General features: G+C 38.7%; 46 protein-coding genes (1 of these 46 cut by a window edge). 37 read left to right on the forward strand and 9 right to left on the reverse strand.

What is annotated here, in order from left to right:
• Positions 1-264, forward strand: partial view of a SepM family pheromone-processing serine protease gene (locus tag AC5WOC_RS10445; RefSeq protein ID WP_496055347.1) — the 3' end only. 777 nt of this gene lie to the left of the window's left edge; only the last 264 of its 1,041 coding nucleotides appear in the window; the start codon falls outside the window, past its left edge; its stop codon occupies positions 262-264.
• Positions 265-703: 439 nt separating this feature from the next.
• Here AC5WOC_RS10445 and AC5WOC_RS10450 read toward each other — a convergent pair whose 3' ends face one another.
• The gene (locus AC5WOC_RS10450) at positions 704-991 is read right to left on the reverse strand and encodes a hypothetical protein (protein ID WP_496055348.1); all 288 of its coding nucleotides are present in this window, start codon (positions 989-991) and stop codon (positions 704-706) included.
• Between the two features lie 145 nt (positions 992-1,136).
• Between AC5WOC_RS10450 and AC5WOC_RS10455 the strand changes: the two genes are divergently transcribed.
• The 11 genes from AC5WOC_RS10455 (at position 1,137) to AC5WOC_RS10505 (ending at position 8,981) form a co-directional block, all read left to right on the forward strand.
• Positions 1,137-1,664, forward strand: coding sequence for a YceD family protein (locus AC5WOC_RS10455; protein ID WP_496055349.1), 528 nt, complete (start codon positions 1,137-1,139; stop codon positions 1,662-1,664).
• A 62-nt stretch (positions 1,665-1,726) separates the two neighbouring features.
• The gene (gene rpmF, locus AC5WOC_RS10460; protein WP_496055350.1) at positions 1,727-1,909 is read left to right on the forward strand and encodes a 50S ribosomal protein L32; all 183 of its coding nucleotides are present in this window, start codon (positions 1,727-1,729) and stop codon (positions 1,907-1,909) included.
• Positions 1,910-2,041: 132 nt separating this feature from the next.
• The gene (gene fapR, locus AC5WOC_RS10465) at positions 2,042-2,596 is read left to right on the forward strand and encodes a transcription factor FapR (RefSeq protein ID WP_496055351.1); all 555 of its coding nucleotides are present in this window, start codon (positions 2,042-2,044) and stop codon (positions 2,594-2,596) included.
• A 13-nt stretch (positions 2,597-2,609) separates the two neighbouring features.
• Positions 2,610-3,611 (forward strand): phosphate acyltransferase PlsX, encoded by a 1,002-nt coding sequence (gene plsX, locus AC5WOC_RS10470; protein WP_496055352.1) that lies wholly within the window; start codon positions 2,610-2,612, stop codon positions 3,609-3,611.
• A complete protein-coding gene (locus AC5WOC_RS10475) occupies positions 3,608-4,609 on the forward strand; it encodes a beta-ketoacyl-ACP synthase III (RefSeq protein WP_496055353.1) in 1,002 nt (333 codons plus the stop codon). Before plsX ends, AC5WOC_RS10475 begins: the two co-directional genes overlap by 4 nt.
• Complete coding sequence (fabD, locus tag AC5WOC_RS10480; RefSeq protein ID WP_496055354.1) at positions 4,602-5,549, forward strand: ACP S-malonyltransferase; 948 nt, start codon at positions 4,602-4,604, stop codon at positions 5,547-5,549. Before AC5WOC_RS10475 ends, fabD begins: the two co-directional genes overlap by 8 nt.
• A gap of 20 nt (positions 5,550-5,569) precedes the next feature.
• Positions 5,570-6,313: a 3-oxoacyl-[acyl-carrier-protein] reductase gene (gene fabG / locus AC5WOC_RS10485; RefSeq protein WP_496055355.1), complete on the forward strand. Its 744-nt coding sequence runs from the start codon at positions 5,570-5,572 to the stop codon at positions 6,311-6,313.
• 67 nt (positions 6,314-6,380) lie between these two features.
• Positions 6,381-6,617 carry an acyl carrier protein gene (locus AC5WOC_RS10490; RefSeq protein ID WP_496055356.1) on the forward strand — a complete coding sequence of 79 codons (237 nt, stop codon included), beginning with the start codon at positions 6,381-6,383 and terminating at the stop codon, positions 6,615-6,617.
• An 87-nt stretch (positions 6,618-6,704) separates the two neighbouring features.
• Positions 6,705-7,961, forward strand: coding sequence for a beta-ketoacyl-ACP synthase II (gene fabF, locus AC5WOC_RS10495; RefSeq protein WP_496055357.1), 1,257 nt, complete (start codon positions 6,705-6,707; stop codon positions 7,959-7,961).
• Positions 7,961-8,656: a ribonuclease III gene (rnc, locus tag AC5WOC_RS10500; RefSeq protein ID WP_496055358.1), complete on the forward strand. Its 696-nt coding sequence runs from the start codon at positions 7,961-7,963 to the stop codon at positions 8,654-8,656. Before fabF ends, rnc begins: the two co-directional genes overlap by 1 nt.
• Positions 8,657-8,798: 142 nt before the next feature.
• Positions 8,799-8,981 (forward strand): hypothetical protein, encoded by a 183-nt coding sequence (locus tag AC5WOC_RS10505; protein WP_496055359.1) that lies wholly within the window; start codon positions 8,799-8,801, stop codon positions 8,979-8,981.
• A gap of 226 nt (positions 8,982-9,207) precedes the next feature.
• On the opposite strand, the gene AC5WOC_RS10510 is transcribed toward AC5WOC_RS10505, so the two are convergent.
• The gene (locus AC5WOC_RS10510; protein ID WP_496055360.1) at positions 9,208-9,537 is read right to left on the reverse strand and encodes a hypothetical protein; all 330 of its coding nucleotides are present in this window, start codon (positions 9,535-9,537) and stop codon (positions 9,208-9,210) included.
• A 180-nt stretch (positions 9,538-9,717) separates the two neighbouring features.
• On the opposite strand from AC5WOC_RS10510, the gene smc reads away from it, so the two are divergent.
• The 3 genes from smc to AC5WOC_RS10525 all read left to right on the forward strand — a co-directional run bounded on the left by smc (position 9,718) and on the right by AC5WOC_RS10525 (position 14,733).
• Complete coding sequence (gene smc, locus AC5WOC_RS10515; protein WP_496055361.1) at positions 9,718-13,287, forward strand: chromosome segregation protein SMC; 3,570 nt, start codon at positions 9,718-9,720, stop codon at positions 13,285-13,287.
• A gap of 14 nt (positions 13,288-13,301) precedes the next feature.
• Positions 13,302-14,270 carry a signal recognition particle-docking protein FtsY gene (gene ftsY / locus AC5WOC_RS10520; RefSeq protein WP_496055362.1) on the forward strand — a complete coding sequence of 323 codons (969 nt, stop codon included), beginning with the start codon at positions 13,302-13,304 and terminating at the stop codon, positions 14,268-14,270.
• 115 nt (positions 14,271-14,385) lie between these two features.
• On the forward strand, positions 14,386-14,733 hold the full coding sequence (locus AC5WOC_RS10525; protein ID WP_496055363.1) for a hypothetical protein: 348 nt from the start codon (positions 14,386-14,388) through the stop codon (positions 14,731-14,733).
• 164 nt (positions 14,734-14,897) lie between these two features.
• Here AC5WOC_RS10525 and AC5WOC_RS10530 read toward each other — a convergent pair whose 3' ends face one another.
• Positions 14,898-15,077: an H-type small acid-soluble spore protein gene (locus tag AC5WOC_RS10530; protein ID WP_496055364.1), complete on the reverse strand. Its 180-nt coding sequence runs from the start codon at positions 15,075-15,077 to the stop codon at positions 14,898-14,900.
• Between the two features lie 17 nt (positions 15,078-15,094).
• Positions 15,095-15,394, reverse strand: coding sequence for an MTH1187 family thiamine-binding protein (locus tag AC5WOC_RS10535; protein WP_496055365.1), 300 nt, complete (start codon positions 15,392-15,394; stop codon positions 15,095-15,097).
• 225 nt (positions 15,395-15,619) lie between these two features.
• Here AC5WOC_RS10535 and AC5WOC_RS10540 point away from each other — a divergent pair, with 225 nt between their 5' ends.
• Complete coding sequence (locus tag AC5WOC_RS10540; protein WP_496055366.1) at positions 15,620-16,021, forward strand: hypothetical protein; 402 nt, start codon at positions 15,620-15,622, stop codon at positions 16,019-16,021.
• A 118-nt stretch (positions 16,022-16,139) separates the two neighbouring features.
• Here the strand turns inward: AC5WOC_RS10540 and AC5WOC_RS10545 are convergent, their stop codons facing one another.
• Positions 16,140-17,042, reverse strand: coding sequence for a DMT family transporter (locus tag AC5WOC_RS10545; protein ID WP_496055367.1), 903 nt, complete (start codon positions 17,040-17,042; stop codon positions 16,140-16,142).
• A 102-nt stretch (positions 17,043-17,144) separates the two neighbouring features.
• On the reverse strand, positions 17,145-18,014 hold the full coding sequence (locus AC5WOC_RS10550) for a LysR family transcriptional regulator (protein WP_496055368.1): 870 nt from the start codon (positions 18,012-18,014) through the stop codon (positions 17,145-17,147).
• A 146-nt stretch (positions 18,015-18,160) separates the two neighbouring features.
• Between AC5WOC_RS10550 and AC5WOC_RS10555 the strand changes: the two genes are divergently transcribed.
• The 18 genes from AC5WOC_RS10555 to AC5WOC_RS10640 all read left to right on the forward strand — a co-directional run bounded on the left by AC5WOC_RS10555 (position 18,161) and on the right by AC5WOC_RS10640 (position 33,267).
• A complete protein-coding gene (locus AC5WOC_RS10555; protein WP_496055369.1) occupies positions 18,161-19,210 on the forward strand; it encodes an ornithine cyclodeaminase family protein in 1,050 nt (349 codons plus the stop codon).
• A gap of 20 nt (positions 19,211-19,230) precedes the next feature.
• Positions 19,231-20,352: an aminotransferase gene (locus AC5WOC_RS10560; protein ID WP_496055370.1), complete on the forward strand. Its 1,122-nt coding sequence runs from the start codon at positions 19,231-19,233 to the stop codon at positions 20,350-20,352.
• Between the two features lie 235 nt (positions 20,353-20,587).
• Positions 20,588-21,985: a YfcC family protein gene (locus AC5WOC_RS10565; RefSeq protein WP_496055371.1), complete on the forward strand. Its 1,398-nt coding sequence runs from the start codon at positions 20,588-20,590 to the stop codon at positions 21,983-21,985.
• 16 nt (positions 21,986-22,001) lie between these two features.
• Complete coding sequence (locus tag AC5WOC_RS10570; RefSeq protein WP_496055372.1) at positions 22,002-23,147, forward strand: M20 metallopeptidase family protein; 1,146 nt, start codon at positions 22,002-22,004, stop codon at positions 23,145-23,147.
• A 19-nt stretch (positions 23,148-23,166) separates the two neighbouring features.
• Positions 23,167-24,129, forward strand: a complete 963-nt coding sequence (locus AC5WOC_RS10575; protein WP_496055373.1) for a threonine ammonia-lyase — start codon at positions 23,167-23,169, stop codon at positions 24,127-24,129.
• 119 nt (positions 24,130-24,248) lie between these two features.
• Positions 24,249-24,998, forward strand: coding sequence for a hypothetical protein (locus tag AC5WOC_RS10580; RefSeq protein ID WP_496055374.1), 750 nt, complete (start codon positions 24,249-24,251; stop codon positions 24,996-24,998).
• A 149-nt stretch (positions 24,999-25,147) separates the two neighbouring features.
• Positions 25,148-25,474, forward strand: a complete 327-nt coding sequence (gene ylxM / locus AC5WOC_RS10585) for a YlxM family DNA-binding protein (RefSeq protein WP_496055375.1) — start codon at positions 25,148-25,150, stop codon at positions 25,472-25,474.
• Between the two features lie 19 nt (positions 25,475-25,493).
• A complete protein-coding gene (gene ffh / locus AC5WOC_RS10590; protein WP_496055376.1) occupies positions 25,494-26,837 on the forward strand; it encodes a signal recognition particle protein in 1,344 nt (447 codons plus the stop codon).
• A gap of 38 nt (positions 26,838-26,875) precedes the next feature.
• Positions 26,876-27,133, forward strand: a complete 258-nt coding sequence (gene rpsP / locus AC5WOC_RS10595; RefSeq protein WP_496055377.1) for a 30S ribosomal protein S16 — start codon at positions 26,876-26,878, stop codon at positions 27,131-27,133.
• A gap of 19 nt (positions 27,134-27,152) precedes the next feature.
• The gene (gene rimM / locus AC5WOC_RS10600; RefSeq protein ID WP_496055378.1) at positions 27,153-27,665 is read left to right on the forward strand and encodes a ribosome maturation factor RimM; all 513 of its coding nucleotides are present in this window, start codon (positions 27,153-27,155) and stop codon (positions 27,663-27,665) included.
• A gap of 9 nt (positions 27,666-27,674) precedes the next feature.
• A complete protein-coding gene (gene trmD, locus AC5WOC_RS10605) occupies positions 27,675-28,412 on the forward strand; it encodes a tRNA (guanosine(37)-N1)-methyltransferase TrmD (protein WP_496055406.1) in 738 nt (245 codons plus the stop codon).
• Positions 28,413-28,499: 87 nt separating this feature from the next.
• A complete protein-coding gene (gene rplS / locus AC5WOC_RS10610; RefSeq protein WP_496055379.1) occupies positions 28,500-28,853 on the forward strand; it encodes a 50S ribosomal protein L19 in 354 nt (117 codons plus the stop codon).
• 67 nt (positions 28,854-28,920) lie between these two features.
• On the forward strand, positions 28,921-29,490 hold the full coding sequence (gene lepB, locus AC5WOC_RS10615; protein ID WP_496055380.1) for a signal peptidase I: 570 nt from the start codon (positions 28,921-28,923) through the stop codon (positions 29,488-29,490).
• Positions 29,491-29,516: 26 nt separating this feature from the next.
• Entirely contained in the window at positions 29,517-30,395 is an 879-nt protein-coding gene (gene ylqF, locus AC5WOC_RS10620) for a ribosome biogenesis GTPase YlqF (protein WP_496055381.1), read from the forward strand.
• Positions 30,379-31,155 carry a ribonuclease HII gene (gene rnhB / locus AC5WOC_RS10625; protein WP_496055382.1) on the forward strand — a complete coding sequence of 259 codons (777 nt, stop codon included), beginning with the start codon at positions 30,379-30,381 and terminating at the stop codon, positions 31,153-31,155. Before ylqF ends, rnhB begins: the two co-directional genes overlap by 17 nt.
• A complete protein-coding gene (locus AC5WOC_RS10630) occupies positions 31,152-31,514 on the forward strand; it encodes a YraN family protein (protein WP_496055383.1) in 363 nt (120 codons plus the stop codon). Before rnhB ends, AC5WOC_RS10630 begins: the two co-directional genes overlap by 4 nt.
• Before the next feature lie 87 nt (positions 31,515-31,601).
• Positions 31,602-31,952 carry a hypothetical protein gene (locus AC5WOC_RS10635; RefSeq protein WP_496055384.1) on the forward strand — a complete coding sequence of 117 codons (351 nt, stop codon included), beginning with the start codon at positions 31,602-31,604 and terminating at the stop codon, positions 31,950-31,952.
• 160 nt (positions 31,953-32,112) lie between these two features.
• Positions 32,113-33,267, forward strand: coding sequence for a D-alanyl-D-alanine carboxypeptidase family protein (locus tag AC5WOC_RS10640; RefSeq protein WP_496055385.1), 1,155 nt, complete (start codon positions 32,113-32,115; stop codon positions 33,265-33,267).
• A 178-nt stretch (positions 33,268-33,445) separates the two neighbouring features.
• Here the strand turns inward: AC5WOC_RS10640 and AC5WOC_RS10645 are convergent, their stop codons facing one another.
• From AC5WOC_RS10645 to ilvA, 3 genes are all read right to left on the reverse strand, one after another.
• Positions 33,446-33,754 (reverse strand): hypothetical protein, encoded by a 309-nt coding sequence (locus AC5WOC_RS10645; protein ID WP_496055386.1) that lies wholly within the window; start codon positions 33,752-33,754, stop codon positions 33,446-33,448.
• Between the two features lie 109 nt (positions 33,755-33,863).
• Entirely contained in the window at positions 33,864-34,622 is a 759-nt protein-coding gene (locus AC5WOC_RS10650; RefSeq protein WP_496055387.1) for a metallophosphoesterase family protein, read from the reverse strand.
• Between the two features lie 62 nt (positions 34,623-34,684).
• Positions 34,685-35,953: a threonine ammonia-lyase IlvA gene (ilvA, locus tag AC5WOC_RS10655; protein ID WP_496055388.1), complete on the reverse strand. Its 1,269-nt coding sequence runs from the start codon at positions 35,951-35,953 to the stop codon at positions 34,685-34,687.
• 225 nt (positions 35,954-36,178) lie between these two features.
• Between ilvA and AC5WOC_RS10660 the strand changes: the two genes are divergently transcribed.
• From AC5WOC_RS10660 to AC5WOC_RS10670, 3 genes are all read left to right on the forward strand, one after another.
• Positions 36,179-42,649 carry an amino acid adenylation domain-containing protein gene (locus AC5WOC_RS10660; protein ID WP_496055389.1) on the forward strand — a complete coding sequence of 2,157 codons (6,471 nt, stop codon included), beginning with the start codon at positions 36,179-36,181 and terminating at the stop codon, positions 42,647-42,649.
• Positions 42,646-53,337, forward strand: coding sequence for an amino acid adenylation domain-containing protein (locus tag AC5WOC_RS10665; RefSeq protein WP_496055390.1), 10,692 nt, complete (start codon positions 42,646-42,648; stop codon positions 53,335-53,337). Before AC5WOC_RS10660 ends, AC5WOC_RS10665 begins: the two co-directional genes overlap by 4 nt.
• Positions 53,338-53,342: 5 nt before the next feature.
• The coding region (locus tag AC5WOC_RS10670) for a non-ribosomal peptide synthetase (protein ID WP_496055391.1) at positions 53,343-57,537 on the forward strand (4,195 nt) is incomplete at its 3' end.

The raw sequence follows: 57,537 nt of genomic DNA on the forward strand, positions 1-57,537 counted from the left end.
GATTTGACAAAAGGACACGAAATTGCTGGTACGGGAACCATTTCACCAACTGGGGAAGTTGGGCAAATTGGGGGAATCCAGCATAAAATCGTGGCTGCAATGGACAAAAAAGCTACCATCTTCTTCACGCCAAAAGATATTTACCCAGGCGATGACAATGAAGCTATAGCGAAAAAAACCGCGAAAAAGCTAGGCGCAAATATGAAAATTGTCCCTGTGGCAACATTAAAAGATGCAATCGATTATTTAAATAAGTTGAAGTAGAGAAAAAGGAGACTCTATTAGAAAAGAGTCTCCTTTTTTGAAATCTATATTAACGTATTATAACATTGCGAGCGAGAAAACCCACGATTTAATCGTGGGATGAAAGCGAGCGTTGAACAAGGGTAAGGAATATTCCTTACCCTCGTTCAACCTTTGGAAAAAAGCAAGGTTACAAACAAACATTCCCATGGTAATATATGTATAGTCGTGACAGACGAAAACCAAGTTTGCTCGCGGCAAAGAAGAAATCAACAAACATAAACCGTGGGGCGCACGGGGTTAGCTTGGTAATGAAATAGTCATGAGGCTATCGTCCCAAGAATCCAACGGTTTTAGCCGTATGGAGTTGTCAATTTTTCAAAAAATATCTTGTTTGTCTTCCCATTATCCATTAGCAAGAGTCAACCATTATGACTTGATTGACTCCTGTTTTTGCTACTTATTTCTTTTTCTGCCTCAGTAGCTTAAATGAGCCATCCTCAAACAGCTGTACTTGATCATCTTTTTGCAAATAAATACATGGAACATCTTTGCCCCAAATGATACGAGTATCTTCTTCGATTGCTTTATAAACGCCTTTTCCCATGTGTTCTAGTGGAAGAAACTCATCTCTAGTATAAAATCCCCAAGAACCTTGTTCGACTACATATAGTTTTCCTAATGCACCTGAATTGACAACTTCTCGATAAGGAGGTTTTAGCAGATTTGTATACGGTTTCTTAAACATTTTTCTCCTAAATCGAAGTGTTTATGGACACTATAAATATCATATCGAAAAATCGAGAGACAATCTATATGGTAAGTGTAAAGATAAATTGCTTGACACCAAAAATCGTTATCTCGTATAATTCACCTGTTAGGGAGTGGGCAGATTGATTATTACGCTAAACCAAATAAATCAAACTACAGAAGAATATTCCTTTGACGGCCAGATTTGTTTGGATGACCTAGTGGAAGAAGAGCCAAATATTGTGAAGCTAGAACCAATACGGGTGACGGGAAATGCCAGCATATTACGTGCTCATCTGTATCAAGTGACAGCGAAACAAAAATGTATCGGAAAACTAATGTGTGCAAGATGCTTGACCACGTTTCCGACCTCGTTAGAATCGTCTTGGATGGAAAAGTTTACCGATAAAAAAGAATTGGCTTGCGACACAGAGGAGGAAACGATCCATCTGATCACGGAATCACAGATCGATCTCGAACCTTTTGTTCGAGAACAACTGCTGATTTCTCTTCCTTATGCCCCTTTATGTAAGCCAGATTGTGCTGGTCTTTGTCCTGTTTGTGGAAAAAATAAAAATGAACAACCTTGTGAGTGTGATGCAAGGCGGATCGATCCAAGACTTGCAAAACTACAAGATTTGTTAACAGAAGATAAAGATTCTGCATCCTAGCACTCTTCCTTTAATTGTAGTATAATGATCAACATTGGAGTTTTTGCAGGAGGTGAATTTTGATGGCAGTACCATTTCGTCGTACATCCAAAACACGTAAAAGATTGCGTCGTACGCACTTTAAATTAAAAGTAGCAGGTATGTCTACTTGCAAACAATGTCAATCACCAAAATTGGCTCACCATGTTTGCAAAGAATGTGGTTATTATGATGGAGCAGAAGTAGAAGGCGTAGTAAAATCTTAAAGTCGGTTATACCGGCTTTTTTCTTTATGTTTCTAAGCGTTTTGCGAATCTTGTTGTCAAGTTTGTACTTTTTTTGTATACTAAATTAGGACTAGGTACTAGAATGTGGTCATAAAAGGGGCTGTTTTTGTTATGCGCCTTTCCAAAAAAAAACGGCAATCTCGATTAATCGAATCATTTCAAAAAAATCCATTTTTAACAGATGAAGAAATGGCAAAACAGTGCCAAGTCAGTATTCAAACGATACGATTGGACCGTATGGAACTAGGTATTCCCGAGATGCGAGAACGATTAAAACATATGGCAGAAAAAAGTTTTGACGAAGTGCGTTCCCTTTCTCCTGAAGAAGTTATTGGGGAAGTAGTTTCTTTGGAACTAGATCAAAGTGGGGTCTCCATTTTAGAAATCCGAGCCGATCATGTATTTGAACGAAATCAGATTGCACGGGGACATTACTTATTCGCACAAGCAAATTCTTTAGCCGTGGCGATTGTGAATGCAGACCTCGTATTGACACGTTCTGCTGCCATTCGTTTTGTACGACCAGTTAAATTGGGTGAAAAGTGTGTTGCACATGCTAAAGTAGTACAAAAACAACCAACGCGATTTCAAGTGGATGTAGAAACAAAAGTACTCGATGACATGGTGTTTCAGGGAGTTTTTGACGTATACCGTGCAACCAACTGAAAGGGGTTCGCTCATGCGAATTGCGTTAGACGCTCATGGTGGAGATAATGCACCTAAAGCGATTCTCGATGGTTTAAAGTTAGCCGCAGAGAAATGGACTGATATAACTTTTATTCTGATTGGTACTGATGATTCGTTACTAAAGGGTAACAATCTTCCAAATATACAGTTTCATAAGGTAACCGAAATAATAACTCCTGAAGATGAACCAGTAAAATCCGTTCGTAAAAAACGCGATTCATCGATGGTAGTTGGCTGTCAAATGGTTCGTTCAGGAGAAGCAGATGCATTTATTAGTGCTGGAAACACGGGAGCATTGATGACATCGGGACTTTTCTATACTGGTAGAATGAAGGGTGTGGATCGTCCTGCTCTTTCTCCTGTATTTCCCACTTTAAAAAACAAAGGTATTTTAGTGTTGGATGTAGGAGCAAATCCAGAAGCAAAAGCATCGCATCTGCATCAATATGCTGTTTTGGGAAGCATCTATGCCAAAAATGTGCTCGGTTTTGAAGCGCCAAAAGTTGGTTTGCTAAATATCGGTGCAGAAAATGGAAAAGGAACAACGCTCACCAAAGATGCTTTTGAATTGATGAAAGAAGATAGTCGTATAGATTTTGTTGGCAATGTGGAAGCAAGAGATGTGTTATACCGTCCTTGTGATGTATTGGTGTGTGATGGTTTTAGTGGCAATATATTGCTGAAGGGTACAGAAGGGGTCGCTAAAGCATTATTTGACCGTTTAAAAGCTGTTTTCACCAAAAATCTTTTAACAAAATTAGCAGCGGCTATTCTTTTGCCGCAATTAAAATCATTGAAAACAGAAATGGACTATAAAGAACATGGTGGTGCACCATTACTAGGATTGTCTGGTGCGATCATCAAAGCTCATGGATCTTCCGATGCAACAGCAATTTTTCACGCCATTCGACAAGCTCGTTTATTTGCAGGAGATAAAATAATGAAACAGATGGAAGAGAATCTACACCCTCTGAAAGGGGATGGGCGAGAATGAGAAATGTAGGAATTATAGGCACAGGTGCTTATTTGCCGGAAAAACGTTTGACAAACGCTGATTTGGAAAAAATGGTCGAAACAAGTGATGAATGGATCACTTCTAGAACAGGAATCAAAGAAAGAAGAATAGCAGCTGACCATGAAGCATCTTCCGATTTAGCTGTAAAAGCAGCAGAGCAAGCATTGCAAAATGCAGGTATTACTGCTGAACAAGTCGATCTGATTATTGTAGCAACGGTTACTCCTGACATGTCTTTTCCAGCAACAGCATGTCTTGTGCAAGAACAAATCGGAGCCATGAAAGCTGCTACATTTGATCTATCAGCGGCATGCACTGGCTTTATTTATGGAGTCTCTACTGCAACTCAGTTTATTGCAACTGGAACTTATAAGTATGCACTAGTAATTGGAGTAGAATGTTTGTCTCGAATCGTTGATTGGACGGATCGAAATACATGTGTGCTTTTTGGCGACGGTGCTGGTGCTGCAGTGTTAGGCCCTGTAAAAGAGGGGTATGGATTCCAATCCTTTGAATTAGGTGGAGATGGAAGCGGCAAGGATTTACTAAAAATTGAAGCAGGTGGTTCCCGTAAACCAGCTACAGAAGAAACAGTAGCTAACCGGATGCATACCTTATTTATGAATGGTAGAGAAGTATTTAAATTTGCCGTCAGAGTGATGACTACTGCTTCAGATGAAGTGTTATCTAAAGCCAATTTATCTGTAGATGATATTGATTTGTTTGTACCTCATCAAGCAAACTACCGCATTATTGATGCAGCGATGAAACGGTATGGATTACCAGCTGAAAAGGTAGTGGTCAATTTAGATCGCTATGGCAACATGTCTTCTGCTTCTATTCCTGTGGCGTTGCATGAAGCAATTGAAGGGGGACGTGTTTCAGAAGGAGACACTATCGTACTCTGTGGTTTTGGCGGCGGATTGACTTGGGGAGCAACGGTTTTAAATTGGGGAGGAACAATTGGTCATGAGTAAAATTGCATTTCTTTTTCCTGGACAAGGCTCACAAAAGGTGGGGATGGGAAGAGAAGCATTTGAACAATCACAAATCGCTAAAACGGTTTTTCAGCAAGCAGATAAATCTCTTTCGATGCCGTTATCTGATATTATTTTTGAAGGTCCAGAAGAAAAATTAAAATTAACGTATCATACACAACCAGCTTTATTGACTACAAGTATTGCACTCTATCGCTGGTTGCAAACAAAATTAAATATCGCTCCTGCATATGTTGCTGGACATAGTCTTGGGGAGTATGCAGCATTAGTAGCTGCTAATGCACTATCATTTGAAGATGCCGTCTCTGCTGTATATCAACGAGGGCTTTATATGGATCAAGCTGTACCTGCTGGAGTTGGTGCAATGTCCGCTGTGTTGAATCTTGATCGCGCTGTACTTGATCAAATTTGTACAGAAACGTCTTCCGCAAATTATGTTGTACAAGCAGCTAATTACAATTGTCCTGGACAAATTGTCATTTCTGGTCATGCAGAAGCAGTAAAGATTGCTGGAGAAAAAGCAATGGCAGCAGGTGCTAGAAAAGTAGTGCCGCTAGCTGTGAGTGGGCCTTTTCACTCTGCTCTGATGCAGCCTGCTGCAGATAAATTACAAGATACACTGGCTGCTCTTACATTTAAAAATGCAGAAATTCCTGTTGTGACCAATGTCACAGCCAAGCCGATAACAAATGCTGTCGATATTCAAGAAGCATTAGTGAAACAAGTTTCATCTCCTGTACTTTGGGAAGATACCATTCGGTATTTATTAGATGTTGGAGTCGATACTTTTATTGAGGTCGGATCTGGTTCTGTTCTTTCTGGCTTGACCAGAAAAGTCGATCGCAAAGTGACAATGTTAAATGTTTCTGACGAAGCTACTCTGGAAAAGTCGATTTCACAGCTTACAGTCAAACAATAGGAAGGAATGACAGAGAAGATATGGTAAGAGGAAAGGTAGCAGTAGTAACTGGAGGATCAAGGGGAATTGGTCGCTCAATTGCTTTGGATTTAGCAAAAGAAGGTGCACAAGTAATCCTTTTTTATGCAGGAAATCATTCAGCAGCTGAAGAAACAGTCTCTGCAATAAAAGATTTAGGAACAGAGGCAGCTGCTTTTCAAGTCGATGTTTCGAATAGTGAACAAGTAGAACAGGTATTTAAGCAAGTATTGACACAATTTGGACGAATCGACATTTTAGTGAATAATGCAGGAATCACTAGAGATAATTTGTTAATGCGCATCAAAGAAGAAGATTGGGATCAAGTCGTGGATACTAACTTGAAAGGTGTGTATCTTTGCTGTAAAGCGGTGATTCGTCCTATGATGAAACAAAGAAGCGGAAGAATCATCAATATTAGCTCTGTAGTAGGAGTTTCTGGCAATCCAGGACAAGCAAATTACGTTGCTGCAAAAGCAGGGGTTATTGGACTTACCAAAACAATGGCAAAAGAATTTGCGAGCCGTAACATTACTGTAAATGCAATCGCGCCAGGGTTTATCCAAACAGAAATGACAGCAGTGTTGGATGAAAAAGTAAAAGATGCGACGTTTGCATCCATCCCCATGGGCAGATTTGGTGAAGCGAATGAAGTAGCAAATGCTGTTACATTTTTAGCAAGTGATAAAGCGAGTTACATAACTGGACAAACCATTCATGTAGACGGCGGATTAGTACCTAATTAAAAAAGAGTAAGAAAGGTTTGCTTCTCTACCTATGATTCATCTATACTACGAAAGGGAGGTGAAGAGCATGGCAGACACTTTAGAACGTGTGACACAAATTATCGTGGAACGTCTAGATGTTGAGGCAGATGAGGTAACATTAGAAGCGAATATCAAAGAAGATCTCGGAGCTGACTCCCTAGATGTTGTAGATTTGATTATGGAATTAGAAGATGAGTTTAATTTAACCATTGAAGAAGAAGATGCTGAAAAAATCAACACCGTTGGAGATATTGTGAACTATATTAGTGCAAAAGTCTCATAATCATAAGTGGAGTCCCGATTTATTTTCGGGGCTACCACTATTTCTTCTAAAATAGGTCAACTTAACGCGAAAGGTGGTTGATCACTTATGCTAAATAGAGTAGTAGTAACAGGTTTAGGTGTTGTTTCTCCCATTGGAAATGATTTGTCAACTTTTTGGGACAACCTTTTAGCTGGTAAATCCGGTGCTGGTCCTGTAACGCATTTTGATCCCGACTCATTTCCTACCCCATTTACAACGAGGATAGCGGCAGAAGTGAAAAACTTCGATCCCCTGCCTTTTATGGATAAAAAAGACGTTCGCAAGATGGATATCTTTATCCAATATGCTGTGGCAGCTGCAAAAATGGCGATTGCAGATGCTAAACTTGAATTGGATAAAGTTGATCTGGATGAAGTTGGCGTTTATATCGGATCAGGTATTGGCGGTATGAATACCATCGAGACAAATGCAAAATTGCTGCATGAAAGAGGACCAAAGCGGGTCAGTCCATTTTTTATTCCTATGTTAATTGCTAACATGGCATCTGGGCAAGTTTCTATTCATACTGGCGCTAAAGGTCCAAATAGTGCATCTGTGACAGCTTGCGCTTCTGGAACTCACAGTATTGGGGAGGCATTCCGTATACTGCAGCGAGGAGAAGCATCAGTGATGATTACAGGAGGAACAGAAGCTACTGTAACCCCACTGTCTTTTGCTGGTTTTTGTTCTGCACATGCGATGTCTACTCGTAATGATGATCCAGAACATGCAAGTCGTCCATTTGATAAAGAACGCGATGGTTTTGTAATGGGAGAAGGATCAGGAATTTTAGTTTTGGAAACGTTAGATCATGCATTGGCTCGTGGTGCGAACATCCTTGCTGAGATGGTTGGCTATGGTATGACTGCAGATGCACATCATTTAACTGCTCCTGCACCTGAAGGAGAAGGTGCAAAGAGAAGCATGATCAGAGCAATGAAAGACGCTAATGTGGAACCAACCGAAGTAGATTATATTAATGCACATGGAACTTCCACAGATTTAAATGACAAGTTTGAAACAATGGCGATCAAAGGTGCTTTTGGTAATCATGCTTATAAATTAGCAGTGAGCTCTACCAAATCGATGACAGGTCATTTGCTAGGCGCTGCCGGAGGAATCGAAGGAATCGTCCTGGTAAAAACCATTCAAGAACAGATCATCCCTGCAACCATAAACTATGATTATCCTGATCCTGATTGTGATCTTGACTATGTTCCAAATGAAGCACGTCGTGGGAATGTACGAGTTGCTCTTTCGAATTCACTGGGATTTGGCGGTCATAATGCGACGATCATTATGAAAGCATTTGAGGAAGAATAATGGTAATCGATTTTGCAAAAGTAGAACAAGTGACAGGAGTCTACATTCAAAATAGAAATTTATTCGTACAAGCATTTACCCATACCTCTTATGCCCACGAGAGAAAATCATCTCAACGGGTTTCTGATAATGAACGCCTCGAATACTTAGGAGACGCTGTACTTGAGTTACTCGTCTCTGAATTCTTATATTACCGATTCCCAAAGATGAGCGAAGGAGAACTAACGAGAACAAGAGCAAGAGTGGTCTGTGAACCTTCCCTTGCTTCCTTTGCTCGTGAGCTTCAATTTGGTAATTTTGTTCGTTTGGGAAAAGGAGAGGAACTGACAGGTGGACGTGAAAGGGCGTCTTTATTAGCAGATTTGTTTGAAGCATTCATTGGTGCTTTGTATCTGGACCAGGGACTGGAAAAAGTTCGCCAATTTCTTCATAAACTCGTATTCCCTCAAATTAACAGCACTTGGTTGGAGCAAATGACAGATGCAAAAAGTCAATTGCAAGAGTTAATACAGCAAGAAAAGAAAGGAACTTTGGAATATCGTATTGTAGATGTCCAAGGTCCTGCACATGATCGCTTTTTCTCTGCCGAAGTGTATCTTGATGATCACAAACTGGGAAGAGGATCTGGGAGGTCAAAAAAAGAAGCAGAGCAGCAAGCAGCAAATGCAGCTTTAAAAGCATGGAAATCACAATAAACCACTGTGAGGGGATCACGGTGGTTTTTATTTTTGTCTATGAATATCTGCCTAATTTGCAAAAAAATAGATTTCATTTTTGGTCAATTTTAGTATAATATACATAATCGCACTTCATCGTGTGAAAGGATCTGGAGGAATCATGGCATCGCTGACTGTCGCAGACTTTTCCGCGGGCATCGTCTACACCAACAAGGAACGCAAGGGGATCCAGTACACTGGTGTCGGCTATCACCTTCCCACTCGGTTTGTCCGAACCGTGGAGGCAGAAGTGAGGCGCCCTCGTCCGAAGGGTTACGGCGATTCCGGCTATCCCGGCATGTAACCAACCCTCCTGACTGAGCCGTCCAATGGCTCATACTGGCTGCTTGATGAAAATTCATCAGGCAGCCAGTGCCAATTATAGAGATATATCTTTTTAAAATATACATATTTGTTATTACTTTTCATATAAAAAGAGTTTGATAAATAAAAATAGGCCCAATTGCAAGCAGTAACAATTGGGGATGTGGTTTAAAAAGGTGACCACTTTCGCTATCCGTTTTCCCTCATTATTTGGACTCATCTGTCCAATTTTCTTCTGCTTTCCAAACGCCAATAATCTTTTTGTTTTTATCAAAAAAGATAAAGCGCTCAAACTCATTGTGCCTAAGTACAATCAAGTACTCCGTTTCCTGTGAGTGAAACTTCTCCAAAGGATAGTACATCCTGTAAATCTGAGCTGCTCTACAGCTTCCCTGAAACTTTTTACCATGGAAGGGAAAAGAATACTTGACATCGGTCATCAGGGAGGTCCATCTCTCCTGATAATTGATTTCTCCTTGTTTGAATTCAAAAATGAACTTTTTCTTTTTCTCGTCGAGCTTGCCAGGATAAGGCATGATATCTCCTGAGGGCAAATGATTGGCATAAACATTTTTATTCTATATCATGTTGGTGTTTGTAGTGAATGGAGAGAATAAAATATTCTCATAAAATAGCACTGTCAAACGTTCTACTCTTTTTTCAAAATTTTGTGCTACAATATGCAAGTCAAACGCTAAGGAAGGAGGGGTTTTTCTGTGCATTTAAAACGTTTAGAAATGTCTGGTTTTAAATCATTTGCCAGCCGCACTGAGTTGGAATTTGTTCCTGGCATTACTGCAGTTGTCGGTCCAAATGGAAGCGGGAAAAGCAATGTGACCGATGCGATTCGCTGGGTACTCGGAGAGCAAAGTGCAAAATCATTACGTGGTTCCAAAATGGAAGATGTGATTTTTATTGGGAGTGATTCGCGTAAACCAGTAGGATTTTGTGAGGTTTCTATTACTCTCGATAATACAAAACGTATTTTACCACTCGATTATGCGGAAGTAACGGTGACTCGTCGTGTATATCGGTCAGGTGACAGTGAATATTTGTTAAATCGCCAGTCTTGTAGATTAAAGGATATACAAGAGTTATTTATGGATACAGGAATTGGAAAAGAAGCTTATTCCATGATTGGACAAGGCAGAATCGAAGAGATGATCAGCAATAAATCCGAAGATAGAAGAGCTATTTTCGAAGAGGCTGCTGGCATTGTAAAATATAAATCCCGAAAAAAAGAAGCGGAAAAAAAATTAGCGGATGCAGAGCAAAATTTGATTCGGATTCGCGATTTGATTCATGAATTGCGCAATCAAATGGAGCCATTGCAAAAACAGGCAGAACGTGCCGAACAATTTAAAACATGGCAACAGGAATTGACAGATGTTGAAATAGCATTTTACGTGCATAAAATCGAATCGTTACATGAAGATTGGACAAATACTTCGGAGCAAGTACAATTACTTAAAGATCAACATATTTCAGGTACAGCAAAGCAGAGCAAAGAAGAAGCAGAATTGGCAAAAGTAAAGTATCAATTGGTGGAACTTGAAAAAAAGTGGGAAGCATTGCAAACTGAACTTTTAGAGACAAGCGAAAAGCTCGAAAAGATCGACGCTGAAAGACAAGTATGGCAAGAGAGATCGAAAAACAGAGCAGAAATGGAAGTTAAGTTACAAGAACAACTGGAAACCTACACACAAGAAAATGTAACGTTGAAAGAAGAAGAGGCAGAAAAACGTGCACAATTCGATACGGCAAAAACGTCTTTAAGCCAATTACGTCAGGAAATCGAACAAATCAAAGAAACACTAGAAAATAGAAGTCAAAATGAACAATCTTCTGCTACTCAAAAACAGTTAGAAAAGGGTAGAGATGAGCAGAATCGAATCGAAAGTGAGAAGAAATTCATAAGTAATCAACAAGAAGAATGGAAAACAACCCTTTTCCAACAGCAACAAGAAGAAGAATCTCTGAAAACAGAAAAGAAACAACGATTACAAATAGAAGAAGAGATTATTGGCAATATGCAAGAATTGAATGATCGTATACAAATGGAAGAACACAAATCCGCTTCTTTTGAAGATCAAAAATCACAAGCGATAACAGAGCAAAAGAATTATCATCAACAACTTTTGCAGTTAGAGAAAAAGCTGGTACGTACACAATCCGAACGTGATGTTTTGCAATCAATGGAACAAAATCATGCAGGTTTTTTTCAAGGTGTGAAAGCTGTTTTAGAAAATCGGGAAATATCGGGAATAATTGGTGCAGTAGCTGAATTGATCCAAGTGCCAAAAGAGGTAGAAGTAGCAATAGAGACAGCTTTAGGTGGAGCATTGCAGCATGTAGTAGTTCAGGATGAAATTGCAGCGCGGAAAGCAATATCCTTTTTGAAAGATAAACGGTTAGGAAGGGCAACATTTCTACCAATGAATGTAATCAAAGGAAGAACTATTCCTGCCTATGAAAAAGAGAAACTAGCTAATATTTCAGGATTTCTTGGGATCGCAAGTGAGCTTGTAAAAACCGATGCCCGTTATCGAGATATTTGTGCGCAATTATTGGGGAATGTTTTAGTGACCAACAATCTCGAAACCGCAAATAAAGTAGCGAGTTTGATCGCACATCGATATCGAATTGTGACAATAGATGGAGATGTAGTAAATCCAGGTGGATCGATGACTGGTGGCAGCAGGCAATCGAAAACGCCTAACTTACTGGCTCGAGGCAGGCAATTGGATGAATTAAATCAACAATTAGAACTACTGAATCAAGAGCAGCTTCGATTGCAAACGGAACAAAAAAAGATAACAGAAAAAATCTCTCATCTGGAAACGCAACAACGGTTCATTCAAGATGAGATTGAAAATTATCGACTAAAACAAAAGGATTGGGAAACAAAAAAACAGGAAAACCAAATAGAGTTACAGCATATTAATCGGCAATTGGAACAAGTTATCAAACAATTGCAGGAAACAAATAACAGACAAGCATCGTTTACAAAGCGCATTGAAGAAATGGATTTACGTTATTCGCAAATTGCCGCCGAAATAAGTGATCTCGAAAAAGTATTGGAACAAGAAGAATATACAAAAAAGCAACGTGCTGATGAAGAAAAGGAGCTTAGCTCCCATTTGACAGAATATCGCATTGAAGAAGCCAAACTCCAACAAATCACAAGGAATTTGGATGTAGATTTATCTCGGATTCAAGAATCATTGCAAAAAAACGAATCCTTGTTGTATACGACAAAAGAAGAACAGCAAAAATTATTGGAGATGGGCGATTTAGGGGAAGATGGCTGGCAAGCATTACTCGCTTCTTTGTATCAACATCAAGAAGCAAAAAAAACGCTTCAGATTCAAATTGCTGAACTGCGAGAAGAACGTGATATCTGTAATCAGCAAAATCAAGAATTGGAACATGTCGTCTATGAAAACAGTAAACGATTACGTTCCTATGAAGAAAAACTTCATCAACAAGAAGTAAGAGCGAATCGACTGGATGTTGAACTCAATCACTTGCTGCAAAAGTTAGCTGAAGAATATGAAACAAGCTTTGAAGGCGCAAAGGAGAAATACGGTGTTCCTGAAAATCCAGCACAAGCAGAGCGAAAGGTGCGATCTTTAAAACAAAAGTTAGAACAACTCGGTGATGTCAATATTGGTGCAATTGAGGAGTACCAGCGATTAACCGAACGACTTACTTTTTTAACAACACAGGAAGATGATCTGTTGCAAGCAAAACAGCAGCTTTATCAAATGATCGCCCAAATGGTTTCTGAAATGGGGAAGCGTTTTGCGGACAGTTTTGCTTTAATTCGTGAAGAATTTCAAGATGTGTTCGTAAAAATGTTTGGAGGAGGCCGTGCTGATTTACAACTTTCTGATCCCAATAATTTTTTGGAAACAGGAATCGAAATCGTGGCTCAACCCCCGGGAAAAAAACTGCAACAGCTGTCTCTTCTTTCAGGTGGAGAAAGATCGTTAGCAGCTTTAGCATTATTGTTTGCTGTTTTACGTATTAAACCTGTACCTTTTTGTTTTTTAGATGAGGTAGATGCAGCTTTGGATGAAGCGAATTTGACTCGATTTACTCATTACTTACAAAAATTTGCCAATCAAACACAGTTTATTATTATTACACACCGAAAACATACAATGGAAGGCGCAGATGTGCTGTATGGAATTACCATGCAAGAATCTGGTGTTTCGACATTGGTTTCTGTCAAACTAGAAGAGTATGATGAAACAAGAGAAGTTGCCGTGGCAAAAGCGTAAGGAGGATATGTGTTGTGAGTTTTTTTTCTAAACTAAAAGAAAGTGTTGCCAAAAGAACAGAGTCAGTGACACAAAAATTCGTGTCTGGATTGAGTAAGACCAGCTCTAATTTAGTTGGGGCAATGGGCGGTATTTTTACTGGCCGCAGTAAAATTGACGAAGATTTATATGAAGAGTTAGAAGAAGTATTGATTAGTGCAGACGTTGGGGTTCCTACTACCATGCACTTAGTTGAGCGGCTTCGCCAAGAAGTAAAAGCAAGAAAAATAAAAGAACCAAGTGAGTTGCAGCCAGTAATGTCTGAATTGATCGCAGAACTGCTGGAGGATGACGAAACACCAGCTCTGCGTTTAAATCCAGATGGCATGAGTATTATTTTGTTTGTGGGAGTTAACGGTGTTGGCAAGACAACTACGATTGGAAAATTAGCACATACATTAAAACAAGAAGGCAAGAAAGTCGTCTTAGCTGCAGGAGATACTTTCCGGGCAGGTGCAATTGAACAATTGGAAACATGGGGCAAACGTGCGGAAGTCGATGTGATCAAACAGCAAGCTGGTTCTGATCCAGCTGCAGTCATTTATGATGCGATCCAAGCTGCAAAGGCACGGAATGCAGATGTATTGTTATGTGACACAGCTGGAAGACTGCAAAACAAAGTGAACTTGATGGAAGAATTAAAAAAAGTATTTCGCGTTGTACAACGCGAAGTGCCAGATGCACCACATGAAGTACTACTTGTGTTAGATGCGACAACTGGACAAAATGCGATGCAGCAAGCAAAAACCTTTGGACAAGCAGTGAATGTCTCAGGTATCGTGCTCACTAAACTAGACGGGACGGCAAAAGGCGGCATTGTCATCGCGATCCGCCATGAATTGGATCTGCCGGTGAAATGGATTGGTCTAGGGGAAAAAGCAGACGACTTGCAGGCTTTTGATAGAGAACAATTTTTACATGCGCTGTTTCAAACGGAAGCGTAAAGTATAGATGTATCTGTACGTAAGCGTGTGCAGTTCTGAAATATATTATTTTTGATTCGCTCCTATATGTTATACTGATTGTGTCCGAATTGGCAGTTAAATAAAGGGGATAAAGGTGAAGACAGAAACTTTTCATATCCTTGCTTTGGAGCGGGGCAATGTTTATGTAGATGTCACAGTAACAGCGAAGGAAATTAAATATGAAAAGTTCGGTACTTACTTCACTGCTGAAGGTTCAGTGGAGATCGAAATTTGCGATGTGTACTATACGAACAAGATTGTGAAGTTTAGTGCTGATAGAGTTCACCTTGACTGGATGTCTTATCTAACTAATGGCCCGTGGATGTTGGTAGGTAAGCGTCCGACGATCCGACTCTTTGGAGAGAAGAACGGAGTCCTAACGTTCATGCCGAAAGAAGAAATGGATATCCTTCGTTCAAAAGCGAAGAATGTTCGTGGATAACTGTCAATAATCTCTAAGCAACGATGTTAGAGAGGCAGCCGTTTATTTAATAAATGGCTGCCACTGATGAAAATATAGGATAAATATAGTAATAGAACAAAACAGCTCACTTCCCCTACTTAGAGTTAGTGAGCTGTTTCATTTTATTGATATGGAAAACATTATTACTCTTCTTGTAACTCATTTACAGGTACACTCATCTCGTCTTTTGGATCATCAACTGGATGAACGTCAGCTATTTGCGTGACATCATTTACTGACTGAATCCATACAGATTCGCCTCGATAAGTAACAGTAATCTTATCTTCTGATTCAATAATTTCCGCGACTCGTTGCACATCCATTTTATAAAAACTCCTTTTTATTGTAGAGATTGTTGGATAATCTCTACTTGCTGTTCCATGTTAATATGTTTGTCCATTCGCTCATCGATGGAAATATTCGTTACAACACGATTAATTCCATTGGACATAGCATTTTGGTGAATTGCTTTTGCCGTATCAAGCAATTGGTCTATATCTCCTTCAATAATGGTATTGGTAGGAGTGATTTGGTATTTCAATCCCTTTTCTTCAATGATGCGAACTGCATTTACAACGGTTGAGCTAAAACTAGCACTATCTGTTCCGATCGGAATCAAACTTATATCCATTAATGCCATGATGTGCCTCCTTCTTGTCTATAGTAATTTTTCCCAACAACAACTTTTATACACATTATTTTTTTATGATGATTTATGGCAATTAACGCTAATGTTATTTCGTTTAATTCCAATCGGGCTAATAATTATCAAATTCAGTTCATTGAAAAGAAATAAATCAAATAATTACAAAGTTCGTGTACAATAAAAACTAGGAATATCAGACTCTCACATTAGGAGATTGCCTTGCAACAAGAAACAGCAACGATCGAAACTGTATTCGGCACAGTAACGATCATCACAGAAGCAGAAGAAATATCTGAAGTGAATTATCAAGGGGCAGGCCGTGAAACGGAAGTTAAGGTAACGCTGAAGCTGGGTGATCGTGAGGTCATGATTACGGCAGACTATTACAATTTGTGGGACATGGAACGGGATATCCCGATCTATAAGCAAGGGCATCTGCCGGAGAATCAGCGAAATGCTGTTTACCTTGATCTGGCATTTACCTTTGCTTGTAAAGAAGGCAGGGGCTGGTACCGATTTGACATGTTCGACGATGCTGGCAATTTCATGCCAGAAGCAGAGCGCTTTAATACATGGCTTCATACAAAAAGCGATTCAGATATCTTCGCTGAGAATGAGTAATTAATATTTCCTTCATTTTCGAAAATAGTTGATTGCGAGTTTTGTAAACTTCGGCAAATCTAATGCTGGAATCCCCCTAATATGATGGATATTAGGGGGCTAATTTTTGTGTTTCCTTTTATTCCATTTGGGTTGTAGGTATTGTTTCCAGCGTTTTGTTTTTCTGTTTAAGAAACAGCCAAACACCAATCATTGTAATTACGCAAGCAACTATTTGTAAAAGAGATGGTATTTTTCCATAGAAGAAATATGCAAGTATATTAGAGCCTATTGGCACCCCTAGAATGCTTATGGATAAAATCACTGCACTGATATGCTTTAGCAACCAATTTTGCAAATATATCCCGAAAATAGTTGGTACAACTGCTAAGAGAAATAGATAACCCCATTGAGTGGATGGGTAGTTTATAAATTCTTGATCAAATAAAAGATTGATAATGAAAAGTACAAGACTAGCAAAGGCAAAAACATAGAAGTTATAAACAGTTGCATGCAATTTGGTAGCTAGTTTTTGTCCTAAAATCATATAAATAGAAATAGAAGTAGTTCCTAATATAGTAAGAATATCACCTAAAATTAGATTAGGAGCAGCTGTATCAGTATGATAGAAATCTGTGACAGCCATCATAAAGGCGCCTGTTATGGCAATGATCATACTAAAGGCGGCACGTAGATTTAATTTATCGCCAAATACAAAAATACTTCCGATGAAGACAATAAGCGGCTCCAATGTAATAAGGATGGTGTTGCTTGCAATCGTGGTATAACGAAGTGCATACACCCCTAATAAGAAATGCAGGGCAAGAAAGAAACCAGAAAGACAAGCAAAAATGATTGTTTTCAAAGGTAGAGCATGAAAATTTTTTCTATCCTTGATGAACAAAGGAAGAAAAAGAACTAAGACAATCAGAAGTCGATACATGCCTATAATCGATGCAGGCATTTGTAAAGATGTTAAAAAGATAGGTGTGAAAGACATGGCAAACACACTGAATAAAAGCAGAAAACGCGGATACCGCATGATATTCCCTCATTTACAAAGATATTCAGTGTGTTTACTTTATAATATTTTTTTTCAAAAAACGAATTGAATTTTTTAATGGTTAGTATAATTTTATATTATTCAAGCAGACCAATTTTCTTTCAGCAATTGATAAAAGCTTTCAATATTTGGTTCATTTGCGCGATTTCGCAGATAGATTGCATTTGTTTTGATTTTACGATTTGTAATTTTCCATGAAAAAAGCGATTTATTATTACGTTCTGGTTTTATTAAGTTGGAGCTGAGTAATGCCCAACCAGTTCCATCGAGAACTGCTTTTTTTATTGCAGCCTCGCTACCCGATTCGATAATCCATTCGGGATGGAGGTCTATCGCAGCCAAGCTCTCTTTTGCGACATCGACTAGGTTACAATGGTCATGATGGACAAAAAACGGGAATCTACCCAGTTGTTTAGGGTCGGGTATTTCTTCCAACAATTCTTTTGATGCTACTAGCAGTACTTCTTCTTCATCCAAAGCAAATTCTGTTACTTCTGTCTCTTTGCTGTCCCCCGCAATGATGGCGATCTCAGCTTCGTTATTTACAATTCGATGAATGGCTTCTTTGCTGTGACAAGAGATCAGTTCTAATTTTACATGTGGGTATAATCGGAAATAATCTCGGATGATGGGTGTCAATTGATGTGCACAGTAAAATTCTGGAGCAGCGATGCGAAGTCTCCCTGATGGCCCTTGCATCGTCTGTAGAGCAGTCTCCATGTTATGAACTACTTGGAATATTTGATCAACATGATCCTTTAAAATTTTGCCTGCGGGTGTTAAAAATGTCTTTTTGCGAATTCGCTGAATTAACGGATAACCGATTTCTTTTTCCAATGCTTGAATTTGCAAGGTAATTGTTGGTTGTGTATATCGCAATATTTCTGCTGCTTTGGATAAATTTAGATGTTCCGCTACGACTTGAAAGGTACGAAGATTACGAAGTTCCAATCCAACCAACCTTTCTTTATGATTTTTAATAATCTATATTAAATATTTTAATTTCCGTTCTTTTTCGTCCTATGTTAGATTTTAGCATATCGTTTACGTTATGGTAACCGAATCTGGCAATAGATTGCAACGGAAGGAGTATTACAATGTTTCCATTTCGTGTTTTAAATCAAGAAGCTGTTCAAAAAAATTTAAATATGAGAAGTTGTTTGGAAATCGTGGAGCGAGCATACAAATTGAAAGATGAGGGGAATGCAACGCTGTTTCCGATGGTATTTCATGAATTTGAGCCAGGGGTTGCAGATATGGATATTAAATCTGGTCATTTAGCTGGTGCAAATATTTTTGGATTGAAGCTGGTTTCTTGGTTTGGCGAAAATCCAAGTGAAAATCTTCCGGCAATCGTTGGAACGGTGATGGTTTTGGATAGCAGGACAGGGATTCCGTTAGGTATCATGAGCGGAGAAGCGATTACTTTGATGCGTACAGGCGCGGCTGCTGGTGTAGGAGCAAAATATTTTGCAAGACCTGATTCGAAAGTATTACTGTCGGTAGGATCTGGACATTTAGGTGCCTACCAAATCTTAGCTACATTGATGGCTTTAGAAAATATCGAAAAAGTACTCGTTTATAATGCTCGATCAACGGATCGCGCTGCGTTGTTTTGTAATTCTATTCGAGAAAAATGTTTACTATTATTAGAGCCATATCGATCGGAAAAAGCATTTTATAACGAAATGGTCAGACGCGTCAGTATTCCGTTTGAAGTAGTTTATGATATTGCAAAAAGTACAGCTGAAGCGGATGTGATCAATACAGCTACTCCTTCCAAACAAGCTCTCATAAAAAAAGAATGGGTGAAAGCCGGCACACATTTTACCTGTCTTGGAGCGGATATGGCGGGGAAACAAGAGATAGACGAACTGCTCTTTGCAGAAGCCAGCGTATTTGTCGACGATGTGACGCAAGCTGTCCATGTAGGTGAAACAGAAATACCAGCAAAACAAGGAGTCATAAGCCAAGATCAATTGGTCGAAATCGGGAGTGTTATCCGAGGGCGGAAAATGGGTCGCACTTCGGTAACAGAGATTACCATTTTTGATAGTACAGGCATAGCTTTACAAGATTTATTGACTGCAGAAGCAGTTTTACGAGAGTCAGAAAAGAATAATGCGGGTGTTGTTGCAGACATCTAAGGAAGAGAGGACTGGAAGGTATGCAAATTCCAGCTTTTAAAGTAGAAGAGTGGATGAATGAGTATGAACATGAAGCGGTATACAATATAGCAGAGACGTGTGTAGATTCCTTAACCGTCGAAGAGCTAATCTCCATAGATGGAACTGATCCAACAGCGTTTTTCCAACATGTAGCGAAACAAAAATTAACCTATGGTCATATTATCGGATCTCCAGAATTTCGCCAGCGAATTGCTGGATTGTATCAAAATATAAATGAAGAACAGGTTTTGTTAATGAATGGGGCAATTGGTGCAAATTTTCTTGTATTGTATTCATTGGTACAATCTGGAGACCATGTAATCGCAGTGCATCCAACGTACCAGCAATTGTATGATGTTCCCAAATCATTTGGTGCATCTGTGGATCTATTATCCCTTCGCAAAGAAAATAATTATCTGCCTGACCTTGATGAACTTCGTTCTCTTGTCAATGAGAAAACCAAACTCATTATTATTAATAATCCAAATAACCCGACCGGCGCTCTTATGGATGAGAAATTATTGAGGGAAATTGTTGCTATTGCACGTCAAGCAGATGCATATATTTTAAGCGATGAAGTTTATCGTAATTTATTACAAGAAGATAAACATATTCCATCGATCGTCGATTTATATGAAAAGGGCATTAGTACTTCTAGCATGTCAAAAGTCCTTTCGCTTGCAGGGCTACGGCTTGGATGGATTGCTGCTTCACCAGAAGTAATTCATGAATGTCTAAAACACCGCGACTATACTACCATTAGTTGTGGTTTAATTGATGATATACTTGCGGTTCATGCCCTGCGTAACTACGATAAAATATTAGCACGAAACCTAAAGATCGTTCGAGATAATTTAGCGATACTTGATACATGGGTGAATAGTGAATCCTCTATTTCCTATGTGAAACCACAAGCGGGCACTACGGCTTTGCTGCATTTTGATTTCCCTATGACATCAGAACAATTTTGTTTACAATTGTTCCAGACAACAGGAGCATTTTTAACACCTGGATCGTGTTTTGACTCAGAGGGTACGCTCCGAATTGGCTATGCATGTGCAACAGATGTATTACAATCAGGTCTAGAAAAAGTATCAGGCTATATCCAGACACTCAAGTAGAGTAGAAAAAAAGAGAAACATTAGCTGTTTCTCTTTTTTTGTTTTGCTGTCGATATAAAATTTTATAATAAATACTATTGATTAAATTAATTGGTTATTCCTTTTGTTATTGAGCTATAATTTCTCTTAATTAAATATGCATAAATGTGTAATCTGGTTTATATTTTTACAAGCGGTTAATGGAATTTTTTGAGATCTTGCAAAAATCAATCACACCTTAGGAGGATCGAAGAAAGTGACAAATCCTGTAACTATCCCCAAAAAAGGTAGAGAGATCAATGTATTTGTATTATTGACAGTTGTACTCGCAATCGCCCTTATTTTGACTTATATTGTGCCAGCGGGTGAGTATTCTCGAACAGAAGTAGATGGTAGAAGCGTTGTTGTTCCAAATACGTATAAACATGTAGATCATGCTTCGCTCGATCTTATGGATTTTGCTGGATCGTTTCACAAAGGAATGGTGGAAGCTGCTGATATTATCTTTTTTGTACTGATCATCGGCGGTGCTTTTGGAATTATTGTTTCAACAGGAGCGATTGAAGCTTTTATCTTAAGCGCTTCTAGAAAGTTAGGGAATAAAGAGAAATGGTTGATTCCGATTATGATGCTGTTTTTTGCGGTAGGCGGATCATTAATTGGGATGGCTGAAGAAACGCTTGTATACATTCCCATTTTGATATCTTTGTCGTTATCTTTAGGTTTTGATGTAATAACTGGTACAGCAATTGTACTAGTGGGTGCCTCCATCGGTTTCACTACTGCTGTGATGAATCCGTTTACAGTGGGTGTAGCCCAAGGGATAGCAAAACTCCCCATGTTTTCAGGTATCGGCTACCGTATCATTTTATTTATGATCATGTATGCTATTGGAGTTTGGTTTGTTTATCGTTATGCCTCCCGTGTAAAAAAAGATCCAAACAAAGGATACTTTGGCAATGGACAGTACAACAAAATCGATACAACTACGTCCGATCTTCGATTTACTGGCCGGCACAAAGCCATTCTCCTATGCTTTCTATTGAATTTTATTATAATCGCCTTTGGTGTAATTAAATATGGCTGGTTTATGACAGAGATAGCTGGGATGTTCATCTTGTTATCTATCGTTGTTGGTTTTATCGCAGGAATTCATCCTAATAAGTTTGTGGAAAATTTTATGGCAGGATCTGCTGGACTTATTTCAGGCGCCCTAATCATTGGGGTAGCAAAAGCAGTTGTAGTAGTTTTAACAGATGGGCATATCATCGATACGATCTTATATTATGCAGCATCAGCGCTGGATTCGATTCCAGGATCGCTCAGTGCGGTAGGTATATATGCATTCCAAGCTATTATTCACTTTATTGTTCCGTCTGGAAGTGGGCAGGCTGCACTAACCATGCCGATCATGGCACCACTCGCGGATTTGGTAGGAGTAACAAGACAGACTGCAGTGTTGTCATTCTCGATGGCTGATGGAATTGGAAACATTATTTTCCCCACTTCGGGATATTTTATGGCTGGACTTGCTTTAGCTGGTATCTCTTGGACTAGATGGGCAAAATGGATCTGGCCATTGATCATCGTGCAGTATGGCATTGGTTTGATTGCAGTTATTATCGCACACGCAATTCACTATGGACCATTTTAATGAAGGAGTGTACGTAATGGAGATCACACAAGAATTAACCAACTGGGCAGTCTCTCATCGACGTCATCTCCATCGATTTCCGGAACTATCAGGTCAGGAGTGGGAAACACATCAATATATTAAAAAACATATTCAAGAACTAGGATTAGAGATATTGGATTATCAGCCGCCCAGTTTGGTTGCTTTCCTTTCAGGCACAGAAGGAAACAAGACGATAGGGTTACGAGCTGATATTGATGCGCTGCCTATTCAAGAAGCAGGAGACAAACCTTGTTTTTCAGAGCGAACGGGAGTCGCTCATGTCTGTGGACACGATGGTCATATGGCAATATTATTATCTGTAGCAAAATGGGCCTCTGAAAACAAAGACAAAATTAAACCAAATCTTGTCTTTGTTTTCCAATCCGCAGAAGAAATTGGTCCCAGTGGAGCAGAGTCGTTGGTTGAACAAGGATTAACAGAAATATTGGATGAAATATATGGTCTGCATTTATGGCAACCGCTTGAACTAGGAAAGGTAGGGATTCTTTCGGGTTCGATGATGGCTTCTTCCGATGAATTTGAATTAACTATTCATGGTTCTGGTGGACATGGTGCACTTCCACATGAAACCATTGATCCTATTTTTATCGCTAGTCAAGTAATCAGTGGAATACAGTCCATCATCAGTAGAACGCTTAATCCTATGGAATCTGCTGTGATTACGATTGGGAAAGTAGAGGCAGGAACTACGTATAATATTATTCCAAATCAAGCGAAACTCTACGGAACACTTCGTGCCTTTACAAATGAAAGAAGAGCATGGTTGCCGAAAGAATTGGAGCGTTTAGCAAGAGGAATCTGTGCAGCATATGGTGCTTCTATCACATTTAATTTATTAAAGGGAACACCTCCTGTTATCAACGATTCATACACAAGCAAATATGTGAAAACAGTAGTAAATACTTCCTTTCCAACAGGTACGTATGAGACAATAGCACCATCGATGGCTGCTGAAGATTTCTCCTATTATCTACTGAAGATACCAGGATCATTTGTCTTTATGGGAATGAATAGTGATAGAAGCAGATATCCTCACCACGATCCTCGTTTTGATATTGATGAAAGTGCGATTCCAAAGGCAATTCACCTTTTTCAACAATTGATTTTGCATCATGTATAACTACGAGCGGAGGTCAAACATGTTAGAGGTATCATTGTTAGATGTCATTCAAGCGAAAGCAAAAATAAAAGACCAAATTTATGCAACACCTTTGGTAACATCTCCTATTTTGTCAGAAACTACAAAGGCAGAAGTTTTCTTAAAAGTAGAGGCATTGCAGAAAACTGGATCGTTTAAATTACGAGGAGCATTTACCAAACTGTATTCATTGACTGAGCAGGAACGAGAGAAAGGAGTCATCACCGCTTCTGCTGGGAATCATGCACAAGGTGTTGCTTATGCTTCAGCGCATTTACATATTTCTGCCTTGATCGTCGTTCCCAAAAATGCCCCTGAGACAAAAAAAGCGGGAATTCGTCAGTATGGAGCAGAGTTAGTAGAGTATGGAGATAATTATGATGAAGCAGAGGCATATGCATATAAATTAGCAAAACAAACAGGCAGAACCTTTGTTCATGCCTTTGAAGATCAAAAAATTATCGCTGGTCAAGGAACAGTAGGATTGGAAATATTATTGGAACAACCCGATTTAGATATGTTGATCGTACCTGCTGGCGGTGGAGGTTTGATCTGTGGTGTCGCATCTGTAGCAAAAGCAGTTAATCCAAATATTCAAGTGATTGGTATTCAATCCCATGCTTCTCCTCCTTGGTATTATTCTTTCCAGGCAAAGCGATTGGTTGACGTCACTTATCAAGATTCGCTTGCGGATGGCTTGCATGGCGGAATTACCCAAGGGAATCTTGATCTAGTGCTAAAAGTGGTTGATGACATTTTATTAGTAGAAGAAGCGGAAATTGCCCAAGCGATGCATTGGTTAGCAAAAGAGCATCACTATATCATTGAAGGTTCTGGAGCAGTAGGAGTAGCGGCGTTATTAAACGGTCATTTGGATGTAGCTGGAAAGAAAGTTTGTACCATTTTAAGTGGCAGTAATGTAGATGCGAGTAAGTTAGCGAAGATTATTGAAGCGAATGATTAATGTGTTCTGAACATCCTAGTAAAAAGAGGATGTTCTTTTTAATGCAAATTATAAATTTTAGAGGAATGTTTAAAAAGTGACTCCCCTGTACATTTGAAGTACAGGGGAGCTCCCTATCCTTGGTGCCAGTTTTACGCTGGTACCAGAATGCGATTCATCGTCTTCGTCCGCTTGTGCTTGCTACTGCTAGCAGTCCAAGTACCCCTCTTCCGATCGAAGTACCCCTTGCTGCAGAAGAGGATGTTGCTGGCTCCTGCAGACTGCAGCAGGAACTGCGTTCCTTTTCGGTTCGTCGTCAGAACACCTTGAAGCACCTGCCTGTTACTGAAGGTAACGAAATTGTACACCTCAATGGTGCCGACCTGGTCGTGATGGAAGCAACCGACCAAATTCACGGTGACTGGTGTGTCATTCGGAATCTGGATCGCTTCAATGCTCGACGGCAGAATGGTTTCAGTGAACTTCTTCATCGAAGATCTCCACTGATTGTTAGAATTGCCGATATAGCTGAACTCGATGTAGTGGAGATCGCCATTCCTGAGGTTGATCTGGCCACCAGTGATGCGATCGTACTGCTGACGCAGTACAATGGCACCATTCTTGTCCCGGTGAAGGCGGTGGAAGTACAGCGTTCCGCTCGCCGATTCAGCAGTGTTTTCTGTGTCTTCGAGGTACAAGTTCTGGGATACCCACAGCGGGTAGAAGAGACCATCCTCTCGGTGCTCGAAAGCGATTCCGGCTTTGAAGTCACCAACGATCGTGGTACCATCCTCCGAAACGATCATAAAACAGGTCTTCGCGTTGAGGGGGATGCTTGTGGTCGAAAACTGCATGTTGCATCCTTTCTAAGACAGAGAGTGTTTCCTTAAGTTTATTTTAAAGTACAAAATTTTGTATGTATATAAGGATTTAGTTTTTTCTCGACAGGAAGAGAGGAATGTCTTGACTCTTTCCGCAATCTCTGCTACTATTTTCAACTGTAAAGGAAATCACCTTGACACAACTAAGAGGTGATCATATGTTGGATCAAACAACAGAAATAAACTTACTTTATGACTTTTATGGCTCTCTTTTAACAGAGAAACAACAGTTTCTGTTAGAATGTTATTATTTTGATGATTGGTCTTTGTCGGAGATCGCGAATCATCAAGGCACTTCCAGACAAGCAGTGTTTGAAGGAATGAAACGTGCAGAGCAGCATCTGATAGAATATGAGAATAAATTGGAATTAGTAGCAAAACACCGTCAGCGTGATCAAATAGCAAAAAAAATTCTTTCCAAAATATCTGCTGATCCTTCATTGGAAGAGGAACTTGCATCACTTATTCAGCAGATGATCGATTAGAGGAAAGGGTGGTGAAAAGATGGCATTTGAAGGATTATCTGGTAGACTGCAGTCCATTATGTCAAAGCTTCGTGGTAAAGGAAAAGTGAGCGAAGCAGATGTCAAAGAGGCAATGCGTGAGATTCGTTTAGCTCTTTTGGAGGCTGACGTAAACTTTAAGGTAGTAAAAACATTTATCGATCGCGTAAAAGAAAGAGCAGTTGGACAAGAAGTACTAAAAAGCCTTACTCCCGGACAACAAGTTGTAAAAGTAGTAAACGAGGAACTAACTGCCTTGATGGGTGGAGAAGAAAGCAAACTTACTGTAGCCAGTAAACCCCCTACTATTATTATGATGGTTGGTTTGCAAGGGGCAGGGAAAACCACTTCCGCTGCAAAATTAGCTCGCTTGTTATCCAAACAAAATAAAAAGCCACTGCTTGTAGCAGCGGATATTTATCGTCCAGCGGCCATTAAACAGTTGGAAGTATTGGGTGAGCAATTAGGTGTTCCGGTCTTTTCTCTTGGCGATAAAGAAAGTCCTGTCAAGATCGCCCAAGAAGGTATTGAAAAGGCAAAAAAAGAGCAATTCGATACCGTTTTGATTGATACAGCAGGACGATTGCATGTTGATGAACAGATGATGGATGAATTAAGATCCGTTCGTCAAATCGCAAATCCAGATGAAATCTTACTCGTCATTGATGCCATGACTGGTCAAGATGCAGTTAATGTCGCTGATAGCTTCCATAAAGAAATGGAGTTAACAGGTGTTATTCTGACAAAGTTAGATGGCGATACAAGAGGTGGAGCTGCATTATCCGTTAAAGCTGTCACAAACTGTCCGATAAAGTTTGTGGGGATGGGGGAAAAAGCAGACGCACTCGAACCTTTTCACCCAGATCGAATGGCTTCGCGAATTCTTGGTATGGGAGACGTCCTCTCTCTTATTGAAAAGGCCCAAGAAGCAGTGGACATGGAAAAAGCAAAAGAACTAGAAAAGAAAATGCGCAGCCAAAAGCTGACCTTAAATGATTTTTTAGATCAACTGCAACAAGTTCGCAAAATGGGTCCATTGGAAGACATGTTGGCGATGCTCCCTGGAGCAAATGCAAAGGCACTAAAAAATGTCACAGTTGACGAGAAGAAGATGGATCGCATTGAAGCGATCATTCGGTCGATGACTGTACATGAAAAAGATCATCCAGAAGTGTTAAATGCGAGTCGTCGAAGGAGAATTGCGTTAGGAAGTGGAACTTCGGTACAAGAAGTAAACCAACTTCTGAAACAGTTTCAAGAGATGAAAAAGAGTATGAAACAAATGGCATCAATGATGAAAAATACAAAAAAACGCAAAGGTTTTAAATTCCCTTTTATGGGTTAAGTGTTTGAAGTGTACTCTAGAGTGGAGGTGAAAGAAAAATGGCAGTGAAAATTCGTCTAAAACGGATGGGTGCGAAAAAAGCCCCTTTCTATCGTGTGGTTGTAGCAGATGCTCGTGCTCCACGTGATGGTCGCTTTATCGAAGAGATTGGTTATTTCAACCCATTGACAGAACCAGCTCAGGTGAACATCAACGAAGAAAAAGCATTGAAATGGTTACAAACTGGAGCACAACCTTCTGATACAGTCAAAGCTTTGTTACGTAAAGAAGGTATCTTAGATAAATTTCAAAAATAAGGTTGGGCTGACGTAAAAAATGGAGTTTCTTCGCGTAGGTCAATTAGTAAATACACACGGAATTCGTGGTGAAGTAAAAATCATAGTAAATACGGATTTTCCTGAGCAACGCTTTGCAGTTGGAAAGCAAGTATGGCTTTCTCATCCAACACTTGTCAAAAAGCTGCCACTGACGATCGCTCATGTTCGTACACATAAATCTGCCTTGCTGATTCGTTTTCAGGAATGGAGCAATATCAATCAAGCGGAAGGATTTAAAGGAGCTTGGCTGTATGTTCCAGAAAATGAGGAAGTAAAAGATGAAGATGATGGTTTTTTCTTTCATCAGATTATTGGCTGTCAAGTGGTTACTACTGATGGAAAACAAGTCGGGAGAGTAAAGGAAGTTTTAACACTCCCAGCGAATGACGTGTGGGTAGTGTCCAGAGAAGGAGAGAAAGATTTACTACTGCCGTATATAGAGGATGTTATTAAGGAAGTAGATGTAGCACAGCGAGTAATCACCATGGAGTGGATGGAAGGACTGGAGTAAATGGCGATGATTCGCTTTGATGTATTAACCTTGTTTCCAGAGATGTTTCATGGATTTTTATCTCATAGTATCATGGGGAAAGCGAAGGAAAAAGGGTTAATAGAAGCTAATCTAATCAATTTTCGTGATTTTTCCGATTCCAAGCACCATACGGTTGATGACACACCATATGGCGGTGGGGGCGGGATGGTACTTCGTCCACAACCAATATTCGATGCAGTAGATTATTTGTTGAAAGATGCAGCAGAAATGCCTCCGATTATTATGATGACACCTCAAGGCGAACCTTTCTCGCAAGAAAAAGCAGAGGAACTATCATTATACCCTCATCTTGTTCTGCTCTGTGGACACTATGAAGGTTTTGATGAGCGAATCCGACAGCATTTAGTCACTCATGAAATATCGATGGGTGATTATGTGTTGACGGGTGGTGAGTTGCCAGCCATGATAATCATGGACAGCGTGAGCCGTTTGCTTCCAGATGTATTAGGTAATCCGATGTCTCATGTAGATGATTCTTTTTCTACTGGATTATTGGAGTATCCGCATTACACCAAACCAGCTGAATATCGAGGACTAAAAGTCCCAGATATCTTGCTTTCTGGTCATCATGCGAATATAGACAAATGGAGAAGAGAACAAGCACTTTTGCGTACATGGGAACGCCGTCCAGATTTGCTAGAATCTTCAACTCTGACTGAGGAAGACCGCAAATTTTTGCGTCAATTAAAAAGCCAATCGGACTAATTGTGTTGAAGAGACACATATGTTACAATGTTTCCGTTTCCTTGATTCGGGGATTTTTGAAAGATAGAGAAGGGAGGTAATCCGATCATGCAAGAACTTATTAAAAGTATTACTGAAGAACAGTTGAAACAAGATATTCCATTGTTTCGTGCTGGAGATACACTTCGTGTTCATGTGAAAGTAAAAGAGGGTCAACGTGAACGGATTCAGCTTTTTGAAGGAGTTGTAATCCAACGTCGTGGCGGTGGCATTTCTGCTACTTTTACTGTTCGTAAAATCTCTTATGGTGTAGGTGTGGAACGTACTTTCCCATTGCATTCACCTCGTTTGGATAAAATTGAAGTGATTCGTCGTGGTAAAGTTCGTCGTGCTAAATTATTCTATTTACGTAAACTTCGTGGAAAAGCAGCTCGCATCAAAGAAAGAATTTCACATAAGTAAATGCATGTTTCGCGAAAAGGGCTTGAGCAATCAAGTCCTTTTGCCATATTTGCATAGGGGGCCGTCGATGAGTGAATTTGTATCTCGCTCGGAACGACAACGAAGAGAAAGGCAAGAAAAGAAGAAAAATAATAATCGTTCTTCTCGTGCTTTTGACTGGGTAAAAGCAATTGTAGTAGCTCTTTTGTTAGCTGTTGTAATTCGTAGTTTTGTGCTTGAACCTACTTACGTGCAGGGTCCTTCGATGTTAAACACCACGAAAACAGGTGATAAGGTCATTATTAATAAACTTATTTACCGTTTTAAAACTCCCGCCCGTGGGGAAGTTATCGTCTTTCATTCTTCAGAACAGAAAGATTTGATTAAGCGTGTTATTGGTCTTCCTGGTGAGACGTTAGAAGTAAAAAATAATCATGTGTATATCAATGGCAAGGTCTTACCTGAACCTTATTTAACTTTTTCCAAAATAACCTCCACTGTCCCTCCAATAAAAATCCCAACCAATCAACTATTTGTGATGGGTGATAATCGCGAAAATAGCATGGATAGTCGAGAGTTAGGAACCATTCCAATCGACCAGATTATTGGTAGAGCGGAGTTTATTTATTGGCCCATTTCAGAGTGGAAGTCATTATGATTTCATGATCAAGAGGTGCAAACAGAATGTCGATTCATTGGTTTCCTGGTCATATGGCAAAAGCCAGACGACAGATAGAAGAGAAATTAAAACAAGTAGATATTGTAATAGAGTTATTAGATGGTAGATTACCACTAGCTAGTCGTAATCCAATGATTGATGAAATCACTGGAAATAAACCTAGATTAATTCTTTTTACAAAAGTAGACATGGCGGATGAATCCATTACAAAAGAATGGATTAATTATTTTACGGACTTAGGGATTTCAGCTTTGTCGATTGATGCAAAGACAGGAAAAGGAGTACAACAAATCGCTTCTACTTGTGAGCGAGTTTTGGAACCCCTATTTGTTTCCCGTCAAAAAAAAGGAATTGTCTCCAGACGGATGAGAGCAATGGTGTTAGGAATTCCTAATGTAGGAAAATCATCTTTAATCAATCGCTTGGCAGGTCGACATGCAACACAGACAGGAGACCGGCCAGGAGTGACAAAAGCACAACAATGGATTCGCGTAGGAAAACAACTGGAATTATTGGATACACCAGGTATTCTCTGGCCTAAATTTGAAGATCCAGATACTGGTATGAGATTGGCAATGAGTGGAGCGATTAAAGATGAAATCTTACCAACAGAAGAAGTAGCATTACATACTTTGAAATATATGTGTCTGCGTTATCCAAAACTGTTAGAAGAACGGTATGGTGTTGTAATAACAGAGCAAACCCCTGTTGAATTACTTGATGAAATTGGTAAAAGACGAGGTTGTTTGATGCGTGGAGGAGAAATTGATTGGGACAAAGCTGCAGATATTGTGATGGGAGATTTGCGATCAGGAAGATTAGGAAAAATTTCTTTGGAATCCCCGAGCGATTATGAGGAGGATGCGGATGAAGCGAACGATTGACGATTGGCGGAATTGGTTAAAAGAAAATGAAGTAACAGACGAAGTATTGCAAACGTTATTAGCAGATACTCGGCAAGGCGTAAAACAATTAGCGAAACGCTATCAGATACAACAGCGAAAACAGCAGCTAGAACAAGAACGCTTGGCGAAAATGTGGATTTATGAAGAGCAGTTATGGCAAGAAGGAAAAATGACAATAGCCGGCATTGACGAAGCAGGTCGAGGTCCATTGGCTGGCCCGGTAGTAGCAGCAGCAGTCATTTTACCACGAGATTTTGATGTGACAGGATTAAATGATTCCAAGCAAGTGAATGTAACAGAGCGAAACCGCCTGCGGAAACATATCGAAAAATATGCACTAGGGATTGGTGTTGGCATCGTTGAGGCAGATTATATTGATAAATATAACATATTGCAAGCTACATTTCATGCGATGCGTTTAGCTATTTTACAATTACCCGTTCAACCTGATTTTTTGTTACTTGATGCTGTTAAACTGCCTCAAGTTCATATAAGTCAAAAAAGCTTAATAAAAGGTGACAGCCTGAGTCATTCGATAGCAGCAGCTTCGATTGTTGCAAAGACTACCCGAGATGAATGGATGATGAAAATACATAGGCAGTATCCCCAATACGGATTTGATCAACATATGGGTTATGGAGTTCCAGCGCATTTGGAAATGTTAGATAAATATGGTCCAAGCCCCATTCATCGCCGAAGCTTTGCTCCTGTTCGAGCATCTCTAGGAAAAGCACAATGAGTGACCCGAGAAAGGAAACGGGTCGCAGAGGTGAGGACATGGCAGCAGGTTATTTGGTTTCCAAAGGGTGGGAGCTAGTAGCGAGAAATTGGTCAACAAACCTTGGAGAATTGGATATTGTTGCAAATGACGGTATGCATTTGGTATTTGTGGAAGTGAGGACTACCACCTCCACTCAGTTTGGTCTTGGGTTTCAATCGGTAGGTTATCGCAAGCAGCAGCAAGTCCGAAAACTCGCTACGCAATTTATTCAACAACAAAAAATGGATTATTTTCCTTTGCGATTTGACGTGATCTCTGTTCTGTTGTCAAAAGAGAGGGAATTTGTTGATTTGCAGCATTTGGAAGGTGCATTCTAAGTATTGGAAATATCCGTCTCTTGCTGACTTTTAATATATTTGTTACTATTTATATAGCAATGACCACCTATTAGACAGGAGTCACAGGTGGAGTCTTCCAATAACTTTTCCTTCTTATCAGAAGATGCAGGTTGGGAAGTGCACTACTACACCTTCCAGACACCTGAAGGACCGAAGACGTACTGGTTTGAGCGTCCAGTGGATGCTCGACTTCCGCATGAATCACCACTTCCAATGCCTCTGATCTTTCCGCATGGAGGGGTGTACAAAGGTCTAAAGAATGTGAGGAGTATTCTCAACCGTCCTTCGGGTCCTACTTATGTCGTGTACGACTCAGTGAGTGGAAAGGAACAGGAGTATGATCTCTATACGCTACTTTACAAGGGGAAGCAGATTCTCTACCGTCCTCCTGTAGCCCTCGCTGCTGTCGCACACTGACAAGAGGCAGTCGTGGTGAAACCACGGCTGCCGGACGAAAATACAATAAACTTTCAATAGATGCTAGCAGAGATGCTAGTTTTTCCTTTTTTGAAGTGTTACTATAATTTTATTCAGTGTTTTTATGCATATCGATAAAAATAGGCAGGAGAATGTGGAAATGTTAAGAAAATTTTCGCTATCTTTCATGTTGTTTGCAGTGCTATTTACTTCAATAGGGACGTCTGCATTAGCAGCCAGTCAGCCTACTGTTACATCAAAAGCTTATTATGTAATAGATTATTCTAGTGGAGCGATTTTAACTGGAGGAAATAGCAACACTTCATTACCCTTAGCAAGTTTGTCCAAACTAATGACTGCTTATATAGTGATGGAAAAAATATCACAAGGTAAGCTACATTGGTCTGATAAAATTACAGTAAGTAAACAAGCACAGGCGATTAATGAGTCAGAAATCAAATTGGTTGCTGGCGAAAAGATTACAATCAAAGAGCTTATGATCGGAATGATGGTACAATCAGCAAATGATGCAGCCTATGCTCTTGCTGAAAAAGTTAGTGGCTCCGAACGTAATTTTGCTACATTAATGAATCAAACTGCCAAACAATTAGGTTTGACGAAGACTATTTTTTACACAAGTAACGGTTTGGTTTATAAAGCTCCTAATGGAAAAGTATATACCAATACGATGTCTGCTCGTGATATTGCTATCCTTTCACGAACGATTTTAGCAAAACATCCAGAAATCTTATCTTTTTCCACTATCAAAACCCATACTTTTCATGCTGGAACATCTCGTCAAATGAAAGTCACCAACACAAATCTAATGTTACCTACTTTGAAATACGCTTATAAAGGTGTAGATGGGCTGAAAACAGGTTTTACCACTCCTGCAAAATATTGTTATGTCGGTACTGTTAAACAAAATGATTTTCGCTTGATTTCGGTTTTATTGGGATCAAGTACACTAGATACGAGATACAAAGAAACAAAAAAACTATATGATTATATTTACAAAAATTATTCGCCAAAATTAGTGTTGCAAGCTGGCAGAGCAATATCGACATATAAAACGATTCGTATAAGTGGACATAATGGACCGGTTTCGATTGTTTCGCTTCGTAATTTAACTGTGCCGCTGCTCAGAGGGCAAGAAAAAAATTATTCGTATCATGTTGTGATTTATAACAATCTGCGAGCTCCGATGAAAAAGGGCACTGCAGTAGGATATGTAGAGATTTATTACAAAGGGAAAATCGTTGCTGGTACACCACCAATCTCATTGGTAACGGCTAGTGACGTTGCAAAAAATTAATTCCTTTTCAAACTGTATTCTATAATACTAAAAGGATGCACCCCTCCCAGTAGGATCGAAATCTATGGGAAGGGTGCATTTTTATATGAATGATTCATTATTTGCTTGTCCCAAGAACAATGGAAGTTCTTGGGGTGAACACCATACTGGTGTTCAAAAAACAAGAGGGTGCAAAACGTTAGCTCATATCGTTACTACTGGTAATCCTATTTTTCTCAAACCAAATACGCAGGTACGGTTTGCCTTCATCGTTGGTGAAGTCAAGGTAGGTCTTATTTTCTGCTTCACTGAAGATTGCGTTAGGACAATATCCGAAAAGTTTTCCCGATGAATCAATGCTGGTCGGGACGACGATATCATAGAAAACATGACTCAACAAGTAGCTAAAAGTGTATTTAACATAGTTGCAGGTAATGGTACCTTGATTTTCAGCGAGGTCAATGGTGTACCCATTTTCGGTTTTCTTAAGTTCACCAGGGAGTTTCATGTTTTACCCTTCACTTGTAGGTATTTTAATTATAGAACGATTTCAAGATCCATACAATACGGTGGTTTTGTTTGCTTATATGAAATGAAAACGAATGAATTTATTGCTGTCATTCTCTGTTTTTTAACATATTTTCTAATATCTTCATTGCTTTAGATTCTGACATAGTATTTAGGATATATGTATCAATGAATTCTTGCGCTTGTGGATCATTACTAGCCCTTATTTCTTTAACCGCATTATCTCTGTCATATGCTGTGTATCGAAATTCATATCCTTCTGGGGAGAGCAGCATCCAATACGCTCCTGGTTGATCAGCAAAAGGCATCCCTACACTTCCTGGATTGAGAATGCGCAATTCTCCTACTTGAAGTTCAAATTGGATGTGAGTGTGTCCGCATACTACTAATTTTTGAGTTACACCATGAAAGATAGATTGAATTCTTTCTTGCGGTGTAATGGGAGTGAAAATTTCATTATCGTTATTTGGCGTTGCATGACAAAATAATATATCTCCCAATCCTTCTACAGAAAGCGTGATTTGTTCTGGTAATTGGGCTAGAAAATCTCGTTGAAAAGATGTTAATTGCTCGGCGACCCAGCGCTGCTTCTCGATCCCCTTTTCAGATAAATAAGATATCTCATGTCCTTTGTGAATCATGACAACTTCCCGATCACCATTTCCGCGTATGAATCGAATTTTCTCACCATAAGAAAAGAGACGCTGAAGTACTTGTTGAGGCATTGGTCCAGAAACAACGTCTCCTCCTATCAAAATTAAATCGGCTTGTATTACATGGAGTTCTTCTAATACAGCATGTAATGCTGGTAAATTTCCATGAATATCGTAAAGAGCCGCAATTTTCAAACCTCAAACTCCCTTTCAATGGATTGTTTATATCTATAAAAAAAGGAGGGACTCTCCTCCTTTTAAATCAGCAAATTAAATAATGTTGGGTTATTGTTTAGCTCGGTATAAGGGAAACCGTGATCTTCCATCCGTTGTAATAGGGCTTCATAATCTTTTGGATCTTTTAGCTCAATACCTACTAGTGCTGGACCTGAGCTTTTGTTGTTTTTCTTAATGTATTCAAACCGAGTGATATCATCATCTTCAAGCAATACATTCTCGACAAATTGCCGCAGGGCACCAGCGCGTTGTGGGAATGAAACGATGAAGTAGTGTTTTAGGCCTTCATAAATCAGCGATTTTTCTTTCATTTCCTGCATACGGTCGATATCGTTGTTGCCTCCGCTGACGATACAGACAACGGTTTTTCCTTTGATCTGATCTTTATAAAAATCAAGTGCAGAAACGGAGAGCGCACCAGCAGGTTCCACAACCAGTGCGATTTGATTATACAATTCAAGGATCGTACTGCATGCTTTTCCCTCAGGAATGAGTACAATATCACTTACGTTTTCTTTTACAATTTGAAATGTGAGTGCACCAACTTTTTTTACTGCTGCCCCGTCTACAAAAGGATCGATTTTATCGAGTTCTATCACATGTCCGACTTCCAGTGAACGTTTCATCGAAGCAGCGCCTTGAGGTTCAACGCCAATAATTTTACAGTCAGGATAAGCTTCTTTCATGAATGTACTAACACCAGCAATGAGTCCGCCGCCGCCGATGCTTGCAAACAAAAAATCTACCTTATCAATGTCATCCATAATCTCGATTCCGATTGTGCCTTGGCCTGCTATTGTTCGATGATCGTCAAATGGGTGGACAAAAGACATATTGTTTTCATCACAATACTTTTTTGCTTCTAGATAGGAGTCATCAAAAGTATCTCCAATTAAGATAACTTCAACGAAGGATGCCCCATATCTTTTTACTTGTTCTATTTTTTGTCTCGGTGTTGTAGTCGGCATGAATATTTTTCCAGTAATGCTCAATTTGCTGCAAGAGTAGGCGACTCCTTGGGCATGATTGCCAGCACTAGCACATACTACTCCGCGGTTTCTTTCTTCTTGAGTTAAGCTCTGGATCATATGAAATGCACCTCGTATTTTAAAAGAACGAACTACTTGTAAGTCTTCTCTTTTTAGATATACATTGCATCCATATTTATTAGATAAGTATTCATTCCGCTGCAGAGGTGTACGTACAATCGTATCTTTTATCAATTGATTTGCCTTGGTTATATCTTCGCTTTTCATAAGCATAGATTGTGTAGTCATTATTTGATTCATTCCTTTTCCACAAGTATCTTGAAAAAGATTCTATCATATTTTGGGAAGAAGTTTCGCTTTTTTGAAATCTATTAAATATCCAGAATTATTACAATGGAATCCAGATCATTGACACAACTCATTTTATTCTGATAGTATGTCATTAGATTTTCCAAAAAATTCATCATGTAGAAACGATTGTATTTTTTTATATATCTATCAATTTGGTATCTTTCAGGAGGAAACATGGCTAAAATATTCCATACCATGATCGATATTCTTCAATACCGTGCCAAATATCAAGCTGAGAAAAAAGCATATACTTTTTTAAAAGATGGAGATATGGATGAAGTAAGTTATACATATGAGACTTTAGATATACGTGCTAGGGCTATTGGCGCATGGCTGCGGACAAAAGTAGCAGCCGGTGACCGTGTCATGTTGCTGTTTCATCAAGGATTGGATTTTATAAGTGCTTTTTATGGTTGTTTATATGCAGGTGTTATTGCAGTTCCGGGTTACCCACCAGAAAAACAGCATCGTCGGACAGCGCGATTACAAGCAGTCGTAAAGGATGCCGGAGCCAAGATTGCTCTTACTTCTACGGAAGTATTACATAATTTAGAAATAGAAAATGGAAAGACATGGATTGGTATGGATATGGAATGGTATCCCATTGATACGCTATCCGATAAATGGGCAAAAGAGTGGATATTACCAAATATCGATCGTGATACAGTTACTTATTTACAATATAGTTCAGGATCAACTGGAAACCCAAAAGGTATTATGGTCAGTCATGGTAATATGCTAGATAATTCTGCTATTATATGCGAACGCTTGCAGCATACAACAAATGATGTCAGTGTATCATGGTTACCTATTTTTCATGATTTGGGATTGATCGGTTGTGTGATTCAACCATTGTATGTTGGATTCCATGCTGTTTCTTTATCTCCTTATCAATATGTAGTGAACCCTTATCTTTGGTTAAAAGCTATTGGCCGATTTCGTGGAACAACAACCTGTTGTCCGAATTTCGGTTTTGACTTATGTGTGCGCAAAATTTCTTCAGTTCAGAAAGCATCATTGGATCTTAGTAGTTGGAGAGTTGCAGTTAACTGTGCAGAGCCAGTACGATATCAGACGTTGGAAAAATTTACTGAAGTTTTTTCGAAATATGGATTTCGTGCAGAAGCACATTACCCGATGTATGGAATGGCTGAAACAACGCTATTTATTACAGGAGGGCAATGGGATAAAAAGCCGGTCTGTCAGTCCATTTCTATTGCCGACTTAAACAATAGGAATGTTCAGTTAAGCAATGAAAAAGGTGCTAAAAAAGTAGTGAGTTGCGGAACGGTTGGAGAAGGCTTGACGATTCGAGTGGTAAATCCAGAAACGTTGACAGAGTGTGATGTAAATTCAGTTGGAGAAATATGGGTTAAAGGAAGCAGTGTAGCTCATGGGTATTGGAATAAACCCGAACAGACAGCTACCGATTTTTCAGCATGGCTGGATGAAGAGGGACCGTTCCTTCGAACCGGAGATTTAGGTTATTTTATCGATGATGAGTTGTATATCGCTGGTCGTTATAAAGATCTAGTAATCATTCATGGTAGGAATCTGTATCCACAAGATTTAGAGTTGGTGGTTGAATCTTGTTCTTCTTTTATTCGACCTGGTTGTGGAGCAGCTTTTTCGATTGACCACGAAGATGGAGAAAAACTGATTATTGTTCAAGAAATCAGAGATAGTGCGGTGCAATTAGTCGATCTATCACATTTAACGAAACAACTACAACTAGCATTGGCAGAAGAATATGGAGTCACTTGTCATGAATTTGTTTTTATCCGAGAAAATAGTGTACAAAAAACTTCAAGTGGAAAGATCCAAAGAAGTGCATGCAAACAAAAATATATGGAGGATGAGCTGGAAGTTGTTTATCGAGAACTTCAATTAGAAGAAAATGAGCATATTACATCTGAGAAGTTTAATCGAGAAAGTTGGAATGTTCTCCCGCCTACCAAGCAGAGAGGTTGCCTTGAAGATAAATTATCAGACTTGGTATCTTTATCATTCAAATCTGATTGGTCCAATCAGCGTATTGTTTTGTATGGATTTGATTCGATAAAATTGCTTCAGTTGAAATTTACGCTGGAAAGCTATTGGGATATTGAATTGCCAAATGTGGGAACCCTGCTTTTTTGGACTTGGGATGAGCTGATTGTTTCGATTCATTCTCAACTTCTCGAAGAGCCAAAAGTAACAGAACAGAGCTTAGATCATCATGAAGTTACAGAGGTACCACTGAATCGTGGGCAAGAAGCGATATGGTATATCCAAAAAACATTTCCAGAAAATGCAGCTTATCATATTCCGATTGCCTTGCGTTTTCCAAAGGAGCTGGATGTTGATACATTTCGACAAGCGATTGAATTGATGGTTTATAAATATCCCAGTCTACGAGCTGTCATTCGCCAGTATGAAAATGGGAAACCATATCAGTATATATATCGTTCCAATCCGAATTCATTGATAGAGAAGGACGCGATTGTTGATTTTAGAGATCAGTTATTGGAAGATGCTTACACACCATTTGTATTAGAGCAAGCACCGCTATTCCGTGCTTTTTTGTACAATCATATGGATAAATATTACACTTTACTCATTTGTTTCCATCATATGATCTGCGATTTATGGTCACTTGATCAATTTTTATCAGACTTGAAAAAGACCTACATCCATTTAATTGAAAAAAGACAGACAAATGCGGATCCTGTATTTTTGATGCCAAAAGTTTTCCAGAGTGATCAACATCTTTCCTATTGGAAAGAAAAACTAGCTGGAAATTTACCAATACTAAATCTCCCTCATCAGTCTAGACGTGGAAGCAGTCAATCTTTTCAAGGAAAACGAATGGAAAGCCAAATTTCACCTGTACTTGCCCAGTCATTAAGGGAAGTTGCAAAAAAATATGATGCAACACTGTATCACCTGTTATTGTCAGCTTATTTTATCGTTCTGTCTCGTTTTTCTGGACAAGAAGATATCATAGTGGGGTCACCTTCTGTAGGAAGAAATAGTGTACAAGAATCAAAGCAATTTACTTATATGGTCAATCCCTTTGTGATTCGAGGAAAAGTGACACCATCTCTAACCTATGATCGGTTTTTACGAAAGACAATACAGACTACACAAGAAGCGATTGAAAACGAGATCAGTTTTATTGATCTGATAGAAAAACTCATGCCTGTTCGAGATTCTAGTATTCCTTCAGTCTTTCAAGCAATGCTAGCTTTTGAACAAACGACGCTGGTTCCAGAACTTGCTGCTATTTCACTTGGAAAAGAAAATATAAGTATTCCATGGGGCAACCTGAATGTCACGAGTATAGGAATAAATGATCCGACGTCGCAATTTGATTTGACATTAAAAGTTGCAGATTGGGAGCAAGGTTTTCTCCTTCATTGGCAATATGATGCATTTTTATTATCAACGGATCTTATTGAGCAAATGGCTAAAAGTTATGTTCACCTGCTAGAGCAAATTGCTATGGATACAACAAAAAGTTTGGATAGGTATTCTTGTGTAACGAATGAAATGGAAGATAGATTGATGGAATATGGTGATGGAGGATCAGAAAGTTTATCTGCACTTACCCTTCACCAGGCATGGCTGGCACAAGTGAAGCGGACACCTGAGCAAATTGCAGTAGTAGATGGATCAGAGTATATAACCTATCAGCAAATGAGAGAGGATGTAAATAAACTTACTCGTCTCTTGATCGACTGCGGTATAAAAAAAGGCGATATTGTGGGTATTGCTCTTGATAGAGGCTATACCCTGTTAGTTGCAGTGATGGCGGTTTTGCAAACGGGAGCAGCGTATGTCGGTCTTGATCCATCTTACCCTAAAGATAGATTGATATATATGATAGATGATGCAGATATATCTCTGTTGCTACTAGATGCAGATGTAAATCATATGTTGAGAGATCAGGATATAGATAAGTTTGTTTTAACAAAAAAAGATTGGCAGACATATTCTTCTGATGATGTCTGTACAGAACTGTCAAATCACGATCTAGCTTATCTTATCTACACATCTGGATCCACTGGCCAACCAAAAGGAGTTGCTGTCGAACATATTCAGTTCATGTCATTTGTTCAATGGGCGCACAGCATGTATTCTCCAGATGAATTATCAGGGGTATTATTCAGTACATCCATTTGTTTTGATCTTTCGATTTTTGAAATATTTGTTCCTTTATTAGCTGGAGGAAAAGTAATTATCAGTGAAAATGCATTAGCATTTCCATCTCTTCCAGCAGCAAATGAGGTGTCTCTTCTCAATACTGTTCCATCTGCTGCAAAAGGGCTCTTAGCCATTGGTGGTCTTCCTTCATCTCTTAAGACTGTCAATTTGGCTGGAGAAGCTTTGCAACGGGATGTAGTGGATAAATTGTATCAACAAGAACATGTCAGTAAAGTATTTAATCTGTATGGCCCTTCGGAATGTACCACTTACAGTACTTTCGAATTAATGAAAAGAGAGGAAACCTCCATTCCATCTATTGGTAAACCGATTGTAAATACAAAAGTGTATATACTTGATACACAAAAAAGGTTGGTACCAAAAGGTGTTGTAGGAGAACTGTACATAGGAGGAGCTGGAGTCGCAAGAGGTTATTATAAAAAAGAAGACGTTACCGACGAACGCTTTATTTCGCATCCTCGCTTTGGAAAGATATATCGTACTGGTGACTTGGTTCGTTATTCTACGGATGGCAGATTACAGTACATTGGTAGAAGCGATTTTCAAGTAAAACTGCGAGGATACCGAATCGAAATAGGTGAAATTGAAAACGTTCTAACTGCACATCCATTCGTTAAAGAAGCAGTGGTCATTGTGCAGAATCAACAATTGTTTGCTTATGTTGTTGCTGACAGAAAAGGAACTGATCTTTCTCATTTAAAAGATTATGTTGAAACAAAACTTCCTTCATTTATGGTCCCAAATCATTTTGTTTCACTTGACTCTTTCCCTCTGACTTTAAATGGGAAGGTAAATCGAAAAGCTTTACCTCGATCCGACTTCGATTCAAGTTTAGAGGAAGTCAAAGAAGCAAAAAACGAAAAAGAAGTAAAATTGCTTGAAATATGGAAAAACGTTTTGTGCTTGGATAGTATCAGTACTACTGACCGCTTTTTTGAGCTGGGTGGAGATTCTATTCTCAGCCTACAAGTAATAGCACAAGCCAAATTAGAAGGTTTGAAAGTGAGCCCAAAACATTTTTTTACTCACCCAACAATTGAAAAGATGTCGCAAATAGCAGGAGAAATAGATAAGAATCACACGAAGCAGGATCTAGTTACTGGTCATGTGGCGATTACACCTATCCAAGAATGGTTTTTTAATCAAAATATACCAAATAAAAGCAATTGGAATCAGTCGATGATTTTAACTTTTTCACAAGAGGCAGACCCTGTTTTACTAAAAAAAGCAATACAAAAACTGCTAATTTTACATGATGGGTTGCGAACACGATTTCAACAGAGGCAAGGTAAATGGTATGCAGAAATTGCTTTGTCAGAAGATAATCTCTTTTTTCAAGTGATTCATCAGAACATGCTAGATATAGATTCTCTTCATCAAATGACTGAATCACAAATAGATATCACAAATGGTCCATTAGTCGCAGGAACTTTTGTTAAATATAAAAGAAAATCACTTTTGATTTTGGCTGTTCATCACCTTGTTGTTGACGGCGTTTCTTGGAGAATATTACTAGAAGATTTGGGTTCTATTTATCGCCAGATGGAATCAGGAGAAGAGCTCATTTTTCCTTTGAAAACAACGTCTTATCAAGAATGGTCTCACTATATACAAGAAAATACAGCAGAGATAAAAAATCAGAAGGATGATTGGATAAGGACTATAAGTGTACCTATAGAACCATTTCCAGTAGATTATCCAGAAGGAGTGAATACAGATACACAAGTAGAAGAGTATCGACAACAATTTTCAGCGGGTGAGACCAGTACATTTCTACATCAGAGTTTATCCATAAAAATGAATGAGCTCTTAATTGCTGCTTTGTGGAATGCTTATAAACGGTGGTCGGGTAGCGATACCCTTCGGCTAGATGTAGAAGGACATGGAAGAGATACACAAAGAGAAGATTTCGATTTATCGAGGTCTGTTGGATGGTTTACTAGCATCTATCCACTTTTATTACAAGTAAATCCAAAAAGGGATATCTTGCAGATTGTAAAAGAACAGATCAAGAAAATTCCTAATGGCGGTACGTCTTATGGACAATTGCGATATGTATTAAAAGATGAAGATATTATCGCAGCGACACCTTCTCCAATCTGTTTCAATTATTTAGGTCAATTTACTCAGATGATAAATAGTAAGCATCATCTATTTGAAGATTTATCCTTTTTCGGACCACGTAAGTATCAAGAAGTTTTACGTCCTTATTTACTTGAAATTAACAGTTTTATTCAAGATGGAAAGTTAACTCTTTTATGGAATTACAGTAAAGCTTTATATAAAAGGAGTACGATTGCTCGATTTGCAAAGTATCTAGAGGAAGAATGCCAATCTTTTGTACAGCAACAAACAAGAAAAATGAGAAACAAGAAGAAATCCAAAGATGCTGATATCTCAAGGTTATTCTCCAAAATTTCTCAAAGAAAGGGACGATGATTTTGCAAGAAGGGATCAAGGATGTATATCCTCTAACTCCTGCACAACAAGGGATATTGTTTCACTGTCTCGATGAACCACAAAAAGGAATTTATCTCAATCAGCTCTGTTTAAAAGTGACAGGTTCCATTAGCATGAATCGATTTGCTTGTGCTTGGAATCATGTAGCAAAAAGACATGATGTTTTTCGCACCGCTTTTTTTTGGGAAGAGCTCTCAAGCCCTCTTCAAATTGTAAAAGAAGAGGGAGAGATCCCTTTTTATTTTCAGGATTGGGTTCATCTGTCAAAAGAAGAGCAGGATAAATTATGGCAAGAGTTATTAATTAAAGATCGTGAAAAGGGATTTGATTTGCAGGAAGCTCCTCTCACACGTATAACAGTTGTAAAAATAAAAGATGACCAGTATCAAGTATTATGGACTTTTCATCATTTATTGCTAGATGGGTGGAGTTGCCCGTTAGTTTTGCAAGATCTTATTTCATTTTATCAAGAAGAAAATCTAGACATGGAAATACCAGCTTTTTCAGAGTTCGTGGCATGGCTGGAAGCAGAAGATCAAGAAGATGCTAAGTTGTTTTGGCATGAGCAATTATCTGATTTAGAAGAGCCTACATTATTACCAAAAAATAAAAGTAATACGCAATTATCGATTTTACCTAGTGAACATGATTTTGTGTTATCCGCTGAAGAAACAGCACGTCTTCGTGAAACAGCAATAAAGCTAAATATAACAGAATCTACATTGTTTTTAGGTATTTGGCTAATTACTGTTTCTTTCTATACTGCCAAAGAAGATGTAGTTATTGGGACGGCAGTATCAGGTAGATCGCCTTTGTTAAATGATTATGATAAACGAGTTGGAATGCATATGAATACTGTTCCAGTTCGTTCTTTAATCACTCCAACTGATACGATTATGGAATGGTTTCAAAAGTTACAACATACCCAATTAGAAATGAAAATGTATGAACACATCTCATTGGCAGATATTTTATCTACAAATAGAATATCCAATGAAGATTCTTTATTTGATAGTCTTTTTGTTTATGAAAATTATCCTTCTATCACAGCTAAACCGGAATTGTTTTCGTTAGAGATTATCGATTCGATCGAAAAATCAAACTATCCTCTAACAGTAATGGTTTTGCCGAATGACAATACTCGCTGCAAATTTATTTATGATAGTTCTTACTTTGAAGTCCATCAAATCAAACAGATGGCTGCTTATTTTGGGCACATGATGAATCAAATATTTTCAAATATCAATCAAACAATTGATTCTTTGGAATGGGTCACAGAAGAAGAAAAACAATTTATTCTCTCTTTGAGTTGTTGTGATGATGAATATTCTTCTAGCGAGTTAATGCATCAGCTCGTGGAGCGACAATCTACTAAAACTCCTAGTCAAACTGCTGTTTTTTGGGGAACAGAGTATATTACATATGAAAATTTGAATAAAAAAGCAAACCAATTGGCTCGTTATTTATTACAACAAGGTCTGAATTCTGGGGATTTGGTTGCTGTAGGAGTTCCGAGATCAATTGATATGGTCGTTGCTATACTAGCTATTTGGAAAGCTGGAGCAGCCTACGTACCTATTGATCAGAATTATCCCAAAAGCAGAATAGAATACATATTGCAAGATGCGAATGCGAAAACAATGATCACGACATCAGCTTCTTACTTGGATGTTTTTTCGTTTAATGGAAATGTTGTTTATCTTGAGCAAATGGATCAATTACTACAAAGTTTTGCCGATTGTAATTTAGATCGGGGTTACGATTGTGAATCACTCGCGTATGTTATGTATACATCAGGCTCTACTGGAAAGCCAAAAGGAGTAATGATTGCACATCGCAGTGTTGTTCATTTGATGCAGTGGGCAGAAAACGTCTTTACTCCCGAAGAAATCAAAGGTGTGTTAGCTTCTACTTCGATTTGTTTTGATCTATCAGTTTTTGAGTTATTTTTCCCGCTAGGATGCGGCGGGACTGTTATTGGAGTGAATGATGCGCTAGCTATTGCTGAATTTGATTTTAACCATGAGATTACGCTTATCAATACCGTTCCATCAGCAATTACAGAATTGTTAGCACTAAATGCAATTCCATCTTCTGTAAGGACGATTAACTTAGCTGGTGAACCATTGACCAACAAACTGGCCAAGTCGCTCTATGCACTAGAACATATAGAGAAAATTTACAATCTTTATGGACCGTCAGAAGATACAACCTACTCTACTTATTCTTTGGTAAAAAGAGATAGAGAAGATGTTCCAAGCATTGGAAGACCGATTCCGCATACAGAAACCTATGTTCTGTATAGAGGCAGAAAACTCGTTCCGATAGGAATTCCAGGGGAATTGTACTTGGGAGGATTAGGTTTAGCAAAAGGATACCTTGGTCAGGAAAAACTAACAGATGAAAAATTTATCGATCATCCTTTTCAAAAAGGAAAAAAGCTATATCGAACAGGAGATATTGTAACATTACAATCAAATGGCGAACTAAAATACATAGGACGAGAAGATCATCAAGTAAAAATCAGAGGTTTTCGCATTGAATTATCAGAAATCGAACATGTTTTGGAAAAGCATCAACATGTGGAAAAGGCACTTGTGGTAGCTGATGATCATCAGTTAATCGCTTATATTATTGGTGGTAATAGGGATACAGATTATTCTGCATACCTAATGAAGAAACTACCAGCCTATATGGTACCTGGTTATTTTATAGAATTGGATTGTTTTCCCCTGACTCCAAATGGAAAAATTGATCGATTTAAACTTCCGAAATGGGAGAAAAAGGGACAAAATCAAGATATACATGTATCAATGGATTCTCAATTGGAAGAGATAATGAAAGGGATATGGAAAGACGTGTTAGGACAAGAAGTATCTACGTCTGATAACTTCTTTGCTCTGGGAGGGCACTCCTTATTAGCAACACAAGTTATTGCTAGAATTTCCCGTATTTTTCATGTAACTTTACCAATACGCGCTCTATTTCAATTTCCTACAGTAAAGTTATTATCAAATCATTTGGAACAGTACATGTATCAGTCAAATGATGTAGCGGACCTAATTGAGCCGCGTGCGACTTCGGGGAAACTCCCACTGTCTCCATCTCAAAAAAGAGTATGGTTTTTAGAAAAATTGTTACCAGTAAAGCATGTTTATCATTTGCCCTATGTTCTCAAAGTTTCAGGCGAGGTAGACAAACATGGAATGGAAATAGCTTTTCAAAAATTGATAGCACGTCATCCCGCCTTACGTACTGCTTTTTTTGAAGAGAAGGATGGCATGGTTTATCAGTTGGTGACTGATGTTTTAAACGTTACTATGGAGTATTTGGATTTACGTACAGCACTCAACCCAGATCTAGAAGCAAAGCGAGACATTGATAATGAAATTGAGATTCCTTTTTGTTTACAAACCGCACCATTGATTCGAATGAAGTTGTACCAGTTATCTAACAGTGAATATTACCTCTTTTTTCTTATGCATCATCTCATTGCCGATGGCTGGTCATTGAATATTTTATCGCAAGAGTTTTTCCACTTTTATGATCATCTTTTAATTGGAGAAGAGCCATCACTAGCCAAACTAGCTTTAGCGCCGAGTGATATGGCTTTCCATTTGGATTCCATTACAAGAGAAAAAGGTTGGGAAAAGCATTTAAAATATTGGAAAGCGAAACTTGAAAATATTACACCTACTGTGTTACCAACTGATTTTCCTAGACCAAGCGAGCAAACCTTTGATGGTAAGACATGCTACTATCAGTTGTCTAGAACACTTTCTCAGCACCTAAAAGAAATAAGCAGTGAGCAAAGTGTAACCTTATACATGGTATTGCTTGCAGCATTTCAAATCTTGTTGAGTAAGTATACAACCCAGCAAGATATTACGATTGGAACCCCAAATGCAGGTAGATATGATGAACGATTAGAAAATTTAATTGGATTTTTTGTTGAAACAACTGTTATTCGTACAGATTTAAGCCAAGCACATACATTTGAAGATGTTTTGCACCTAGTCCGAGAAGCATCACTTGAAGCTTATGCAAATGGACAAGTTCCATTTGAAAAAGTGGTAGATGCTGTTGCTCCAAATCGTCAATTAAGTGAATCGCCTTTATTTCAAGTGATGTTTGCTATGCAGTCACATGGTAATGAAAAAGAATATAAACAAAACTTTGCCATTCAAACGGTTCCTACAGCGTTACCAACTGCAAAATTTGATTTAACCGTAACAGCAGCGGATCAAACGGATGGGATATTTTTAACTTTTGAGTATAATCGAACTCTTTTTGCGGAAGAAACAATTCAACGCTTGATAGCGAATTTTGAATATATCCTAATGTTAATGGAAGATGATTTGGATCAATCTTTTAGCGATTTGGCATTATTAAGTCCAAACGAACAAAATTTATTGGAAAGTTTTCATACCAATAATGAGGAAAGTTTCATGTTTGATGATATTCCGTCGCAGATTTCCAAACAAGTCAAAATGGTTCCTGATGGACTTGCTTTAGTTGAAGATCAAAAATCATTGTCTTATCGTGAATTGGATCAACAATCAACACAACTAGCACTTTTTCTACGTTCTATTGGTGTAAGCAAACATGATCGAGTTGCGATTTGTGCCACTCGATGCGTTGAACTGGTAGTCGCGTGCTTAGGTGTAATGAAGTTAGGCGCTTGTTATGTTCCTTTAGACCCATCATACCCATTGGAGCGTTTAGCATATATGATTGATGATTCAGGAGCATCTATTCTATTGACTCAAGATCATCTAATCCACCGTTTAGCAGGATTGGCAACAACTACATTTGTCATGGATAAATATCCTGTTTCATGGGAGCACATGCCAACTACTGCTCATTTTTCTACCATCGAGCCGAATCAATTGGCATATATGGTATATACAAGTGGATCTACTGGGTTGCCAAAAGGCGTTTGCATTACACATGGTGGGCTGGATAATCTTGTGCAATGGCATCAGCAAGCGTACCAATTGACAATAGAAGATCGAACGACTTTATTAGCTGGACCAGCGTTTGATGCTTCTGTATGGGAAATTTGGCCATCTTTAGCAGCAGGAGCAACGCTGATCATACCAAGTGAAGAGAAGAAAATAGATCCAACCGAGTTGAGAGATTGGTTGATTAGCCAAGGAATTACGATTAGTTTTGTACCAACTCCATTAGCAACACAATTGTTTTCAATCCCTTGGACAAATGGTGGAAGTTTAAGGTATTTGTTAACAGGTGGGGATCAATTACACATGTTTCCGCCAAAAAATTTTCCTGTAACACTCGTAAATCACTATGGTCCAACAGAAAATACAGTAGTTACAACAGCCGGTATTGTAGAAGATGAAGGAGTATGGTCTCCTTCGATCGGAAAGCCCATTACAGGTGTAAAAGTATATGTTTTAGATGAAAAAGGTTTGCAAGTACCTATTGGAGTGCCAGGAGAATTGTGTATTGGTGGAAATCAGCTTGCAATCAAATACCATAAAAATCCAGAAAAGGAAAATAAGAGCTTTATTCAGCATTCTGAGTTTGGACGTCTTTATAAAACCGGAGATCGTGTAAGACTGATGGCCGATGGTAATCTCCAATTTCAAGGAAGAATGGATCGGCAAGTAAGTATCCGGGGGTATCGAGTAGAATTAGGCGAAATAGAAGCTACACTGGCACAAATTCCAGCAGTGAGGGAAGCAGCTGCAATGGTGTCAAATCAAAATTTGGTTGCATATGTGGTGATGGAAAACACAAATGACTGTACAGAAGCAAAAGAGCTTCTTGAAGAGAAACTTCCACCATATATGGTGCCCAAGTTAATCATACCATTACAACAATTACCTCTTACTGCTAATGGTAAGTTGGACCGAGCAAACTTACCAGAACCTAACTGGGATGATTTGGTCGATGTGTCTACTTTTTCTGCTCCACGGACAAAAGTGGAGCAGCGCTTAGCAGAAATATGGAGCCAATTGCTGCACATTGAAAAAATTAGTACCCATGATAATTTTTTTCAACTTGGTGGAGATTCCATTATCAGTATTCAAATGGTCGCTAGGGCTAGAAACGCAGGTATCGAAATTACGACGAAACAAATCTTTACTCATCAAACCATAATGGAATTAGCCAAGGTTGCGAAAACAGTGGAAAAGATAAATCATGATGAAGATTTAGTAGTAGGTGAAGTACCACTTACTCCGATTCAAAAATGGTTTTTTGAACAACATCTAGAAAATATCAATCACTTTAATCAAGGAATGCTGATCACAGTAAATGAACCATTATCTTTGTCTGTATTAACCAAGTCATTTGAAAAAATAGTGAACCACCATGATGCTTTTCGTCTACGATTTGTTGAAACAGAAAAAGGTTGGAGGCAATCATATAGCACCATTTCGAACAGTGTGCCGTTACAAGTACTTGATCTAGGTGCGATGACTGAAACTGAACAACAAGAAACTATCCTTCAAGTAGGACAAAGGACTCAAACCAGTCTTCATCTGCAAGAGGGTCCTTTATGGAGAGCGATTTATTTTAGACATGGATTAGGACAAGAAGATAAATTACTTATTGTCATTCATCATCTAATCATTGATGGAGTCTCATGGAGAATCTTACTGGGAGATTTATCGGAAACGTACCAACAAATCGCAATGGGGAAAGAGGCTTCACTCCCGCCCAAAACAATCTCTTTTCAGGCTTGGGCTCAAAATTTGCATCTTCGGTCCGAAGAAGTTATACAAGAAATTGATTTTTGGCAAGAACAAAAAGTTTCATCAGATGAGCTCCCACCAATTTTTGAATTGGAAGCAATGAACGAAAATTTGGAGTATACAGCAAATGAAATATCTTTTCGTCTATCAGAAAGAGAAACAGATCAATTGCTTACGCAAAGCTATCAAGCTTATCGTGCGACGGTTAGCGAATTGCTGCTGGCTTCATTGGTTAGTTCTTATCATGCATGGTCAGGTAATAAAGCTGTTGCAATTGATCTAGAAGGTCATGGTCGAGAAGGAATATCAGGAGAAGAATTTGATTTATCACGTACAATTGGCTGGTTTACATCGATTTATCCAGTGCGATTTGAAATCGAATGTGATAGTTGGTCCCACATTGTACCTGTAATACAAGCAAAATTAAAACAAATACACAACAACGGAATTTTATATGGTGTACTAAAATATCTAAATCAAGTTGATTTACCGTCTTCAGTGATTAGTTTTAATTACTTAGGCAAATTTCAATCCGATCCTAGTTCGATTTGGACCACTTCAACAACTGAAGGAATAGGACGATTCATTGATCCGAAATTTCGTCGACCCTATGCATTGGATATATGGTCTATTGTGCAGGATGGTCACCTAGAAATGAAGTTTGTATATGATCCCAGTCAGTTTTCAAAAGTCCAGATCACTTCTTGGATTACACTCTATCAACAACAGTTAATGCAATTAATTGATCATTGTGTAGGCAAAAAAGCACAACCATTATTAGAGGATTATCCTTTAGCCAATATCACATCGGAAGAGCTGTCAAAAGTACGAAATTTACATGATGTTTTGAATATCTATCCAATTAGTCCTCTACAGGAGGGGATGCTGTTTCATAGCTTGTACGAGACAGAAAAATCTGCATATGTGATACAGATGGGTATGAAATTGACTGGAAAGATTAATGTGTCACTATTTCAAGAGGCATGGAAGCAGCTGATGATCAGGCATCCACAATTGTCTGTTTCGCTTTGGTGGAAAGATGTGAAATATCCCCATCAAATAACATGGAAGCATCCGACTGTACCTATCTATTATGAAGATTGGTCTTCTATGAACCAAAGTGAGAGAGACAATGCACTTCGTATTTATTTAGAAAGTGATCGGGAGCATACTTTTGATTTGTCACAACCTCCATTGATGCGGATTGCATTATTTATGACATCTTCTGAAGAACATCAATTGGTATGGACATATCACCATGTTGTATTAGATGGCTGGAGCATGCCTATTGTATTAGAAGAATTTTTGTCTATTTATCAGTCTCTTCATCAAAATCAGTCCATTTTATTACAACATGTAAGACCATTTGAGCTTTATTTTGATTGGTTGACTAACCAAGATGAAGAATTGACAAAATCTTATTGGTCAAATCAACTATCAGATGCTAAAGCAACAGAGATAGTTGTTACAAACACTAACCAAACAAAACAAAAAGTAATTTTTGAACAGTGGACAACTTATTTGTCAAAAGATATAACAGAAGACTTAAAACAGTTTGCTAAAAAACAAAAAGTAACTCTGAACACGGTAATGCAAGCAGTATGGGGGATGTTTTTGGCTGCATACAGCGGTCAAACAGATCTGATGTACGGTACAACTATCTCTGGTCGTCCGGGGTCTCTTGCAGGAGTAGAACAAATCGTAGGTCCATTTATTAATAGTATTCCAGTGCGGATTGATTTACAAAAGGAATGGAAAATTGGCGAGTATCTCTGTCAGCTTCAACAAAAATTGAAAAACTCAGAGGAACATGCCCATGTACCATTGCCGAAAATTGCAGAGTGGGCGAACCTGCCAAAAGCTGAGCCGCTATTTCATTATTTGCTAGTAATGGAAAACTATCAAATGGGATCTTTGGCAAACGATGTCTTAAAAATTTCCGATCTCCAAGGCTTAGAGACTAGCCATTATCCTCTTGTTTTAGTGATGGCTCCTAGAGAATCTTTCTATTTCAAATGGATGTATGATACGTCTAAATTTCAAAGATCATTGATTGAACGCTTTATGCATCTGTTTACACAGATAGCTGAGCAAATGATCCACCAATCAGAGGTAACTATAGCGAAAATAGATCTACTACTAGAAGAAGACAAAGCACAATTGAAAAATTGGCAACAATCAGAAGATGTTTCTTATCCTCTATCGGTTTTAGAACGGATGGTTGCACATGCAACCAATGACCCAGATAGAACTGCAGTTTTTCACAAAGAAGAGAAAATAAGCTACGGTCAGCTATATCAAAAAGCTTCACAGCTTGCCTATTTTTTGGGTCTATCTGGAGTGAAACCTGGAGATAGCGTCGGGATAATACTAAATCGATCCATTGATTTTATTACTAGTTTAGTTGCTGTTCATCTAATTGGAGCAGCTTATGTACCGATTGATCCTGATTATCCAGAAGAAAGAATCCAATGGATGATTCAAAATGCAGAAATTGACATTGTTATTTCTGATAGTAATTTACAAGCCAAATGCAACTCTTTTCATCGGAAATTCATTTTAGTAGATCAGGATCAACAAAAGTGGGCGAGTATGCCATCGATACATACAAGGGCCAATAATCCTCAAAGTGTGGCATATGTTATTTACACTTCTGGTTCGACAGGAGTGCCCAAAGGTGTGGAAGTGTCTCAAAGCGCATTGCAGAAATTGGTGGATTGGCATCAAACTACTTATGAAATAACCCATCAAGATAAATGTTCCCTATTAGCAGGAGTAGGATTTGATGCATCAGTGTGGGAAATATGGCCTGCTTTAGCTAGTGGAGCATCACTGATGATAGTCGATGAAGAAGTACGAATATCACCTGTAAAACTTAGGGATTGGATTGTTCAGAACAAAATAACTGTTTGTTTTGTTCCGACAATCATTTGTGAAGAACTTTTTCAGTTACATTGGCCAACTCCTTTATCATTAAGATACCTTTTGACGGGTGGAGACCTGCTTCGCCAATTTCCACCAAGTGATTTTCCAGTAGATGTAGTAAATCACTATGGTCCTACTGAAAATACGGTTGTGGCGACTGCTGGATTGGTAAAAGTAACAGAGGAAACAGGTTCGCTGCCATCTATCGGATACCCGATTGCCGGTACAAAAATAAGCATTGTTAATGCGTTTGGTCAAACTCTACCGATTGGTGTTCCTGGAGAACTATGGCTAACAGGAGCTAGCCTTGCCAATGGTTACCGTAATCAACCAAATTTAACAAATGATAGATTTAACATTACTACTTCTTCGGAACGTATCTATCAAACCGGTGATATTGTTCGGTATGGTTCCGATGGTCAACTATATTTCATTGGTAGAATGGATGACCAAATTCAGCTTCGTGGCTATCGAATTGAATTGGGAGAAATAGAATTTGTGTTACTGCAACATGATTTGGTAAAACAAGTGGTTGTACTAGCAAAAGAACAAACCGATGGGGAGAAAATAATCGCAGCATACATTTTAGCTGATGAAGATGGAGAAGCACAATGGGAGCAGTTAGCAAAACAAAAATTACCAGAATATATGCGTCCAATTGTATATAAGCGCTTGACAAAATTTCCTGTTACTGCAAATGGAAAAGTAGATAAACAAAAACTCGCTCAACTAGAAATAGAAATTCCATCTATGTATGAACCTCCAAGCACTCCAATGGAGAACAGGCTAGTATCCATATGGGAAGAGATACTGATGAAAGATCATCCAATTGGAATTAAGGACAATTTCTTTCGTTTAGGCGGGCATTCCCTTTTGGCAACGCAGGTTGTTTCAAGAATTAATGAGATGTATCGTTGTCAGTTACCGCTTCGGGTAATTTTTGAGAACCCAACTATTGCTGATTTAGTGAAACAAATAAGACAAAATCTCCTCCGTAAGGCTACAGTCAGAAAGGATTGAGGAAAGTGGACAAAGAGAATCTTACACGATCACTGCAAGAATGGGAAACTATTCTCTATCAACTTCCGGATGTACAACAGGTGAAAATAAAGGAGGAACAAAACAGGATAGTTGCTTATTTCGTTCCTCCTTCGGATAAAAAAATAAGAAAATATGAACTACGTCAACAACTGCAAATGTATACTACGGAAAATCTTAGTTCTATGATTTTTGTAGAAGTTCCTTCGCTTTCTGATGGGGGGGGGACTTCTTTTCCTATTCCCTTTCATACTGTTACAGAAGAATTATTAGCAGAAATATGGAGTTTATGGACAGATCAATCGTATGAGAGTACTCACGAGACATTTTCAGATGAAATTTTGTTGCTTGATATGTTGGATCATGTGAATCAAACATTTGATGTACAGCTAACACGAGAAAGAGTATTTCAAATTCCTTTGATGGAAGTAGCTGAATGGATTGATACGCAAATCGAAGAACAATCAAAAAAAGAGGAGGGACATAAGGGAGGACAACCCATGTCCTTATCTGCATCTCAGCAAAGACTTTGGTTTTGGGAGCTGCTTGTTCCAGGAACAACAGTTTATTCTGTTCCTGCGGCTTATCGATTAACTGGACAAGTAGATCCTGTAAGTTTAAAACGAGTATGGAAAGAATTAATCGATAGACACGTAATGCTTCGAACCACTTTTCATGCTGATGATAACGGAGTTCCGTTCCAACGAGTTCGTTCTCCACTCGATAATTGGTTTTTTTATCAAGACTTACGTAAAGAAGACACGCCGGAAAAAAAGGTTACTGCATTGATTGAGCAAGAACTAGACCGGCCTTTTGATTTAACCAAAGGACCATTATTTCGCATATTTCTTTATCAATTAAACCAAGAATGGCGATTATTTTTGCATGCACATCATTTGGTAATAGACGGTTGGTCATTAGGAGTATTGATGAAAGAAATGTCTATGCTTTATGATGAAGGACATTTACCGGAGCAAAGCCTCGATTATTTTGATTATGTACTCACGGATCAGTCTATTGATTGGGAACAAAAAGGAGAACAGCTGTCTTACTGGAAAGACAAATTGCAAACACTTCCTTCTGCACAATTGGCTACTGACTATCCTCGATATGTAAAAGAAACCTATCGAGGTTCAACACAGACAAAGACATTTCCTTCTGAGTTAGTGAAAAAACTCCAGAAGACAGCACAAAAAACAGGTTCTAGTTTATATACGGTATTACTCGCAGCTTTTCAACTTCTTTTGTCTCGTTACAGTAATGAAAAAGATATCCTTGTTGGAAGCCCAGTTGCTGGACGCTACCGATCAGAATGGGAAAAAGTTATTGGTTATTTCGTTAATACCATTGTTTTACGTACCAATTTATCCGGCAATCTTACTTGGAATCATCTCATATATAGAGTAAAAGATACTGTACTAGATGCATTGTCCAATCAGCAAATCCCGTTTGATAAAGTAGTAGAGGCGGTTTTGCCTGAGAGGCAGTCATCAACTTCTCCTTTGTTCCAAGCGATGTTTGTTTTACAGAACATGGATTTAGAAGCGAAAAGCTCTTCTTTTCAGTTACAACCAATCCATCTGCCTCAAACGGTAGCAAAATTCGACCTGAATCTGACAATGGTAGAACGCCAGGAAGAATTAGTTGCTATTTTGGAGTACAATACAGATTTGTTTGCAGCTTCGACGATAGATCGCATGCTTGAACAGCTTGAGATTTTACTTTGGAGTATATCATCTGATCAAGACAAACACATCGATCAAGTGAGCATAGTGACTAAAACAGAAGAAGATACTTGGAATAAATGGAATGATACAGAAAAGACCTATCCAGAAAAGCCTCTTTCTCGTCTTTTTGAAGAAAAGGTTGACCAATATCCAACTGCCATAGCCTTGCAACTTGGAAATGAGATGTATACCTTTCAGCAGTTAAATGCAAAGGCAAACCAAGCTGCGCATTTTTTGAAAACAAAAGGTGTGAAACAAGGTGACAGAATTGGTATTTGTTTCGAAAGATCATTTGAGCTCTACACCAGTATTTTGGCAGTTGTCAAATTAGGAGCTGTTTACGTTCCTTTTGACATTAGTTATCCAGCAGATCGTTTTTATTATCAAGTGCAAGATGCTCATTTAACACATGTTCTGACAACTGATCTGTACAAAGATCGGTTTGAGTCGGTTTCGCATTCCGTATGGGAACAAATGGATTTAAATTCTTATTCAACTGCGAATTTGTCATCTATAACAAATATCGATTTATTAACCTACATCATGTATACATCTGGATCAACTGGGAAACCAAAAGGCGTTGAAATTACTGCCAGAGGGATTGTTCGTCTTGTTTGCAATCCTAATTATATGGATATCAGACAGGATGATGTTTTTCTTCAATTAGCATCAGTTGCTTTCGATGCTGCTACTTTAGAAATTTGGGGGAGTTTGCTAAATGGTGCAAAATTGGTTATTATGCCGCCTGCTTCTCCAACGCTAGAAGATATTCGTAAGGCAGTAGAGGATAATCAAGTTACAATCTTGTGGTTAACAGCAGGTTTATTCCGCCTTATGGTAGACGAATATCTAAATTGTTTTGGCCGGTTGCGTTACTTGCTTACTGGTGGAGATGTGGTTTCGGTTCCCCATGTCAAGCAAGTATTGAATTTACAAGGACCACAAGTAATCAATGGGTATGGGCCCACTGAAAATACTACATTTACTTGTTGTTATTCTGTACCAAGTGATTGGAGTCAAGACACTCATGTACCAATTGGAAAACCAATCACTGCAAGTAAAGTTTTTGTTTTGGATGAACATGGGATGGAGGTTCCACAAGGAGTACCTGGAGAGTTATACATCGGAGGCGATGGACTAGCACGTGGCTATTGGAACAATCCAACACTAACAGCTGAGAAGTTCATTGATATACCGGGCAAAGGAAGAGTTTATCGTTCTGGAGACTTAGTACGTTACATGTCAGACGGGAATATACAATTTATTGGGAGATTGGATAACCAAGTAAAAATAAGAGGTTATCGTGTTGAATTAGGCGAAATCGAATCAATTTTGGCGTCTCATCCTAATATTTCGAGTGCAGTTGTTCTCGTAAAAAAGGATTCAAAAGAGGAAAAAAGATTAGTTGCTTATATGAAAACAACAGCAAATGAAGATTGGTATCAATGGCTGCGGGAAAAACTCCCAAGCTATATGATACCTAGTTTGTTTGTTCCTATGTCTGTTTTTCCACTCACGGAAAATGGAAAAGTAGATCGGAAAAAATTAGCAGAATTACCTATCAAAAGGATGGAAAAAAATTCACAATATGAGCATCCAACAAATCAAGTAGAGCAACAATTATTTTCTATTTGGTCAGATATTCTTGGACATGATGCTTTCGGCATTCATGACAATTTTTTTGCAATTGGTGGTCATTCTCTGCTTGCTACACAAGTTATTGCCAAAATCAAAAAGAAGATGAATATTGTTTTACCTTTGCAGATTCTTTTTTCTGAACCAACCATTAGTAATTTAGCGAAAGTATGTAAAAATCAAGAACAAGCTTCTGATCTATTTTCTCTGCCCATTGAAAAAACGGACACAGTGCCAGCATCTTACGGACAAAGCCGTCTTTGGTTTTTGGATCAATACAGTTCAGAAAAAACATTATATCATATGCCTCTAGTTATTCGAGTAAATGGAAAATTGGATCAAACGAAATTAAAAAACAGTTTTCTGAAGTTAGTAGAAAGACATGATGCTTTAAGGACTATTTTTTTCTTTGAAAAAGAGACGTTGTATCAACGAGTAACAGAAACTTGCGATCATTGTTTTCATTTTGTTGATTTGTGCGCTGATAATAATCCTGTATGGGTAGCGAGAAAACAAATTCGTCAAGTAACGACACAGCCATTCGATTTGTCAATTGGACCGCTTGTTATGTTTTATGTCTATCAAACAAAAGAAGAAGAATACTATTTATTGTTTCACTTGCATCATATTATTGCTGATGGCGGTTCTATCCCCATTTTAATTAATGAAATGTTCCAACACTATCAAGGGGAGAGCTTATCCCCTCTTGCCATGCAATATGCGGATTATGCATGGCAAGAAGCGGCATGGATGGAAACCGAGGGAATGCAGGAAGAATTGCACTATTGGAAAGAAAAATTAGCCCACCTGCCTGTTTTGA

Source organism: Shimazuella sp. NTD247, from assembly GCF_059510415.1.

What these genes read in the sequence shown, in the direction of transcription:
- AC5WOC_RS10450 (WP_496055348.1), bottom strand. Translation starts at nt 991, where the DNA reads ATGTTTAAGAAACCGTATACAAATCTGCTAAAACCTCCTTATCGAGAA.
- rpmF (WP_496055350.1), top strand. Translation starts at nt 1,727, where the DNA reads ATGGCAGTACCATTTCGTCGTACATCCAAAACACGTAAAAGATTGCGT.
- fapR (WP_496055351.1), top strand. Translation starts at nt 2,042, where the DNA reads ATGCGCCTTTCCAAAAAAAAACGGCAATCTCGATTAATCGAATCATTT.
- plsX (WP_496055352.1), top strand. Translation starts at nt 2,610, where the DNA reads ATGCGAATTGCGTTAGACGCTCATGGTGGAGATAATGCACCTAAAGCG.
- AC5WOC_RS10475 (WP_496055353.1), top strand. Translation starts at nt 3,608, where the DNA reads ATGAGAAATGTAGGAATTATAGGCACAGGTGCTTATTTGCCGGAAAAA.
- fabD (WP_496055354.1), top strand. Translation starts at nt 4,602, where the DNA reads ATGAGTAAAATTGCATTTCTTTTTCCTGGACAAGGCTCACAAAAGGTG.
- fabG (WP_496055355.1), top strand. Translation starts at nt 5,570, where the DNA reads ATGGTAAGAGGAAAGGTAGCAGTAGTAACTGGAGGATCAAGGGGAATT.
- AC5WOC_RS10490 (WP_496055356.1), top strand. Translation starts at nt 6,381, where the DNA reads ATGGCAGACACTTTAGAACGTGTGACACAAATTATCGTGGAACGTCTA.
- fabF (WP_496055357.1), top strand. Translation starts at nt 6,705, where the DNA reads ATGCTAAATAGAGTAGTAGTAACAGGTTTAGGTGTTGTTTCTCCCATT.
- rnc (WP_496055358.1), top strand. Translation starts at nt 7,961, where the DNA reads ATGGTAATCGATTTTGCAAAAGTAGAACAAGTGACAGGAGTCTACATT.
- AC5WOC_RS10505 (WP_496055359.1), top strand. Translation starts at nt 8,799, where the DNA reads ATGGCATCGCTGACTGTCGCAGACTTTTCCGCGGGCATCGTCTACACC.
- AC5WOC_RS10510 (WP_496055360.1), bottom strand. Translation starts at nt 9,537, where the DNA reads ATGCCTTATCCTGGCAAGCTCGACGAGAAAAAGAAAAAGTTCATTTTT.
- AC5WOC_RS10530 (WP_496055364.1), bottom strand. Translation starts at nt 15,077, where the DNA reads ATGGATGTGCAACGAGTCGCGGAAATTATTGAATCAGAAGATAAGATT.
- AC5WOC_RS10535 (WP_496055365.1), bottom strand. Translation starts at nt 15,394, where the DNA reads ATGGCATTAATGGATATAAGTTTGATTCCGATCGGAACAGATAGTGCT.
- AC5WOC_RS10545 (WP_496055367.1), bottom strand. Translation starts at nt 17,042, where the DNA reads ATGCGGTATCCGCGTTTTCTGCTTTTATTCAGTGTGTTTGCCATGTCT.
- AC5WOC_RS10555 (WP_496055369.1), top strand. Translation starts at nt 18,161, where the DNA reads ATGTTTCCATTTCGTGTTTTAAATCAAGAAGCTGTTCAAAAAAATTTA.
- AC5WOC_RS10560 (WP_496055370.1), top strand. Translation starts at nt 19,231, where the DNA reads ATGCAAATTCCAGCTTTTAAAGTAGAAGAGTGGATGAATGAGTATGAA.
- AC5WOC_RS10570 (WP_496055372.1), top strand. Translation starts at nt 22,002, where the DNA reads ATGGAGATCACACAAGAATTAACCAACTGGGCAGTCTCTCATCGACGT.
- AC5WOC_RS10575 (WP_496055373.1), top strand. Translation starts at nt 23,167, where the DNA reads ATGTTAGAGGTATCATTGTTAGATGTCATTCAAGCGAAAGCAAAAATA.
- ylxM (WP_496055375.1), top strand. Translation starts at nt 25,148, where the DNA reads ATGTTGGATCAAACAACAGAAATAAACTTACTTTATGACTTTTATGGC.
- ffh (WP_496055376.1), top strand. Translation starts at nt 25,494, where the DNA reads ATGGCATTTGAAGGATTATCTGGTAGACTGCAGTCCATTATGTCAAAG.
- rpsP (WP_496055377.1), top strand. Translation starts at nt 26,876, where the DNA reads ATGGCAGTGAAAATTCGTCTAAAACGGATGGGTGCGAAAAAAGCCCCT.
- rimM (WP_496055378.1), top strand. Translation starts at nt 27,153, where the DNA reads ATGGAGTTTCTTCGCGTAGGTCAATTAGTAAATACACACGGAATTCGT.
- rplS (WP_496055379.1), top strand. Translation starts at nt 28,500, where the DNA reads ATGCAAGAACTTATTAAAAGTATTACTGAAGAACAGTTGAAACAAGAT.
- lepB (WP_496055380.1), top strand. Translation starts at nt 28,921, where the DNA reads ATGAGTGAATTTGTATCTCGCTCGGAACGACAACGAAGAGAAAGGCAA.
- ylqF (WP_496055381.1), top strand. Translation starts at nt 29,517, where the DNA reads ATGTCGATTCATTGGTTTCCTGGTCATATGGCAAAAGCCAGACGACAG.
- rnhB (WP_496055382.1), top strand. Translation starts at nt 30,379, where the DNA reads ATGAAGCGAACGATTGACGATTGGCGGAATTGGTTAAAAGAAAATGAA.
- AC5WOC_RS10630 (WP_496055383.1), top strand. Translation starts at nt 31,152, where the DNA reads ATGAGTGACCCGAGAAAGGAAACGGGTCGCAGAGGTGAGGACATGGCA.
- AC5WOC_RS10640 (WP_496055385.1), top strand. Translation starts at nt 32,113, where the DNA reads ATGTTAAGAAAATTTTCGCTATCTTTCATGTTGTTTGCAGTGCTATTT.
- AC5WOC_RS10645 (WP_496055386.1), bottom strand. Translation starts at nt 33,754, where the DNA reads ATGAAACTCCCTGGTGAACTTAAGAAAACCGAAAATGGGTACACCATT.
- ilvA (WP_496055388.1), bottom strand. Translation starts at nt 35,953, where the DNA reads ATGAATCAAATAATGACTACACAATCTATGCTTATGAAAAGCGAAGAT.
- AC5WOC_RS10660 (WP_496055389.1), top strand. Translation starts at nt 36,179, where the DNA reads ATGGCTAAAATATTCCATACCATGATCGATATTCTTCAATACCGTGCC.
- AC5WOC_RS10665 (WP_496055390.1), top strand. Translation starts at nt 42,646, where the DNA reads ATGATTTTGCAAGAAGGGATCAAGGATGTATATCCTCTAACTCCTGCA.